This is a genomic window from Pseudidiomarina fusca (genome assembly GCF_032227045.1).
GTDB lineage: Bacteria > Pseudomonadota > Gammaproteobacteria > Enterobacterales > Alteromonadaceae > Pseudidiomarina > Pseudidiomarina fusca.
This window is the reverse complement of sequence record NZ_JANFPJ010000003.1, coordinates 57672-115342: the sequence shown is the minus strand read 5'-3', so window position 1 is coordinate 115342 and position 57671 is coordinate 57672. Positions and strand designations below refer to the sequence as shown.

At 47.9% G+C, this 57671-nt stretch carries 57 protein-coding genes (2 of these 57 cut by a window edge); 23 read left to right on the top strand and 34 right to left on the bottom strand.

Annotated elements, in window-relative coordinates; genetic code table 11:
* From NOG12_RS02265 to NOG12_RS02245, 5 genes are all read right to left on the bottom strand, one after another.
* On the bottom strand, positions 1-2525 hold the 5' portion of the coding sequence (locus NOG12_RS02265; RefSeq protein WP_313932298.1) for an efflux RND transporter permease subunit. It extends 565 nt beyond the left edge of the window; 2525 of the gene's 3090 nt are visible here — the first part of the coding sequence; it begins with the start codon at positions 2523-2525; its stop codon lies beyond the left edge, outside the window.
* Positions 2522-3571: an efflux RND transporter periplasmic adaptor subunit gene (locus NOG12_RS02260; RefSeq protein ID WP_313932297.1), complete on the bottom strand. Its 1050-nt coding sequence runs from the start codon at positions 3569-3571 to the stop codon at positions 2522-2524. The genes NOG12_RS02265 and NOG12_RS02260 overlap by 4 nt, the downstream gene beginning before the upstream one ends.
* A 129-nt stretch (positions 3572-3700) precedes the next feature.
* Positions 3701-4630, bottom strand: a complete 930-nt coding sequence (locus NOG12_RS02255; protein WP_110075100.1) for an SPFH domain-containing protein — start codon at positions 4628-4630, stop codon at positions 3701-3703.
* Positions 4631-4715: 85 nt separating this feature from the next.
* Positions 4716-5195, bottom strand: coding sequence for an NfeD family protein (locus tag NOG12_RS02250; protein WP_313932296.1), 480 nt, complete (start codon positions 5193-5195; stop codon positions 4716-4718).
* Positions 5196-5314: 119 nt separating this feature from the next.
* Entirely contained in the window at positions 5315-5704 is a 390-nt protein-coding gene (locus tag NOG12_RS02245; RefSeq protein WP_313932295.1) for a hypothetical protein, read from the bottom strand.
* 222 nt (positions 5705-5926) lie between these two features.
* Between NOG12_RS02245 and ccoN the strand changes: the two genes are divergently transcribed.
* The 10 genes from ccoN (at position 5927) to ttcA (ending at position 15035) form a co-directional block, all read left to right on the top strand.
* The gene (gene ccoN, locus NOG12_RS02240) at positions 5927-7387 is read left to right on the top strand and encodes a cytochrome-c oxidase, cbb3-type subunit I (protein ID WP_110075103.1); all 1461 of its coding nucleotides are present in this window, start codon (positions 5927-5929) and stop codon (positions 7385-7387) included.
* Between the two features lie 11 nt (positions 7388-7398).
* On the top strand, positions 7399-8019 hold the full coding sequence (ccoO, locus tag NOG12_RS02235; RefSeq protein ID WP_110075104.1) for a cytochrome-c oxidase, cbb3-type subunit II: 621 nt from the start codon (positions 7399-7401) through the stop codon (positions 8017-8019).
* A 1-nt stretch (position 8020) separates the two neighbouring features.
* Positions 8021-8209 carry a cbb3-type cytochrome oxidase subunit 3 gene (locus tag NOG12_RS02230; RefSeq protein WP_110075105.1) on the top strand — a complete coding sequence of 63 codons (189 nt, stop codon included), beginning with the start codon at positions 8021-8023 and terminating at the stop codon, positions 8207-8209.
* Complete coding sequence (ccoP, locus tag NOG12_RS02225; RefSeq protein WP_153825652.1) at positions 8202-9152, top strand: cytochrome-c oxidase, cbb3-type subunit III; 951 nt, start codon at positions 8202-8204, stop codon at positions 9150-9152. Before NOG12_RS02230 ends, ccoP begins: the two co-directional genes overlap by 8 nt.
* Positions 9153-9213: 61 nt before the next feature.
* Positions 9214-9711 (top strand): FixH family protein, encoded by a 498-nt coding sequence (locus tag NOG12_RS02220; protein ID WP_110075107.1) that lies wholly within the window; start codon positions 9214-9216, stop codon positions 9709-9711.
* A gap of 4 nt (positions 9712-9715) precedes the next feature.
* Positions 9716-12136: a heavy metal translocating P-type ATPase gene (locus tag NOG12_RS02215; protein ID WP_153825653.1), complete on the top strand. Its 2421-nt coding sequence runs from the start codon at positions 9716-9718 to the stop codon at positions 12134-12136.
* 2 nt (positions 12137-12138) lie between these two features.
* The gene (gene ccoS, locus NOG12_RS02210) at positions 12139-12339 is read left to right on the top strand and encodes a cbb3-type cytochrome oxidase assembly protein CcoS (RefSeq protein WP_110075109.1); all 201 of its coding nucleotides are present in this window, start codon (positions 12139-12141) and stop codon (positions 12337-12339) included.
* A complete protein-coding gene (locus tag NOG12_RS02205; RefSeq protein ID WP_313932294.1) occupies positions 12329-12988 on the top strand; it encodes a sulfite exporter TauE/SafE family protein in 660 nt (219 codons plus the stop codon). Before ccoS ends, NOG12_RS02205 begins: the two co-directional genes overlap by 11 nt.
* A gap of 100 nt (positions 12989-13088) precedes the next feature.
* Positions 13089-14018, top strand: a complete 930-nt coding sequence (uspE, locus tag NOG12_RS02200) for a universal stress protein UspE (protein WP_110075110.1) — start codon at positions 13089-13091, stop codon at positions 14016-14018.
* Positions 14019-14060: 42 nt separating this feature from the next.
* A complete protein-coding gene (ttcA, locus tag NOG12_RS02195) occupies positions 14061-15035 on the top strand; it encodes a tRNA 2-thiocytidine(32) synthetase TtcA (protein ID WP_418055292.1) in 975 nt (324 codons plus the stop codon).
* Here ttcA and NOG12_RS02190 read toward each other — a convergent pair.
* Complete coding sequence (locus tag NOG12_RS02190) at positions 15010-15885, bottom strand: glucosaminidase domain-containing protein (protein WP_313932293.1); 876 nt, start codon at positions 15883-15885, stop codon at positions 15010-15012. The two genes, ttcA and NOG12_RS02190, sit on opposite strands and share 26 nt — an antisense overlap.
* 99 nt (positions 15886-15984) lie before the next feature.
* A complete protein-coding gene (locus NOG12_RS02185) occupies positions 15985-16806 on the bottom strand; it encodes a DUF2189 domain-containing protein (protein WP_110075113.1) in 822 nt (273 codons plus the stop codon).
* A 168-nt stretch (positions 16807-16974) separates the two neighbouring features.
* Between NOG12_RS02185 and NOG12_RS02180 the strand changes: the two genes are divergently transcribed.
* From NOG12_RS02180 to NOG12_RS02160, 5 genes are read left to right on the top strand one after another with little or no spacing between them, the layout of a single operon-like run.
* Positions 16975-17616, top strand: coding sequence for a pseudouridine synthase (locus NOG12_RS02180; RefSeq protein ID WP_313932292.1), 642 nt, complete (start codon positions 16975-16977; stop codon positions 17614-17616).
* Positions 17617-17663: 47 nt separating this feature from the next.
* On the top strand, positions 17664-18815 hold the full coding sequence (gene mnmA / locus NOG12_RS02175) for a tRNA 2-thiouridine(34) synthase MnmA (RefSeq protein WP_313932291.1): 1152 nt from the start codon (positions 17664-17666) through the stop codon (positions 18813-18815).
* The gene (hflD, locus tag NOG12_RS02170) at positions 18812-19456 is read left to right on the top strand and encodes a high frequency lysogenization protein HflD (RefSeq protein WP_153825657.1); all 645 of its coding nucleotides are present in this window, start codon (positions 18812-18814) and stop codon (positions 19454-19456) included. Before mnmA ends, hflD begins: the two co-directional genes overlap by 4 nt.
* The gene (gene purB / locus NOG12_RS02165) at positions 19456-20829 is read left to right on the top strand and encodes an adenylosuccinate lyase (protein WP_110075204.1); all 1374 of its coding nucleotides are present in this window, start codon (positions 19456-19458) and stop codon (positions 20827-20829) included. Before hflD ends, purB begins: the two co-directional genes overlap by 1 nt.
* On the top strand, positions 20826-22019 hold the full coding sequence (locus NOG12_RS02160; RefSeq protein ID WP_313932290.1) for a cupin domain-containing protein: 1194 nt from the start codon (positions 20826-20828) through the stop codon (positions 22017-22019). Before purB ends, NOG12_RS02160 begins: the two co-directional genes overlap by 4 nt.
* Here NOG12_RS02160 and NOG12_RS02155 read toward each other — a convergent pair.
* Complete coding sequence (locus tag NOG12_RS02155; RefSeq protein WP_110075117.1) at positions 22016-22450, bottom strand: DUF4826 family protein; 435 nt, start codon at positions 22448-22450, stop codon at positions 22016-22018. The genes NOG12_RS02160 and NOG12_RS02155 overlap by 4 nt on opposite strands.
* 274 nt (positions 22451-22724) lie before the next feature.
* Here NOG12_RS02155 and NOG12_RS02150 point away from each other — a divergent pair, with 274 nt between their 5' ends.
* A complete protein-coding gene (locus tag NOG12_RS02150) occupies positions 22725-23777 on the top strand; it encodes a Glu/Leu/Phe/Val dehydrogenase dimerization domain-containing protein (protein ID WP_110075118.1) in 1053 nt (350 codons plus the stop codon).
* Here NOG12_RS02150 and ydiJ read toward each other — a convergent pair whose 3' ends face one another.
* Together ydiJ and ppsA are read right to left on the bottom strand one after the other, a co-directional pair.
* Positions 23778-26846, bottom strand: coding sequence for a D-2-hydroxyglutarate dehydrogenase YdiJ (gene ydiJ / locus NOG12_RS02145; RefSeq protein ID WP_313932289.1), 3069 nt, complete (start codon positions 26844-26846; stop codon positions 23778-23780). It abuts the gene before it with no gap.
* A gap of 39 nt (positions 26847-26885) precedes the next feature.
* A complete protein-coding gene (gene ppsA / locus NOG12_RS02140; RefSeq protein WP_313932288.1) occupies positions 26886-29267 on the bottom strand; it encodes a phosphoenolpyruvate synthase in 2382 nt (793 codons plus the stop codon).
* Between the two features lie 134 nt (positions 29268-29401).
* Here ppsA and ppsR point away from each other — a divergent pair, with 134 nt between their 5' ends.
* A complete protein-coding gene (gene ppsR / locus NOG12_RS02135; protein WP_313932287.1) occupies positions 29402-30229 on the top strand; it encodes a posphoenolpyruvate synthetase regulatory kinase/phosphorylase PpsR in 828 nt (275 codons plus the stop codon).
* Between the two features lie 26 nt (positions 30230-30255).
* On the opposite strand, the gene NOG12_RS02130 is transcribed toward ppsR, so the two are convergent.
* The 3 genes from NOG12_RS02130 to htpX are packed head-to-tail and all read right to left on the bottom strand — an operon-like array spanning position 30256 to position 33374.
* The gene (locus NOG12_RS02130) at positions 30256-31089 is read right to left on the bottom strand and encodes a DUF1338 domain-containing protein (protein ID WP_313932286.1); all 834 of its coding nucleotides are present in this window, start codon (positions 31087-31089) and stop codon (positions 30256-30258) included.
* 32 nt (positions 31090-31121) lie between these two features.
* Positions 31122-32480 carry a class II 3-deoxy-7-phosphoheptulonate synthase gene (locus NOG12_RS02125; protein WP_313932285.1) on the bottom strand — a complete coding sequence of 453 codons (1359 nt, stop codon included), beginning with the start codon at positions 32478-32480 and terminating at the stop codon, positions 31122-31124.
* A gap of 18 nt (positions 32481-32498) precedes the next feature.
* On the bottom strand, positions 32499-33374 hold the full coding sequence (htpX, locus tag NOG12_RS02120; RefSeq protein WP_313932284.1) for a protease HtpX: 876 nt from the start codon (positions 33372-33374) through the stop codon (positions 32499-32501).
* 164 nt (positions 33375-33538) lie between these two features.
* Between htpX and pepE the strand changes: the two genes are divergently transcribed.
* The gene (gene pepE / locus NOG12_RS02115) at positions 33539-34258 is read left to right on the top strand and encodes a dipeptidase PepE (protein ID WP_153825664.1); all 720 of its coding nucleotides are present in this window, start codon (positions 33539-33541) and stop codon (positions 34256-34258) included.
* Here pepE and bioD read toward each other — a convergent pair.
* The 4 genes from bioD to bioB are packed head-to-tail and all read right to left on the bottom strand — an operon-like array spanning position 34183 to position 37972.
* Entirely contained in the window at positions 34183-34932 is a 750-nt protein-coding gene (bioD, locus tag NOG12_RS02110) for a dethiobiotin synthase (RefSeq protein ID WP_313932283.1), read from the bottom strand. The genes pepE and bioD overlap by 76 nt on opposite strands.
* Positions 34933-34944: 12 nt before the next feature.
* Positions 34945-35799 carry a methyltransferase domain-containing protein gene (locus tag NOG12_RS02105; protein ID WP_313932282.1) on the bottom strand — a complete coding sequence of 285 codons (855 nt, stop codon included), beginning with the start codon at positions 35797-35799 and terminating at the stop codon, positions 34945-34947.
* Positions 35784-36911: an aminotransferase class I/II-fold pyridoxal phosphate-dependent enzyme gene (locus tag NOG12_RS02100; RefSeq protein WP_313932281.1), complete on the bottom strand. Its 1128-nt coding sequence runs from the start codon at positions 36909-36911 to the stop codon at positions 35784-35786. Before NOG12_RS02100 ends, NOG12_RS02105 begins: the two co-directional genes overlap by 16 nt.
* A 14-nt stretch (positions 36912-36925) precedes the next feature.
* Positions 36926-37972 carry a biotin synthase BioB gene (gene bioB / locus NOG12_RS02095; RefSeq protein ID WP_313932280.1) on the bottom strand — a complete coding sequence of 349 codons (1047 nt, stop codon included), beginning with the start codon at positions 37970-37972 and terminating at the stop codon, positions 36926-36928.
* 107 nt (positions 37973-38079) lie between these two features.
* On the opposite strand from bioB, the gene bioA reads away from it, so the two are divergent.
* Both bioA and asnS read left to right on the top strand, forming a co-directional pair.
* Positions 38080-39378 carry an adenosylmethionine--8-amino-7-oxononanoate transaminase gene (gene bioA, locus NOG12_RS02090; protein WP_313932279.1) on the top strand — a complete coding sequence of 433 codons (1299 nt, stop codon included), beginning with the start codon at positions 38080-38082 and terminating at the stop codon, positions 39376-39378.
* A gap of 103 nt (positions 39379-39481) precedes the next feature.
* Positions 39482-40882 carry an asparagine--tRNA ligase gene (asnS, locus tag NOG12_RS02085; protein ID WP_313932278.1) on the top strand — a complete coding sequence of 467 codons (1401 nt, stop codon included), beginning with the start codon at positions 39482-39484 and terminating at the stop codon, positions 40880-40882.
* A gap of 86 nt (positions 40883-40968) precedes the next feature.
* Here the strand turns inward: asnS and NOG12_RS02080 are convergent, their stop codons facing one another.
* Positions 40969-41520: a nitroreductase family protein gene (locus NOG12_RS02080; protein ID WP_153825671.1), complete on the bottom strand. Its 552-nt coding sequence runs from the start codon at positions 41518-41520 to the stop codon at positions 40969-40971.
* 151 nt (positions 41521-41671) lie between these two features.
* On the opposite strand from NOG12_RS02080, the gene sppA reads away from it, so the two are divergent.
* Both sppA and ansA read left to right on the top strand, forming a co-directional pair.
* A complete protein-coding gene (gene sppA, locus NOG12_RS02075; protein WP_313932277.1) occupies positions 41672-43537 on the top strand; it encodes a signal peptide peptidase SppA in 1866 nt (621 codons plus the stop codon).
* Positions 43538-44548, top strand: a complete 1011-nt coding sequence (ansA, locus tag NOG12_RS02070) for an asparaginase (protein WP_153825673.1) — start codon at positions 43538-43540, stop codon at positions 44546-44548.
* Positions 44549-44728: 180 nt separating this feature from the next.
* Here ansA and NOG12_RS02065 read toward each other — a convergent pair whose 3' ends face one another.
* The 16 genes from NOG12_RS02065 to rluC all read right to left on the bottom strand — a co-directional run bounded on the left by NOG12_RS02065 (position 44729) and on the right by rluC (position 56522).
* A complete protein-coding gene (locus NOG12_RS02065; RefSeq protein WP_162014471.1) occupies positions 44729-45508 on the bottom strand; it encodes a TatD family hydrolase in 780 nt (259 codons plus the stop codon).
* Positions 45509-45565: 57 nt separating this feature from the next.
* Positions 45566-45925 carry a PilZ domain-containing protein gene (locus NOG12_RS02060; RefSeq protein WP_162014472.1) on the bottom strand — a complete coding sequence of 120 codons (360 nt, stop codon included), beginning with the start codon at positions 45923-45925 and terminating at the stop codon, positions 45566-45568.
* A complete protein-coding gene (locus NOG12_RS02055; protein ID WP_313932276.1) occupies positions 45916-46875 on the bottom strand; it encodes a hypothetical protein in 960 nt (319 codons plus the stop codon). The genes NOG12_RS02060 and NOG12_RS02055 overlap by 10 nt, the downstream gene beginning before the upstream one ends.
* On the bottom strand, positions 46876-47508 hold the full coding sequence (gene tmk, locus NOG12_RS02050; RefSeq protein ID WP_313932275.1) for a dTMP kinase: 633 nt from the start codon (positions 47506-47508) through the stop codon (positions 46876-46878).
* Between the two features lie 16 nt (positions 47509-47524).
* Positions 47525-48580: an endolytic transglycosylase MltG gene (gene mltG, locus NOG12_RS02045; RefSeq protein ID WP_313932274.1), complete on the bottom strand. Its 1056-nt coding sequence runs from the start codon at positions 48578-48580 to the stop codon at positions 47525-47527.
* Positions 48547-49368 (bottom strand): aminodeoxychorismate lyase, encoded by an 822-nt coding sequence (pabC, locus tag NOG12_RS02040; protein WP_313932273.1) that lies wholly within the window; start codon positions 49366-49368, stop codon positions 48547-48549. Before pabC ends, mltG begins: the two co-directional genes overlap by 34 nt.
* 24 nt (positions 49369-49392) lie before the next feature.
* Positions 49393-49632, bottom strand: coding sequence for an acyl carrier protein (acpP, locus tag NOG12_RS02035; RefSeq protein WP_110075137.1), 240 nt, complete (start codon positions 49630-49632; stop codon positions 49393-49395).
* Positions 49633-49773: 141 nt separating this feature from the next.
* A complete protein-coding gene (gene fabG / locus NOG12_RS02030; RefSeq protein ID WP_110075138.1) occupies positions 49774-50520 on the bottom strand; it encodes a 3-oxoacyl-ACP reductase FabG in 747 nt (248 codons plus the stop codon).
* On the bottom strand, positions 50513-51451 hold the full coding sequence (fabD, locus tag NOG12_RS02025; protein ID WP_110075139.1) for an ACP S-malonyltransferase: 939 nt from the start codon (positions 51449-51451) through the stop codon (positions 50513-50515). Before fabD ends, fabG begins: the two co-directional genes overlap by 8 nt.
* A gap of 29 nt (positions 51452-51480) precedes the next feature.
* Complete coding sequence (locus NOG12_RS02020; RefSeq protein WP_110075140.1) at positions 51481-52440, bottom strand: beta-ketoacyl-ACP synthase III; 960 nt, start codon at positions 52438-52440, stop codon at positions 51481-51483.
* A gap of 7 nt (positions 52441-52447) precedes the next feature.
* A complete protein-coding gene (plsX, locus tag NOG12_RS02015; protein ID WP_110075141.1) occupies positions 52448-53473 on the bottom strand; it encodes a phosphate acyltransferase PlsX in 1026 nt (341 codons plus the stop codon).
* Between the two features lie 19 nt (positions 53474-53492).
* Positions 53493-53663, bottom strand: a complete 171-nt coding sequence (gene rpmF, locus NOG12_RS02010; RefSeq protein WP_026862145.1) for a 50S ribosomal protein L32 — start codon at positions 53661-53663, stop codon at positions 53493-53495.
* An 18-nt stretch (positions 53664-53681) separates the two neighbouring features.
* The gene (gene yceD / locus NOG12_RS02005; protein WP_313932272.1) at positions 53682-54206 is read right to left on the bottom strand and encodes a 23S rRNA accumulation protein YceD; all 525 of its coding nucleotides are present in this window, start codon (positions 54204-54206) and stop codon (positions 53682-53684) included.
* Between the two features lie 53 nt (positions 54207-54259).
* Entirely contained in the window at positions 54260-54847 is a 588-nt protein-coding gene (locus NOG12_RS02000; RefSeq protein WP_153825680.1) for a Maf family protein, read from the bottom strand.
* Positions 54848-54894: 47 nt separating this feature from the next.
* Entirely contained in the window at positions 54895-55536 is a 642-nt protein-coding gene (locus NOG12_RS01995) for an HAD-IA family hydrolase (RefSeq protein ID WP_313932271.1), read from the bottom strand.
* Positions 55533-56522 (bottom strand): 23S rRNA pseudouridine(955/2504/2580) synthase RluC, encoded by a 990-nt coding sequence (rluC, locus tag NOG12_RS01990; protein WP_153825682.1) that lies wholly within the window; start codon positions 56520-56522, stop codon positions 55533-55535. Before rluC ends, NOG12_RS01995 begins: the two co-directional genes overlap by 4 nt.
* Positions 56523-57097: 575 nt before the next feature.
* Between rluC and rne the strand changes: the two genes are divergently transcribed.
* Positions 57098-57671: the 5' end (the start) of a ribonuclease E gene (rne, locus tag NOG12_RS01985; protein WP_313932270.1), read on the top strand. 2654 nt of this gene lie beyond the right edge of the window; 574 of the gene's 3228 nt are visible here — the first part of the coding sequence; it begins with the start codon at positions 57098-57100; the stop codon falls past the right edge of the window.

The following is a 57671-nucleotide window of genomic DNA, read 5'->3' as shown; positions in this document are numbered from 1 at the left end:
GCTTCCGCCTCACCTAACATCACTAAACCAATCCCACTCGGCAATTCTTCAGCTGCTAATTGTCTTAGTTTATCAACCACATCTTCGATCGGCATGGATTCTGGTAACTGCATGTCAATCTCGATAGCACGCCGTTGTGCGCGTCGGCCAAGGTCTGCGGCAACACCTTCTTCTGAAATGGTCGCAATACTTGAAAGAGGCACTAAACCTGACGCTGATGACCCCACATAAAGATTCATTAAATCGGAAGGATCATTAATCAGGCTGCGTTGTGCTTGCAGAATGATCCGCACGGACTGATCGCCCACGTTCAAATCGGCAACATTATCGCCATTAATCGCGGCGCGTAATGTCGTCGAGATGTCACTCAGCGGCACCCCGAGCTCTTCTGCGCGTTTGCGATCAATATTGACCCGTAACTGCGGCTGCGTAGGCTGATACGAAATTCGCGGAAAACCAACCTCTGGTAAATCTTTTTGAATGCGTGCGGTATATTTCTTCGCAGCTGCAAAAATGGTTTGGTAGTCCTCACCCGTTAACGCCACTTGTAAACCACCACCTTGGCCACGCAGGTTAAGGCTATTAGAACCGAAGGCGCGAGCTGGAGCCCCAGGAATATTGGTCAGCGGCCCGTTTATTTCATTAATGATATCTTGTTGCGAACGCTCGCGCTGCTCCCAATCCGTTAACCGTACGGTGATGAACACTAGGTTTGGATCCCACTGCCCTACGGTTGTATTGATACTATCGACATCGCCACCGTTGACGTATGGCAATAGAATTTCTTCCATTTGCCGCGCTTGGCGGTCCATAAAATCAATCCCAACACCATCAGGGCCACGGGCGAAGATACGAATGGTGCCACGGTCTTCTGATGGCATTAATTCACTATCTACATTGCTGTACGACCATACCGCTGAAATTGCAATCAAAGTACAAGCAATGAACACCCACCAAGCCTTATCTAATGCAAAATGAAGGGTTTTGGCATAGCCATCACGAAGCTTCCCGCCCCATTGCTGCAACTTATTCGCTTGTTTTTCTTCTTTAAGCGGTAACCGGGCGGTCAAAGCTGGTACTAATGATAGCGCCACAAACGATGAGATAATGACTGCGGCTGCTAACACCCCGCCAAATTCACGGAATAAGCGCCCCGCTGTCGAAGGTAAAAAAGCAATAGGAACGAACACCGCTACTAACACTGCAGTCGTAGCGATAACCGCAAAGAACACTTCACGAGTACCAACCACTGCGGCAGCGCGAGCGCCCAGCCCCATGGTGCGGCGTCGTTGAATATTCTCGGATACCACGATGGCATCATCGACAATCAAGCCCGTTGCCAACACCAACGCCAACAAGGTCAAAATATTGATGGAGAAACCTAGTGCCCAAATCACTGCGATAGAACCAATGAGGCCCACCGGAATAGCTAAAGAAGGCACAATGGTTGCTCGGCCTGAACCGATGAACACCCACAAGGTGGCAACCACTAGTAAGATAGTTAAAGCAAGAGAAACAAAGACTTCTTCTACTGAGCTGCGGATAAACTTGGCGTCATCTGAGGTGACTTCAATTTCGAGTTCAGGAAACTGAACCTTGAGTTTTTCGACGAGAGCCAACACTTCATCAGAGATCTCAATGGTGTTAGAGCGAGCCTGCCGAATAATACCAACCCCAAGCACAGGCTTACCATCAAGGCGCACCATGCTACCTGCATCCGCGGGGCCAAAATAAACCGTAGCAACATCACCAACTCGGGTATCGCCACGAATAACGATATCTTCAACATCTTTAACAGTAACTGAGCTAGCATCTGCTCGCACGATAAGTTGTTGATCCGTCGATTTTAAGCTACCCGCGGGTACATCAAACGGAGCTTGTCGTAAAACTTGCGAAACATCGGTAACGGCAAGGTTATAACTAGCTAAACGTAACGGATCTAAAATAACCCGTAACACCCGCGCCCGATCGCCGTTAAGGCGCACATCGGCAACACCAGGAACCCCTAAAAAAGCTGGAGCTATGTCAGTCTCGACGCGTTCCGTGAGGGTTTCAAGATCCAGCGTCGAGCTAGAAACGGAGAGGTTTACCACAGCTTGAGAATCATTATCAGCTTTAATAATGGCAACATTCTCAACTTCTTCCGGCAACATCCGCTGTACTCGACTCACAGATTCACGGGTTTCGTTGGCGGCATCATCAAGATCCACACCGGGTCTGAATTCAACCACAATGCGTGAGCTACCCTCTTCGCTCGACGCTCGTATCGACTTCACGCCGCTCACTCGAGCGACAGCGCCCTCAAGCTGACTGGTAACTTCAGTATCGACAGTTTCTGGTGCAGCACCTGGGAAACTTGCCGAAACGGTCAATAACGGTCGGTCTACATCAGGAAGTTCGCGAACTTCAACGCCATTAATAGCTGCATAGCCCGCAATGATGATAAGTAAATTAAGAACAATAACTAAAATCGGCCGGCGGATTGATAACGACGGGAGATCATTGAGTTGCGGGGTCCATTTCATGGCTGTGCCGCCTCTTTATTCAGTGGGTTTAAGGCTTGGCCTGGACGTAATGCCTGAACGCCCTCAACCACCAGTTCGTCACCTAACTGTAACGCTCCATCAACTAAGGCTCGGCCAGCGAGACGCTGCCGAATATCCACATCAACGCGAGTGGCCTTGCCATCTTTGTTCAGCCACACATAGGCGCCGTCGGCACTCCACATCAGCGCAGCTTCTGGTACCACAGCATAACTGTCGCCTTGCATTTCTAGCGCCACTCGAAAGCTCATACCCGGCCGGAACTGATCGTTACTGTTATCCATCACCGCCCGAACCCGTAACGTTCGGTTGGTGGCATCGATCCGAGAATCAATCTCTACGATGTCAGCCGGATAAGCGGCTTCTCGGGCATTCCATGGGCGCACGAACAATTCTGCCTGGTTCATGAGCATTTCCATGGCTGCTTCAGGCGCGCGAAAATCAACAAACAGCCGATCACGCTGATCAATGGTGGTGATTAAGGTCTGTGGATTTATGCGATCGCCAACTTCAACGTCAGTGATACCAACAACGCCACTAAAAGGAGCAATCACGCGGCGGTCGTTAATTTCGTCGGCAATTTCTTTCAAGGTAATCTCAAGCAGGTCGCGGGCTGTGATAGCATCATCAAGTTCACTCTGCGGCACGGCTCCTTGCGCGCGGCTTTTTTGCAGCCGTTCTACGGTGCGTTCAGCATCCGCTAACTGAATCTGCGTTCGCTGTAAGGCGATTTGTTCACGGCTATCGTCTAGTTGAACCAACACAGCACCCTGTTCTACCCGATCGCCAGGCTTGAAATTGACCGCCTTAACTTCATCGGTAACCGCGGGATACAACGCCACTGAGCGCACTGCTTCAGCATAACCGACGGCGTCAACACGACGTTGAATGCGTTCAAAACCAATCGATTCCGTTAATACAACTGCAGCACGATCACCACCCCATTGCTGGGCTTGTACCTGAGCTGGTAGCCCCTGCAAGAGTATAATGGTGCTTACTATTAAGCTGGTTTTGGTTAACAACCGCATTCCCTGTGTCCTTTACAAAATTGTGTCAGTTTACGAATAGTCTTATTTGAACAAATTTGATCAAAAAAGGCCGCTCATGTTCGATGAACGGCCTTTTCTTTACGCCCAAAGTTTTATAAGTGTAACTAATTATTTTTTCTTGATGATTTCAGTTAATCCAGCCACCGCACCACCAATATCTGCAAGCTGTGCCGGCAAGATTAAGGTGTTTGTTTCTTTCGCTAAATTACCGAACTCTTTCACATATTGTTCAGCAACCCGCAAGCTAACCGCATCCTGCCCACCTGGCTCTTGGATTGCTGCGGCAATTTTACGTAGACCTTCCGCAGTAGCAGTGGCAATCAGCTCGATTTCTTGCGCACGACCTTCGGCTTCGTTGATTTGCTTTTGTTTTTCCGCCTCAGACAAATTGATCACTTCTTGCTTGTGACCTTCTGAAACGTTGATCATCGCCTGGCGTTCACCCTCAGATTTCGCAATAGCGGCTCGACGTTCTCGTTCAGCCCGCATTTGTTGTTCTAATGCATCTTTAATACTCATCGGCAACTCAATATCAGAAATCTCATATCTTAAGACTTTGATACCCCATGGCGCGGCCGCTTCATCTAATGCTTGCACTACCACTTCGTTAATTTGCGCTCGCTCTTCAAAGGTTTTATCAAGATCCGTCTGGCCAATTACAGAACGCATGGTCGTTTGTGCTAGCTGAGACGCCGCATAACGGTAATCGTTAATGCCATAACTTGCCTTGTGCGCATCAACCACTTGGATATAAAGGACACCATTAATGCCTACTTGGATGTTATCGCGGGTAACACAGGCTTGGCGTTCTACGTCAATCACTTCTTCTTTTAACGTGTGCTGGTAGGCTACTTTGTCGATAAAAGGAATAAGGAAGTGGAAACCAGAATCTAAAGTTCGGTTGTATTTCCCTAAGCGCTCAATGACAAAATTAGAACGTTGCGGCACAATGCGCGCCGATTTCAGAATAATGATGATGGCGGCCAGCGCAAAACCAAGCGCTAGTACCGAATTGACGTTTATAATAGATTCGTTCATGTAGTTATCTCGCTCGTTAATTTTAACTCTAGTATCGATTTACCGCCGCAAACTTTCTTATCACTAGGCTTTTGTTTTTCGGTTTTTATTGTTCGCCATGAGTGTTAGCTGCTGCAGCTCGTTTTAGCTTTTCTTTTTGTACCGTCAACTGGATACCTTCATTGGCGACCACCCATGCGGTATCACCTGCTTCTAATTCATCTTCAGAAAAAGCATCCCACTGCACTCCATTAAGAGTTACCCGGCCGGCACCATGACGAAACCCTTTCACAACCGTAACCCGAGCACCGATATCGCGTTGAAAATTCGGTTTAGATTCGTCCTCATCTGCCGTATAACCGGAAAACCACTGTTTTATCCGGCCTCGCGCCAACCATAACAGAGCCAAGCTCACAATTCCGAAAACTGCAAACTGTGTTGCGATTTGATCAATCAATCCCCAATGCAAAAGCAGCCCAGTAACTATCGCCCCAATCCCCAGAAACACTGCAATGACGCTGGTTAGCATGAGTTCTGATAGAATGAGAATAACTCCAATGATTATCCAAATTAAGGCTATGGACATAGGTCTAATCCTTTGATTATTGCGTTATCGCTAAGCCAATATAGCATGCAAAACCTGGTTATGAATCGCTTAATTGTTTCAATTAGTGTCTTAAAAATAACTTGTGCTTGTGCCGCGCATTAATGTTGCTTGGTGCTGAATTCGAATACGTAAGGTGATAGCTGTTGTTCGCCATTTAACAGCGGTACCGTCACCCGCCATTGCATCAGAGGTTCAGCACAAGCACCCAATAACAGCTCGGCCTGCCAGCGAGTCTGCGTTTGTTGCTGCCAAACTAACGGAATCGCTCCCATATACATATTCACTCCCGTAACTTTACTTAATTGCGGCTGTACCTGCTCTGGCAAGGTTAACTGGATAAGGATAGGCTGCTCTACCATAGTTTGATCTGGATCAATTTGATGGAAGATTTTTGTATCTGCGCTATGCTGAACCTGTGGCACTTTGTCGCTGCAGCCATACAAGAACACCATGCTGCAAACCACGAAAATAAAGACCTTGGTTTTCATGGGGGTATAATCTACCTTGGTTAAAGGGTATTTTTAACTGGTCAAATTTCCACCAAACGCCCGAAAGGCTTGATTTTTTCTCGGTTTTGACCTGTATTTTTTTGGTTAATGACCGTAAAATGGCATCGCTACTCAAACTACTTACTCAGTAGCTTGCTAGCAACTAATTATTATCACGTTACTCTGTCTCCTTAAATCAGAGCATCAACGCGGAATCCAAAAATGAGCCATACGAATCCACAACAAATTGAATATAACCTAAAGGTCGTCCGGCAGTTTGCTGTGATGACTGTAATTTGGGGAATCATTGGCATGTCACTGGGCGTATTTATTGCCGCTCAGCTGATCTGGCCTGAACTAAACTTTGATACCCCTTGGCTAACGTATTCTCGTCTTCGTCCGTTGCACACTAATGCGGTTATTTTCGCATTCGGTACTTCGGCCCTGATGGGAACATCGTTCTACATTGTCCAGAAGACTTGTAAGACAGCTTTATTTTCGAACAAGCTAGCTTCCTTTGTATTTTGGTCATGGCAAACCGTTATTGTTTTGGCGGTTATTACGTTACCACTAGGCTTAACCTCTACTAAAGAGTACGCTGAATTAGAATGGCCAATCGACATTCTGATCGCCCTCTCTTGGGTAGCCTACATCATTGTGTTCTTTGGTACTTTGGTAAAACGCCGTACCTCGCATATTTATGTAGCTAACTGGTTCTACGGTGGCTTTATCGTAACTATCGCTGTGTTACATATTGTGAACAGCATGGCAGTACCAGTGTCACTAACCAAATCTTACAGCCTCTATTCAGGTGCTGTGGATGCGATGGTGCAATGGTGGTATGGCCACAACGCGGTAGGCTTTTTATTGACGGCTGGCTTCTTAGGTATGATGTACTACTTCGTTCCTAAACAAGCTGAGCGTCCGGTGTATTCGTACCGGTTGTCGGTGGTTCATTTCTGGGCCCTTATCTCTTTGTACATCTGGGCCGGCCCGCACCACTTACACTACACAGCGTTGCCAGATTGGGCACAGTCGTTAGGTATGGTGATGTCGGTGATTCTGTTCGTGCCTTCTTGGGGCGGTATGATCAACGGTATCATGACCTTGTCAGGTGCTTGGCATAAGCTGAAAACTGATCCAATTTTACGCTTCCTGATCGTCTCTTTGTCATTCTACGGCATGTCGACCTTCGAAGGTCCGATGATGGCAATCAAATCAGTAAATGCCCTATCGCATTACACTGACTGGACGGTAGGCCACGTACACTCTGGTGCTTTAGGCTGGGTAGCGATGATCACTATCGGTTCATTGTATTACCTGATTCCACGCCTTTGGAGCCAAACCCAAATGCACAGCGTAAAATGGATTAACGTACACTTCTGGTTGCATACCATTGGTGTGGTTCTCTACATTGTTGCGCTATGGATTTCAGGGGTGATGCAAGGCTTGATGTGGCGTGCAGTAAACGCAGCTGATGGTACTCTTACCTACAGCTTCGTAGAGAGCGTAGAAGCCTCTTATCCGTTCTGGTTCATTCGCTTTGTCGGTGGCCTGTTCATTGTTGCTGGGATGATCTTGATGGCAGTTAACTGCTATCGCACCATCCGTGCCGGTTCTCCAACCGTCGAGACTCTCGATGTTGAGCCAGCTCCAGCACACACTGCACCTCAGTCAGCGTAAGGAGTCGACTTATGAGCAAGAACGTAAAACACGAATTTGTTGAAAAGCGCGTTGGCTGGTTAGCCGTTTTCATGACTATTGCCATCTCTATCGGTGGCTTAGTGGAGATCACCCCGTTGCTGTTTCAAAAGCAGACTAACGAGCCAGTGTTAGGTCTTCAGCCCTACACCGCGTTAGAAATGGAAGGTCGTGACATTTATATTCGCGAAGGCTGTAACAACTGCCATAGCCAAATGATTCGTCCTTTCCGTGCCGAAACTGAACGTTACGGTCACTACTCACTTGCTGGTGAGCACGTTTGGGAGCATCCGCATTTGTGGGGTTCTAAGCGTACTGGTCCAGACTTAGCGCGAGTTGGTGGACGTTACAGTGATGAGTGGCACTATGTTCACTTGATGAATCCTCGCGATGTGGTGCCTGAGTCAAATATGCCTGCATTCCCGTGGTTAGCAGAAAACACCTTAGACGGTGAGTTAACTGCGAAGAAACTTGAAACATTCCGCTCGTTCGGGGTGCCTTATACCGACGAAGATATCGCCGGTGCCAAAGCTGCAGTTGAAGGTAAAACAGAAATGGAAGCCTTGATTGCATATTTGCAGGTACTAGGAACTGGCTTGACACAGGCTAAGTAAGATGGATTACATCACTTGGCGTAGTTTTTACACCGTTTTAGTTTTCGTACTGTTTATCGGTGTGGTTTGGTGGGCTTATAGCAAAGGTAGCAAGAAGCGCTTTGATGAGGCTGCCAATTCAATCTTTGACGAAGATGAATTAACCACAACCAATAAGAGTACTAAACAGGAGTCTAAGAATAATGAGTAGCTTCTGGAGTGCATGGATAATCGTGCTAACACTGGCCTTCTTGGTTGGTATTATCTGGCTGTTGCGTTGGAACATGTCAAATTATACCCACATCAAAGAAGGCGAACTGATGGACCACGAGTTCGACGGTATTGTGGAGATCAATAACCCACTACCGCGCTGGTGGATGATTCTGTTCTGGATCACTATCGTGTGGGGTTTTGTTTACCTAGCGTTGTATCCAGGTTTGGGTAACTTTGCCGGCTTACTGGGTTGGACCAGCTCTAACCAAGAAGTATTGTCATTAGAAGAGTCTCGAGCAGCCACCAAGGCTAATCGCGAAGCAGGTCTAATCGTACAGTATGACCGTGAAGTGGATTACGCAGATGAAACCTACGGACCAATTTTTGCGGCATTATCAGCTCGTCCAATTGAAGAGCTAGCGCAAGATGAGGAAGCAACCGAGATTGGCCAGCGCTTGTTTTTACAAAACTGCGCACAATGTCATGGTTCTAACGCGATGGGTGGCAAAGGCTTCCCTAACCTAACGGACGATGATTGGTTATATGGCGGTTCACCAGATGCCATCAAGCATTCTTTGATTGCTGGCCGCCGTGGTGCTATGCCAGCTTACGCAGGCCAGTTTAGCGATAAACAAATTACAGAATTAGCCAACTACGTATTAAGTTTAAGTGGTCGTAAAGTTGACCCAGAACTTGCTGCGGCAGGTAAAGCAAACTTTGTGATTTGTTCCGCATGTCATGGTCAAGATGGTAAAGGTAACTACGCCTTAGGCGCACCTAACCTGACTGACAACATTTGGTTGTACGGTAATTCACAAGAAACTATCGAAGAAACCTTACGTCACGGTCGTAACGGTGTGATGCCTGCCTGGAAAGATATTCTAGGAGAGGATAAGATACACGTTATTAGCGCGTACGTTTACGGGCTGTCGCAGGACTAATCGAAAAACCCCGCTCCTGCGGGGTTTTTTATTTTAACCACCTTGTGGAGGTGTCTAACCTATGGAAAAACCTTGGTACAAGCAGTTCTGGCCCTGGTTTCTGATGTCACTGCCATTTTCAGTGATTATTGCAATGATTATCACCCTGACCATTGCCGCTCGATATGGCGACAATCCTATGGTGGTGGATGATTATTATAAGAAAGGACGAGGCATTAACGCTGAAGTAGAGCGTGTACAAGCTGCTCAAGCATTAGGAATTGAATTTGATTTTAATCAGGTGGATCAGCAATTCACCCTGCGCTACCGTGGCGATAAGCCGCAGCAATTAACCGCACTCACGGTTAATTTTTATCATAGTACGCAATCAGATAAAGACTTTTCGCAAGTGTTAACAGCCGACGCTCAAGGCGTATTTAAAGGTGATTTACCCGCAACTGAAGCCGGTAAATGGACCATCACCATCACGCCATTTGATGATAGCTGGCGTTTATCGCAATCATTAAATCTACCAGCCTATCGCACCATCGTGCTTGAACCCTTAACTTACGGCGTCTAACCGCATGAGCAAAGTGCTTCCCGAAGCCCCTCCGGGGCTTTGTTTTCACTGCTTGCAGCCACTTCCTGATGATGGTGGCTATCAAGTGGTTATCGCTGATCAACAACGTCCCGTATGTTGTTATGGCTGTCAGGCGGTCGCAGAGACCATTGCGCAGCAAAACCTACTGCACTTTTATCAATATCGTGATACCAGTAATCCCCTCGCTATTCCATTGGTGCCAGAAGAACTGCAGCAACTTAGCGCTTATGATGACGAGCAATTACAACAACAATTTACTCGCACTCATGACGATCAATCGCGCAGCATGACACTGTCTGTAGAAGGTATGACCTGCTCGGCTTGTGCTTGGCTTATTGAACAGCACTTAGCTCGAATCGCCGGCGTTGTGCAAGCACAAGTGAACGCAACCACTGAACGTGTGCATATTACTTGGGTGCCAGCACAGGTTAAATTAAGTACCTTGCTACAAGCAATTGCGCAATTAGGGTACCGCGCTCTACCCTTTCAATCCGCCACCCAAGAGCAAGATTTCAAACGTAAACGCCGCTATTTTATTAATCGGCTTGGAGTGGCTGGTTTAGCCACCATGCAAGTGATGATGATAGCAGTTGCCTTGTATTTCGGGGTGCTGTCGGAATTTGACGAAAACTTGAAGCAATTTATGTGGTGGATTAGTTTGTTATTCGCCACGCCTGTATTGCTCTACAGCGCCCAACCTTTCTATTTAAGCGCGCTGCGCAGTATTCAAGCCCAGCGGCCCAATATGGACGTTCCCGTTAGTATTGCTCTGCTTGGTGCTTATGGGGCCAGTGCTTATGCCACCATCACTCATCAAGGTGAGGTGTATTTTGAATCCGTAGCCATGTTCACCTTCTTCTTATTGGTTGGACGCTATTTAGAATTATTAGCCAAACAAAAAGCGCTCAGCGCTGCTGCCAATTTAATTAAATTACTGCCAGCAGTGGCGGACCGTGAAGGCGCTGATGGTGAGATTGAGACCGTTCCAGTCAGTCAGTTACACCCGGGTGATGTGATTCGCGTACTCTCGGGCCATACACTACCGGCTGATGGTACCCTGTTGGACGGCACCGCATTAGTGAACGAAAGTGTGCTTACGGGCGAAAGTCGACCGGTACAAAAGCACAGGGGTGAGACCATGCTGGCTGGCAGCATCAACCAGCAGCAGACGGCTAGATTACAAGTAACTGCGATCCAACAAGATACCGTGTTGGCTAGTATTATCGCCCTACAAGATTTAGCGCTGTCACGCAAACCTAAACTAGCCCAAGTAGCTGAACGCCTGGCCAATCAGTTTGTCGTACAGGTACTTATTATGGCGGCACTTACGTTTCTTATATGGACCTGGATTGATCCGGCTGAAGCCTTTTGGGTAACCCTAGCGGTGTTAGTTGCCACCTGCCCTTGCGCCCTAGCCTTGGCCGCACCAACCGCTGTAACTGGAGCCATTCATAAATTAAATAAATCCGGCGTGCTGTTACGCAACGCCGATGTATTGCAAGTACTGCAGCAAGTCAAAACTGTGTTTGTTGATAAAACCGGCACCTTAACTAGCGGTGAGTTTAAACTACAACAGAGCTATGTTGCTCCTTGTAGCCCCTATGCGAGTGATCAGCTGCATGCCATAACCCAGGCGTTAGAGCACTACAGTGAACATCCTTTAGCACAACCGTTACGCCAGTTAACCACTACGAAATGCCAAGTTAGCCAAGTAGAAACCATCACTGGTGCTGGCTTGCAAGGTATTTGGCAGAACCAATCGGTACGTTTGGGCAGCTTAGCTTTTATTCAGCAGTGGCACCCCGAGTATCAGCCTCATTTACCTCAGGCGCAGGTGTTCTTAGCCAGTGTGGCTGGGGTGTGGGCCGAGTATCAGGTTGGCGATCAGCTTCGCAGCGATGCACAAATAGGTGTTGCCCGTCTGCAACAAGCCGGCTTCAAGGTAGTGATGTTAACCGGTGATCGATTAGAGCTGGCACAACCCATAGCACAACAATTAGGAATCACAGAAGTACAAGCTAACTGTCTACCAGCAGATAAACTCGCCTATGTGAGTGAGGCGCAACAGCAGCATCCGGTCATGATGATTGGTGATGGCATCAATGATGGGCCAGTTTTAGCCCAAGCTGATATTTCAGTCACCTTTGGCCATGCCGCTGATTTAGCGCGAACGGCAGCTGATGTGGTACTGATGCGTAATCAATTTAGTGCGGTGTTAAGCTTTGTTGACATAGCGGCCAAGAGCCGGACCATCCTGCGACAAAATATCATCTGGGCGTTGGTTTATAATGTCGGTATATTGCCAGTTGCTATGTTTGGTCTGGTAACCCCCTACATCGCCGCCATTGGTATGTCGGTTAGCTCGCTTATTGTGTTGCTTAATTCATTAAGGCTGTATCGATAATTATGGATAGTTTATACGTACTTATTCCCATCGCGATTTTATTTGTCATCATTGCCGTCGGGATCTTCTTATGGGCTGTGCGCAGTGACCAATTCGAAGATCTCGAGCGCCAAGGCATGAATGTTTTGCTTGATGATGACGGCCCCAAAGCTGCGTCTGCTGCCAAGCCTCAACAGCCATCGGATAAGCCAGATGCAGATTGATGCTGTTGCAGCATTGCTGATGGGCTTAGCTGGTGCCGGGCATTGTTTAATGATGTGTGGCGGGCTTGCCGGAGCGCTCAGTGGCAACGCCTCCCTACCTAGACTGTTAGCCTACAATGCTGGGCGTATTAGCTCCTACACTATCGCTGGAGCTATCATCGGTGCGGCTGCCAGCCAAATCATGCAAAATATGCCCGACGGACTGGTCTACTTACGCTTGCTTGCTGCCTTCTTTTTATTGGTTTTGGGCCTTTATTTAGGCGGATGGTGGCTTGGCTTGCAACGCCTAGAAAAGCTAGGAGTACCCTTGTGGCGTGCGTTACAACCGGTTGCCGTTAAATTTCGCCAAGCTCAATCCATGCCTGCACTCTATTTGGCCGGCATGCTTTGGGGCTGGTTACCTTGTGGGTTAGTTTACAGCGCCCTTAGTTGGGCAGCCTTAAGCGGATCCGCCAGCCAAGGTGCACTCTATATGGCGCTATTTGGCCTAGGCACCTTGCCTGCGATGGTTGCGTTTGGTTGGTTCAGTCAAGCGGTGCAGGCGTTTCTTAAATCACAAGGTTTCAAACAACTGATGGGGATCATTATGATCCTATACGCAGCTTGGACTGCCATCATTGCGCTACGGCAACTGGGAATATTGCATTAGCATGCGTTATGATATGGATGTTTAAGTTATTGTTAGCTAAACTCAAAGCAGGTTAAAAATACCGAGTTCCAACTCGCCATGACAGCGTGGAGATAGTGCTATGAGTTGCGTTGCTAATATTCTGGTGGTGTTAGATCCTGAACATCAACAACAAAAGGCCCTCAATCGAGCCCTACAGCTTGCTCGAATAAGTGGTGCCCGCATGACTATCATGCTATCCATTTATGATTTCTCCTATGAAATGACCACGATGCTTGCAGCTGATGAACGCAATGTGATGCGAGATAGTTTGATTGCGGATCGTAAAGCTTGGATAGCTGATTTGCTCGAAGACTATAATACTCGCGATATCGCGATCGAAATCAAAGTAGTCTGGCATAACCGTCCCTTTGAAGCCATTATCGAAACCGCCATCCAGGGGCAACATGATGTGATTGTAAAAGCAACCCATGTGCGGGACGGCTTCGCTACCTTATTTTTTACCCCTACGGATTGGCATTTGTTACGTAAAGCACCTTGCCACGTGCTGCTGGTAAAAGAACATGACTGGCCAGAGCAAGGCAAAGTACTGGCCGCTATCCACACCACCGGTGAACATCAACATCATCAGTCGCTGAATCAACGGGTAACTGAAGCAGCACAAAAGTTTGCCGGCTGTTTATCTAGTGAAGTTCACTTGGTCAATGCTTACCCAGGCGCGCCCATCACTATTGCCGCAGAAATTCCCGAATTTGACACCACCAACTACCGGCAAGCTATTGAAGATAATCACCGTCTCGCATTAGCTGAGCACGCTCGTGCTTATGGTATTCCTGAAAGCGCGCAACATGTCTTAGAGGGCTTGCCCGAACAGGTTATTCCAGAACTTGCAGAGCAGCTAGATGCCGAACTGGTGGTACTTGGAACCATTGGCCGTACCGGTTTTAGTGCCGCTCTACTTGGTAACACTGCAGAACATGTCATCCAGACCATTAATTGTGATTTGTTGGCAGTAAAACCGGAAGGATTTGTGTCGCCAGTTGAGGTATAATCGCCGCCAATTTTTGTTAGGCCAATGCAACACAGGGTACTTATGAGCGCAGCAAGCAATACTGCCAAAGAGAAAAAGCAGCAGTATAACTTCAACAAATTGCAAAAACGTTTACGTCGCAAAGTGGGCGAAGCTATTAGCGACTTTAATATGATCGAAGATGGCGATCGCGTTATGGTGTGCTTATCGGGTGGTAAAGATAGCTACACCTTGCTCGATATTTTGCGCTTTTTGCAGCGTATTGCTCCTATCAAGTTTGACATCATTGCGGTGAATTTAGACCAAAAGCAACCGGGGTTCCCGGAGCATATTTTACCCGAGTATTTAGCTAACGAAGGCGTGGATTTTCGCATTATTGAAGAAGATACCTACAGTATCGTAAAAGAAAAAATCCCGGCCGGCAAAACCACCTGTTCGCTCTGTTCGCGTCTACGTCGTGGTATTTTGTATCGGGTAGCCTCAGAGTTGGGTGCTACCAAGATTGCATTGGGGCATCACCGTGATGATATGCTAGAAACCATGATGCTGAATATGTTTTATGGCGGCACCATGAAATCAATGCCACCTAAGTTAGTCAGCGACAATGGTCAGCACGTGGTGATTCGTCCATTAGCTTATGCCAGCGAAAAAGATATCAGCAAATATGCTGAGCAGATGGCCTTTCCGATTATTCCGTGCAATTTGTGTGGCAGCCAAGAAAACCTGCAGCGTAAAGTCATTAAAGAATTACTTAAGAGCTGGGATAAACAGTACCCAGGCCGAATTGAAAGTATGTTCAGTGCGCTACAGAACGTGGTGCCATCTCATTTAGCCGATGCTAAGCTGCATGACTTTAAAAATATTGTTGCCACCGGCGAAGCTAATCAAGATGGTGATACCGCCTTTGATCATAGTACTCCAACAGCCTTTCTAAATTACCGTGGCGATGGCGATGATGGCGAAACCACCGACCGCACTAGCGATGCTAACAATGCGGCCAGTAGCCTTGGTGTTATTCAGGTGCGGATGGTGAACTAACAGTATCCGTATTCTGAGGGGCAATGTCGTCGTTTACGGCGGCGTTGCCACTAGCTAACACATCCATAATGATTGGCCGATTAACCCGAATCATGGCGTTCAACTCAGCGATATACTCTTCCCCGCGTTCTGAATAGCTCAGTAACCCTGGCGTTAAATCTAAAGCTCGTACATCGCGGCCTTGCGCACGTCGCTCAGCGCGTAGTGAGCGTAAATCAAAGTACGCTGGATGAGTGTTGATATTACGCAAATAACTGCGCACCGAGGCATTCACTGAAGCAAACTTGCGAACTTCATGCCGGGCTTCATCGGCACGGGCATCGGGCACCAAGCCACAGCCCTTGGTAAAACACCATTGACCGAATAAATTCAAAGCATCCTGCGCAAATCGAGAAGCTCCCCAACCGGATTCATTTGCAGCTTGAACTAACACCAGTGTTTCAGGTACCAAATCGACACGGCGCAATAACAGCTCAAATAATTCGTTGGCCTGTTCAATATCGCCATCAATACCATAGTCATCAGCTATTTTTAACAACCAAGCTTGTTCTTTTGCGCTCCATTGGGATTTTTGTTGCAAAGCCAAGATACGCTCGCGGTCGAGTTCTATTTGGGCATTTTCTGCCTGTACCAAAGGTGCTAAAAAGGCAAAAAAAGCTTTTTTCTTGTCGCGTACATCTGCGTACCCACTAAAATCTGGTACTTGGGTGACTACAGGCACATTTAACAGCGCCTGCCCTGCTGTTGTCTTGCTTAGTTGTTCGCTTGATGTAACTTGATGTAATTGTGTTGGCAACCACACTGCGACAGCTATCACAACTGCAACTAAGATCCAAAATAACTTGCGCATGAAAACTCCATGTTTAGGTTTATCAGTCTGTTAAACAAAAGCCCCACCGGCGCTGCAGATGGGGCTGTCGTAAAACCAACATAAGTGGTTGATCAAGCATTATTGATGGTCATTCACTACCACTTCAGCTTGTCCTTCTGCTGCCGCACAACCAATCAGGGTGTGATACAACACGCCATTTAGGTTGTACAACATAGGAATAGTAAATAATAAGCCTAGGCCCAACGGTAACGCAGAGATAAACATAATAATCCACATCACCAAATATAAACCTAATACGCGCCACATTTGCTTATTGATCACCAGTAGCGATGCAATGATGGCTCGCCATGCGCTTAATCCGCGGTCTAATACCAAAGGTACGGCCAAGGTAAAGGCGATTTGAAAATAGATCAAAACTAATGCCATCAGCGTAAAGCCTAGCACCATACTCACGAATGAACCTAAAAAGACCAAAGTAGCAGCCGCTACTACCATGATCGCAGTGGTCACTATAACAATCAAAACCAATTGTGGAGTAGACGCGAAAACTTGCTTCAGTTGGCCAAAGTTCGTTTTTAAATCAGCACCGTTACGTAAGCCAATAAGCACTAGCATAGCAACAAAAGGAGCTAGAATGGCTTGGTTGATCAAGTTTGAAAGTACGATGTTGGTCCAGCTAATACTGGCCCAATTCACTTCGCCAGAATCGTCAACCACAACATCGCTAGTAGGTAACAGTGCTTCCACCAAGCTACCAACAACCATACTAATTAAAATAACCACCACCCCTGCTATCAATAACATCGGTAATGAGCGTAAAGTGATATCCCACGCACGTTGCAATAATTGACCTATCGCAAAGCTTTTTTCACCGCGTAGCGCCGCAGCAAAATCACCAGGGGGAACATCATAATTTGGATTTTTGGGGTAATCAGCCACGTTATTTTTCTCCTTGTAAGTGCTGAAATGATCCTGTTGTTCGAATCAAGCATGCATTATAGGTGAATAGAACTCACCATACCATAGCCGAACCACCTGCCTAATTGTTAGCAAATGTGCGATAATCCATATCGATAATCAGCCTTAAGTACTGTAATGGATATTCCTATGGCAACCGCAAAATCCGCTTCGGCAACCTTTCGTCGGCGTTCACGCAAGCGCACTCCCAACTCAGGCGCTGCGGCTCGACCGCGCACCGCCAACCCGAAACTAGTGCTTTTAAATAAGCCTTTCGGGGTGCTTTCCCAATTTTCCGGTAGCGCCGATGAACAAACCTTAAAGGGCTTAATCCCCCATAACGATGTCTATCCGGCTGGACGCTTAGACAAGGATAGTGAAGGCCTATTGTTACTAACTAATGACGGCGTGTTACAGCATAAGATAAGCCACCCTAGCCAGAAACTCCAGAAAACCTATTGGGTACAGGTAGAAGGCGAACCAACGGCTGAAGCGTTACAACAACTGCGCCAAGGCGTAGAATTAAATGATGGGATAACCTTGCCGGCAGAAGTCATGGTCATGCCAGAGCCGCAAAACCTATGGCCGCGCAACCCACCTGTGCGCGAACGCCTGAGTGTACCTGATAGTTGGTTGTGCCTAAAAATCACCGAAGGCCGCAACCGCCAAGTACGCCGCATGACTGCAGCCGTGGGCTTGCCAACCTTACGTCTTATTCGCGCCGGTATTGGCCCCTTCTTGCTCCGTCAAATGCAGCCAGGTGAGTGGCGTGAAGAGCCTCCGGTGTGGTAAAATAGCACCATTAATTTTCTTGTATAACGTTAGGATCTAACACCACGATGTCAGCTAGCCTGCATGCCCCTACCAGCCCTGCAAACCCTGCAGCCGGTAACAAAGTTATCGTCGGAATGTCCGGCGGTGTGGATTCGTCTGTTTCTGCCTACTTGCTAATGCAGCAAGGCTATCAGGTAGAAGGCTTGTTTATGAAAAACTGGGAAGAAGACGATACCGACGAGTATTGTGCCGCCGCCAGTGATCTTGCCGATGCTGAAGCTGTATGTGCAACCTTAGGCATACCGTTACATACCGTTAATTTTGCCGCTGAATACTGGGATAATGTGTTTGAGTATTTTTTGGCGGAATATCGTGCCGGCCGCACCCCTAACCCGGACATCATGTGCAACAAAGAAATCAAATTCAAAGCCTTTTTAGAATTTGCTGCGGTTGCGTTGGGTGCTGATTACATTGCTACTGGGCACTATGTGCGGCGCCGGGAACATGAAGGTAAATTTCAGCTGTTACGCGGGCTCGATAGCAACAAAGACCAAAGTTACTTTTTGTACACTCTTGCCCACAGCCATGTTGCACAAACGCTGTTTCCGGTGGGGGAACTAGAAAAGCCGGAAGTACGCAAAATTGCGGAACAACAAGGCTTAGTAACCGCAGACAAAAAAGACTCTACCGGAATTTGTTTTATTGGCGAGCGCAAATTCAAAGATTTTTTGCAGCAGTATTTACCGGCTCAACCCGGCCCCATTGAATCTGTTGATGGGCACCATTTAGGGCAGCACGAAGGCTTGATGTATCACACCTTAGGGCAGCGTAAAGGCTTACACATAGGTGGGTTAGCAGATGCTGGCGACGAGCCTTGGTACGTGGTTGATAAAGATGTGCAGCGTAACATCTTGGTCGTAGCCCAAGGTAAACATCATCCGCGCTTGTATTCAACAGGCTTAGTTGCCGGGCAACTGCATTGGGTTGACCGCGAGCAGCGGCAACAGCCGTTCACCTGTGTGGTGAAGACCCGTTATCGCCAGCAAGATATTCCTTGTACTGTAACGCCTCTTCCTGATGGCCGGATGCAAGTGGTATTTGACCAACCGGTAGCAGCGGTTACCCCTGGCCAATCAGCCGTATTTTATGCTGATGAGGTTTGTTTAGGTGGTGGCATTATTGAAGCTCGTTTAGCTGACCACGAGGTGTTGCTGTGAATGCATGGCAACACCGAGTACTTGCACTTGCAGCCATTGCGCAAGCGATTGCGTTAGTGAAACAGATGGCACGGTTTGGTAGTTTTCGCCAGCCCCATTTCGCCAAAACCGTGCTAGATAGCGTACTCAATCAAAACCCTACCGACTTCACTGACTTGTATCCGCAACCGGCTGATTTGCAGTTGGGACTTGAGTATCTGCTGCTGCAAATTGGGCCTAGTCGCAATAAAGATGTAGAACTTACCCGCTACATGGTCGGAGTGTTGGCGCTTGAGCGCAAGCTCAACAAAAATCCAGCAGCATTGAAGACCTTAGGCGAGCGCTTAGCCCATATTGGTCGCCAACGGCATCAGTTCCAGTTCTCTGACGATACGGTGATTACCAGTATGGCTGGTACTTACAGCGATGTTATCTCGCCTCTTGGGCCGCCATTAAAAATCAGTGGTAAGCAGGATGTACTGCAACAACCTAGCGCCCAACACATGATCCGAGCCCTACTGTTAGCTGCTATTCGCAATACAGTACTATGGCGTCAATACGGTGGTAAACGTCGACAATTTATTTTCTCGCGGCAGCGTATGGTTCGCGTTGCCCAACAATTACTTCGCGATATTCGTGAGCATTCGGAGCCCCAAGCATGATGAATTTAACTGCATTAACTGCCCTATCACCCGTAGATGGTCGCTATGGCAGCAAAGCCGCTGCGTTACGTCCCATCTTTAGTGAATACGGTTTAATTCGCCAACGTGTGATTGTAGAAGTTCGTTGGTTGCAGCAGTTAGCCGCTATCCCAGCCATTGCCGAAGTCCCTGCGCTATCTGCTAGTGCCAACGAATTCCTAGAACAGTTGTTAGCAAACTTCAACGAACAGCATGCCGAACGTGTCAAAGAAATCGAACGTACCACCAATCATGATGTAAAAGCGGTCGAGTACTTCCTTAAAGAGCAAGTGGCGGACCACGCTGAACTAGCAGCGGTCAGTGAATTTATTCACTTTGCCTGCACCTCTGAGGACATCAATAACTTATCTCACGCGTTAATGCTTAAAGAAGCGCTAACGACCGTGATGGTGCCGGCTATGACTGAACTAACTCAGGCCATTAAAGGGTTAGCACAGCAGCATAAAAGTGTTCCCATGATGGCGCGTACCCACGGTCAACCAGCCACCCCAACCACCTTGGGTAAAGAAATGGCCAATGTGTATGTGCGCTTACAACGTCAGCTGGTACAGCTTCAACAAGTGCCATTACTCGGCAAAATCAATGGTGCGGTAGGTAATTACAATGCTCATTTGGCGGCCTATCCGGATGTTGATTGGCATCAAGTTGCAGCACAGTTTGTGACCTCACTTGGCTTAACCTTTAACGCTTATACCACCCAAATTGAACCGCACGATTACATTGCTGAATTGTTTGATTGCGTAGCGCGCTTCAATACCATTGTGATTGATTTTGATCGTGATGTTTGGGGTTACATTGCTCTTAACCACTTTAAACAGCGCACTATTGCTGGCGAAGTGGGTTCATCAACCATGCCGCACAAAGTGAATCCCATTGATTTTGAAAACTCCGAGGGTAACTTGGGCTTAGCTAATGCCGTGTTCCAACACTTGGCTGCTAAACTTCCAATCAGCCGTTGGCAACGTGATCTTACCGACTCTACCGTGTTACGTAACCTTGGAGTTGGCTTTGCCTACGCGCTTATCGCTTATCAAGCGAGTTTGAAAGGCATCAGCAAATTAGAAGTTAATACGGCGCAACTAGCGGCTGAATTAGATCAAAACTGGGAGCTCTTAGCCGAGCCTATTCAAACCGTGATGCGACGTTATGGTATTGAAAAACCGTACGAAAAACTCAAAGAACTCACTCGCGGTAAGCGTGTGGATCAAGTTGCTATGGCCGCATTTATCGACTCTTTAGCCTTGCCTGAGCAAGTCAAAGCAGACCTTAAGCTTCTCAGCCCTGCCAATTACATTGGTCGTGCGATTGCTTTCGTTGACGAGTTAGACGCATGAGTGATGTCGCTGCACTCACGTTAAATCTGAATAAAACTGAATTCTTACAGCAAGATTGGCAACAACGGCCGCGTTTATTTCGCGCGGCTTTTGCTGACTTTGAAGATTTGGTGGAAGCAGAAATTCTAGCCGGTTTAGCCTGCGAAGAGGCCGTTGACTCGCGCATCATTGAGAATCACCAAGGTAACTGGAATGTGGTTCATGGTCCTTTCGAGGCTTATGATGCGTTTGGTGAATCCGGTTGGACCTTACTGGTGCAATCCGTTAATGAATGGATTCCTGAAGTGCAACAGCTGATAGCTCCGTTTCGGTTTTTACCGGATTGGCGTATTGATGATGTGATGATTAGTTTCGCTACCGAAGGTGGCGGTGTTGGTCCGCATCTAGACCAGTACGATGTTTTCATCATTCAAGGGCAAGGTCGTCGCCATTGGCGTGTTGGCGAGCGCGTTGTTGGCGCCACAGAACATTGCCCTCATCCAGATTTAAAACAGCTCGCACAGCCTTTTACAGCAGTCATTGATGCTGTATTAGAGCCGGGTGATATGCTTTATATCCCTGCGGGTTGCCCGCATGAAGGCATTGCTCTAGAACCTAGTCTAAATTACTCGGTTGGATTTCGGGCACAAAATAGCGCTGAATTAACCACGGCAGTCTGTGATCATCTCTTAAATAGTTCAGCCAAATTAGCTCGTTACCGTGATCCCCACAGCGATGATTACGGAGCTTCCTATCAAGTGAGCCAAAGTCGCTTAGACCATTTACGTGAATTTGCCCTCAGCCAACTCACCCAGTTGGATTGGGATAGCGCATTGATGGCGGTATTATCCACCAGCAAGCGTCCGTTACCTCAACCAGAAGCTGCCCCGAGCGAAGATGAATTACAGTTTTGCTTGGCTAACCAAGAACCCCTGCTGCTGTGTCGCACGCCAGGTGCTCGTATTCTGTTGGGTCCCGATGGGCATTGTTACAGCAACGGCGAGCAACTTGCCTTAACCGATGCCAACCGGCCTTTTGCTGAATATTTAGCGGGACAGTGGCAAGATTTAGAATTAACTGAGTTAACAACAACCAGTGACTTGGATTGGCAACACCCAGCAGCCTTACAGCTACTGAGTGAGCTTGTACAGATGGGCGTATTTTACTTAGTTGATGCGAGCGACGAAGATACCGACGAACAGCACGCTTAAGCGTGCTGTTGCCATAATTTTTCGTCTTCAAACACATCATACAACTGCTCAGCGCGGTTCACTAAGTAGTTAGCATAGTTAAGCTGTTGCCGGTCGCCTTGCGCTTGATGAGCTACGACTTCCGCTTTTACTTGCCATTGTAACGAAAAATGACGCGTTGCATCGCGCGCGTCTTTGGCATTTTTGCCAGCGGCTAAATCCGTGGGTACGTCACCATTAATCACCCAAACTTCTTTTTTGTCTTGGGTTTGGAATTTCCACACGGCCACAATAGGGGCAATGTAACGACTTTCTTTGGTTAGCACGCGCTCAGTAATGATGCCTTGTTCCGCAAGAAATTTATTGGCCGCTTGAAAGTGTTCACGTACCCAAGTGGTACGTTGCTCGTCGGTTAACTGGTCCGGAGATTGTGGGGTTGATGGTTCGGCCATACTGCTTGGTCCTTTTGTCTGTTTTTATCAATTTGTTGTTAGACGTTCACTAGGTGAACTAGCAACTCAGATTATCACTGATCGGAGTTGTGCTGGCTACCTACCCTAACAATACTACGCAGATTTGTTACAAACGCAATCATTTCAACTGGGTAATATTTGGTTGCAAAAGTTTACGTTTACGTTAACGTTTTATTTCCGCAATTCACTGGTGAAATACCTAGCAAAGTGATATTGTTCGCGCAATTTTTGGGATGAACGAGGATTACCTAGAATGTCTCTATTCGAACACAAAGAGTTCGACCAACACGAACAAGTCGTGTTTTGTCATGATAAAGAAACCGGCTTAAAAGCGATTATTGCTATCCACGACACCACCTTAGGCCCAAGCTTGGGCGGTACCCGTTTGTGGAACTACGCCTCGTCAGCTGAAGCCTTAACCGACGTGCTGCGCTTATCGCGCGGTATGACTTATAAAAGTGCGATGGCCGGGTTGCCATTAGGCGGCGGTAAAGCAGTTATTATTGGTGATGCTAAAACCATTAAAACGCCTGAGTTAATGCGTGCCTATGGTCGTTTCGTTAATTCTTTAAGTGGCCGCTATATCACTGCTGAGGATGTTAATATCCGTACCAGCGATATTGCCTACGTTGCTGAAGAAACTAACTTTGTCGCAGGAACCGCAGAGAAAGCCGGTGATCCATCACCTCACACTGCACTAGGTACCTATTTAGGCCTTAAAGCGGCAGCTAAACATAAATTCGGTAGTGATAATCTACAAGGCTTAAAAATTGCTGTGCAAGGCTTGGGCGCGGTAGGCTACGATTTCGCTGAATATTGCCATAAAGAAGGCGCACAGCTGTTCGTTACCGATATTAATGAAGAAGCATGTGCCCGTGCAGCGCAAGAGCTGAATGCCACTGTTGTTGGTTTAGACGAAATTTATGGATTAGATGTTGATGTCTATTCACCTTGTGCCCTAGGTGCCACCGTAAATGACGATACTCTGAAACAAATCAAAGCCAAGGTTATTGCTGGCAGCGCCAACAACCAGTTAGCAACGCCAGCCCACGACCAGGTGGTGATGGATATGGGCATTCTGTATGCACCAGATTACGTTATTAACGCCGGTGGTGTGATTCACGTTTGTAGCGAAGCTGCTAACATGAGCCGCGCTGAAACCGACCAGCGTGTGCGTGACATCTACGATACGCTAGATAAGATCTTTGCCCGTTCAGCAGCTGAGAAGCGTCCAACTGGACAAATCGCAGATCAAATGGCACAAGAAATTATCGCTAACGCGAAAGCCGCTAAAACTGCAGGTTAATTACCTGCAGTTTGCTGCTAGCCACTGCAGCGGGTGTAATGCCCGCTTGCTGGGGCTGTGGCGTTCTACTTGACTACGACAAGAAAACCCCGTCGCCAAAGTTACCACCTCTCGCTCAACCTTGTTACGCCAACTCAAATCGTACAGCTTGGTACTAATAGCTTGATTATTGCTTTCATGGCCAAAGGTTCCGGCCATACCACAACACCCCGTGTTAGCCATCGCTAAAGGTATCTGCCATAGCGCAAAAATTTGTTGCCATTCACTAGCAGCCTTAGGCATGGCGGTTTGCTCGGTACAATGGGTGAGCAATTGCAAATCTAAGTTAGGCGTAGCCACTGCTACCCGCTCCACCCTACTGGGCAGCACATCAAGCAACCAAGTTTGACTCAATTGCACCTGATAGTTTAGCGGCTCAGTGAGCACGCTACGGTATTCGTCGTGTAAACAAAGTACGGTAGATGCATCTAAACCTACCATGGGTAACTGCAGTTGACTAACGTGATTAAGCTGTTTTGCTACACGGTTTGCAGTTTTAGCAAAATCTTTTAAATAGCCTTTTACATGCTGGGCCTTACCGTTACCGGCAAAGCGCAACAAGATCGGCTGAAACCCAAGATGGCTGGCTAACGTACCAAATGCCTCCACCAGTTCTGCTTCATAAAAACTAGTAAAAGGGTCTTGCACCACAACCACAATGTTGTCGCGCTGTGCGCTGGTCAAGGTAGTCACATGCGCGGTCAGTTGCTGCTCATCCATGCTCAACCATTGGCGTTGTTGCCAACGCTTATGGAGCGTAGGTACCGACAATTTAGGTGCGTCCACATAGCCAAACCAACGCTTAGTTACCCATCTGCTGAAACCATTGTGAGTCAGCCAATTGGCTAACCGCGGCGCTCGCGCTAAGCCACTGGCCAACGTCTCGACTTGTTTCACTAAGAAGTCTTTAGCTGGACGCCGATACTTATGATGATACCACTCTAGAAACCGCGCCCGAAACGCTGGCACATCAACTTTTACCGGACACTGACTAGCACAAGCCTTACAGGCTAGACAGCTATCCATCGCAGCTTTTACTTCGTGATTAAAATCGTCCGCAAAGGCCCCTGTAACAGCTTTCATGGGATGCCATTTGGCGGCTGGTGGTTGGCTTGCATCAAACCCGTGTTCGGCATTAAGTCGCAGCCATTCACGAATTAACGTGGCACGTCCCTTAGGTGAAAAACGTCTATCGCCGGTTGCTTTAAATGACGGACACATGGCTGAATCGGCATCGTAGTTAAAACATAAGCCGTTACCATTGCAGTTCAGCGCCGGCTGATAACTCTCCTGCACATGAATGGGAATTTGCCGATCATAAAAACCACGTTTCGTCGCATCCACGGACACTAAGCTCGCTGAGCTGCCCCAAGGGGTACAAATTTTGCCTGGATTAAGACGATTATCAGGGTCGAATACAGCTTTGAGCTTCTGTAGTTCTTGATAGAGTTCATCCCCAAAGAACTTTGGCGCATACTCAGAGCGGTAGCCTTTACCGTGTTCGCCCCACATCAAGCCACCGTACTTGGCAGTTAGTGCGGCTACTTGATCACTGATTTTTCTTAGTAGCTGCTCGTCATCAGGATTGGTCATGTCGAGCGCTGGACGCACATGCAACACCCCCGCATCTACGTGGCCAAACATGCCATAATGCAGTTTCTCGCGATCGAGAATGGCACGAAATTCTAAAATAAAGTCAGCCAAATGCTCGGGTGGGACTGCCGTATCTTCCGCGAAAGCAACGGGTTTACGACGACCTTTGGTAGCCCCTAACAAACCGACTGCTTTCTTGCGCATGGCATAAATATTTTGAATACTCTTGCCATCGGCACAAACCTGATAACCAATAATGCCCCGCTCTGGTTGGTTAGCGATCAAGTGCTCAAGCTGCTGGCAAAGAGACGCTACTTTGTCATCGATATCCGCTTTCGCAACCGCAGTGAATTCAACCATATTAATGCCGCGCATCGGCATATCGGCAACATCTTCTAATTGGCTAGCAACTTGATGCCAAATAATATCATTGCGGGCTAAATCTAAAACGTTGCTATCAATGGTTTCCACTGAAGTAGCACGTGCCTGCACTAAGGCTGGGGCATGCCGCAGAGCCGATTGAAAATCATCATACTTAACATTAACCAACACCTTGTGCTGCGGAATCAAGGTTAAGTTCAGTTTAGCCTCAACGATGATCGCAAGCGTTCCTTCAGAGCCGGCTAAGAGCCTTGAAAGGTCAATGAGTTGTCGGTCTTCATCATAGCAATGCTTGAGATCGTAGCCGGTTAAAAATCGATTTAAAGGCGGGAATTTTGCACATATAGCAGCTCGTTTATCAACGCAAGTCGCTAGAACTTGTCGATAAATGGCAGCTTCTAAGGTCTCTCCACGAGCTTTTTCTTGCGCTTGTTGCAGGCTTATTGGCGCTGTGTGTAGCACCTCGCCATTAAGTAAAACTGCACGCAATTCTAAGATGTGATCACTGGTTTTACCATACACTAATGAGCCTTGTCCGGAGGCATCGGTATTGATCATGCCGCCAATCGTGGCGCGATTACTGGTGGATAAATCAGGACTAAAAAAATAGCCGTGCGGCCTCACTGCGTCGTTTAACGCATCTTTAACCACACCGCTTTGACAGCGTACCCAAGCCCGTTCTGGGTCAATCTCTAACACCTGATTAAAGTAGCGGCTTAAATCGATAACAATGCCAGCCGTTAACGACTGCCCGTTGGTACCAGTACCGCCGCCTCGAGGCGCAAATTGAATACTTCTGAACGCATCTTGCTGCGCCAGTTGAAAGGCTTGTTGCAGTGCTGCTTGCGTCCGAGGATACAGCACCGCTTGCGGCAATTGTTGATAGACGCTGTTATCAGTAGCCGCAATCAAGCGGCCACTGTAGGAACCATCTATATCGCCGTCAAACTGAGCGCGTTCTAGTTCTAATAAGTAGGCCTGATAAACACTTTGCATGCGTTGTTGACGCCGTTCATAGGCTGCATAACTAGGTAACTCGTTAACTACTTGAACCATAACGCGCACTGTTCCTTTATTGAGGCTATTGAAGCCTGCTTAACCGTGGTGTTCCGCTAGATACAACCAAGTTTCAACCACAGTATCAGGATTCAATGACACTGAATCTATCCCCTGCTCAACCAACCAAGCAGCAAAATCCGCATGATCCGAAGGGCCTTGGCCACAGATACCCACGTATTTGCCTTTGCGCTTAGCCGCTTGAATAGCCATGGCTAGCATGGCTTTTACCGCTTCATCGCGCTCATCAAAAAGATGAGCAATCACGCCAGAATCTCGGTCTAAGCCCAAAGTTAACTGAGTTAAATCATTAGAACCGATAGAGAAACCATCAAAAATATCCAAGAACTGATCCGCTAGTAAGGCATTTGATGGTAATTCACACATCATGATCACTCGTAAGCCACGCTCACCTTGCACCAGTCCTTGCTCGGCTAAGAGTTCAATGACTTTACGGCCTTCCTCTAAGGTACGCACAAACGGGATCATCACCTCAACGTTAGTAAGGCCCATTTCATCGCGCACTCGTTTGATCGCTTCACACTCCATCGCAAAGCATTCACGGAATTCCGTTGAGATATAACGTGATGCTCCGCGGAAACCAAGCATGGGGTTTTCTTCGTGCGGCTCATACTGGCGGCCGCCAACGAGATTAGCGTATTCGTTAGATTTAAAATCAGACATACGAACAATCACCCGCTCAGGTGAGAATGCCGCCGCCAAGGTCGCAATACCTTCAGTAAGCTTACCCACGTAGTACTCACGAGGGCTCTCGTAACCAGCCATATAGCCGCGAATTTGCTCTTGTAATTCAGGCGTTTGCTGATCAAAATTCAGCAAGGCTTTAGGATGCACACCAATCATTCGATTGATGATGAATTCTAACCGTGCCAAGCCAACGCCCGCATGCGGCAAGCTAGCAAAATCAAAGGCGCGGTCCGGGTTACCCACGTTCATCATGATTTTTAATGGCAACGCTGGCATATCACCTACATCAGATGTAGTTACGGCAAAATCTAACGCACCTGAATAAATGTAACCGGTATCACCTTCGGCACAGGACACAGTGATTTCGCTACCAGCGGCAATGCGATCGGTGGCATCACCACAACCCACCACTGCCGGAATACCTAACTCGCGCGCAATAATAGCTGCGTGACAGGTACGGCCACCACGATTGGTTACAATCGCCGCTGCCCGCTTCATAATAGGTTCCCAATCTGGGTCAGTCATGTCGGTTACTAAAACATCACCAGGTTGCACTTTATCCATTTCGGAAATATCGGTGAGTACGCGGGCTACACCAGCGCCAATTTTTTGACCAATGGCGCGACCTTCGGCCACAACGCTACTCTTAGTATTCAGCGCATAGCGCTCTAGTGCTTGACCGGTTTTATTCGACTGCACCGTTTCTGGGCGTGCTTGAACGATATAGAGTTTGCCATCAATACCATCTTTGGCCCATTCGATATCCATTGGACGGCCGTAATGCTGCTCAATGATAACGGCTTGTCTTGCAAGGGCTTCAACTTCGGCATCGCTAATCGAAAATTGTTGAGCCTGCTGAGGTGCTACGTCAACGATACTCACTTGTTTACCGTGAGCGGTGGCATCTGAGTAAATCATCTGCACTTTTTTGCTGCCAAGGTTACGGCGCAGCACTGCTTTGCGACCCGCTTTCAGGGTAGGCTTATGCACATAAAACTCATCTGGATTGACTGCGCCTTGCACAACCATTTCGCCCAAACCATAAGAAGAGGTAATAAAGACCACTTGATCAAAACCTGATTCAGTATCAATCGAGAACATTACCCCAGAGGCAGCGATATCACTACGCACCATACGTTGAATCCCGGCTGACAGAGCAACGCCGCGGTGGTCATAGCCTTGGTGTACGCGATAAGAAATAGCGCGGTCATTGAATAACGATGCAAACACGTGTTTGATGGCTTCCATGATGGCATCAATACCACGTACGTTTAGAAAGGTTTCTTGCTGGCCGGCAAATGAGGCATCCGGCATATCTTCAGCCGTAGCTGAGCTGCGCACCGCAAAGCTAACTTCAGCGTTGCCACCACTCAGATCCTGATAGGCAGCTCGAATCGCTTGGTCTAACTCAGGCTGGAATGGCGTTTCAATCACCCATTGGCGAATTTGCTTGCCCGCCTCAGCTAAGGCTTTAACATCATCGGTATCGAGCGTATCTAAAATAGCGTGAATACGTTCGTTTACCCCACTTTGCTCGAGAAACTCGTTAAAAGCTTCTGCTGTGGTTGCAAATCCGTTTGGCACATCGACCCCGGCTCCGGCTAGGTGACTAATCATTTCACCTAAAGAAGCGTTTTTACCGCCAACACGGCCGACATCATTCATTCCTAGCTGATCATACCAAAGCACATAGTCTTGTACGTTGTTCTGCACGTTGAGTTCCTCGTGAGGTTTTAGGCGTGACACAGTTACATTTTTGTAACTGTCCGAATGGCTTTATATTTTACACACTGGGGGGCAACAAGTTAACATCTTATGTACTTTTATCTGCTAGGAATTTGCCCTTTATGCGCACAATCTTTTACATCTCAGACGGTACGGCGCTAACCGCTGAGGCTTTTGGTCGCGCTATGCTGTCGATGTTTCCTTTAAAAGTGATTCATAAGACCCTTGCTTTTATTGATACAGAAGCGAAAGCTACGGCTGCGGTCAATAAAATTAATCAGGCTTACGCCGACTCTGGCGAACGTCCTGTCATCTTTCACACCTTTGTCAGTATCGACATAAAACGTATCATCATGTCGAGCCAAGGCAGCTGCTACGACTTCTTAGATTATTTTGTGGCGCCCCTCAGTAAAGAGCTTGGTATTCCAGCCCAACCCAAAACCCATCGCACCCATGGTATTCAAGAGGACACAGGCGTGCGCGAAAACTACGATTTTCGGATTGATGCGGTGAATTATAGTCTAGCTAACGATGATGGTAGTAACGTCGCGAATTACGACGAGGCTGATATCATTCTGCTGGGCGTTTCTCGTACCGGTAAAACCCCTACCAGCCTATACTTAGCTCTGCATTATGGCATTAAAGCGGCGAACTATCCGTTAACCGAAGATGACAATATGGAAAACTTGCAACTGCCTAAGGTGTTAAAACCCCATCGTCATAAAATTTTTGGTTTAACCTTAGACCCACAACGGTTACACGAAATACGCAGCAAGCGCCGTGAAGGAAGCACCTACGCGTCATTGCCGCAGTGTCGATTTGAATTGCAGGAAGTAGAAAAAATGTACCGCCGTGAAGCCATTCCATTTTTGGATTCAACGCGCTTTTCGGTAGAAGAGATTGCCGCTAAAATTTTGGCCGAGACCAATATAGAAAGACACCGGTTTTAACCCGGTGTCTTGCTATTTATGACGCTTTACATTTCTTGTTCGGCACGCACGTTGGTGCTTTCAAAGATTTTATCGGCAGAAGCAGCAACAAAGCCGGTATAAAGGCGGTTAGGAGCTATTTCGTAGCGTTTAGCAAACTCGTAAAAGCAACTAGGAATGGTTTTTTCCATATCGCTAAAGCGCACTAACGTATGGTCTGCTAGCGTTGACGACTGCTCTAAAAACACTTCTTTTGAGCCTTTGATTTCGCCGCCTGAAGTATTCAATTTAAATCCCGCTTCTTTCAAAGTTTGGTTAACTTGCTCGAGCGATTGATAATCAGGTAGCTCATTCACGTTTACGGTGAAATGGTTGGCGCGATAACCAAAGGCCGCCATCCAAGCTGCATATTCACTTTCAGCTAACAGCTGTTCGTAGTCAGCACTGCTGATTTGCCAATGGGCACCCGAATAAAGAAAGTCTGGGCTGGCCACGGCTGCCGGATCAATTTGCGCAACCAGATTGCGCACAATGGTTTGCAGCGAGTCAGAGAATTCTTCCACTAATAACTCTGAAATGAAGATCTTGGGTAGCGCCGGATTGCTGTGCTCGTAATGCTTAGCAACCAACTTCTTGGCTTCAAAATGATAATCTTCACAAGCTTGATAGCCCATTGCCTCAAAGTGCTGAGCCAACGTTGCTAAGCGTACTGGCGCGATATTAAAGGTACGAAAGGCAACATGGTCATTAATAATTTCACGACCTTTGCCCAGTACTTCATGAACCTTTGCTGCAGATGGCGTTAACTTAATATAGTCTTGCCATAAGTTATTAAAAAATTCAGTAACTTGCTCTGTAGTTTCAACCTGTGCCTGTGACATATACTGCTTTAACCTCGAAAATGTCAAAAAATTTAACCGCGACCTTGGCGCGCTTCTTTCAATGAATCAGCGACTAAAAAGGCTAACTCTAACACTTGATCCGCATTTAACCGCGGGTCGCACTGGGTGCGATAGCGCTGTGTTAAGTCTTTTTCACTGATTTGATAAGCGCCGCCGGTACACTCGGTAACGTCTTCGCCCGTCATTTCTAAATGCACCCCACCTGGGTAAGTGCCTTCCGCCTGATGCACAGCAAAAAACTGTCGCAACTCTTGGTGAATCGCATCAAAGTTACGAGTTTTTAAACCGTTATCAGCCTTCACCGTATTACCATGCATAGGATCGCTCGACCACACCACATGACGGCCTTCGGCTTTCACTTTGCGCACCAGATGCGGCAATGCTTCGGCCAGATTATTCGCCCCCATCCGGGTGATCAAAGTCATCCGGCCGGCTTCATTCTCTGGATTAAGCACATCCAACAATCGGATCACATCATCAGGCTTGGTGGTTGGACCTATTTTAACACCGACTGGGTTATGAATGCCACGCATAAACTCTACGTGAGCGTGATCTAATTGACGCGTGCGCTCGCCTATCCAAACCATGTGAGCCGAACAATCATAGGGCAAGCCAGTAAGCGTGTCGGTACGGGTTAAGGCTTCTTCGTACGGCAGTAACAGAGCCTCATGTGAAGTGAACAACTGGGTTTCGTGAATAGTGGCATTGGTGGCCGAGGTGATCCCCAACACTTCCATAAACTTCAGCGCTGATTGGATTTGTTCCGCTACTTGTAAATATTGTTCTTTCAGTGGATTAGCTGCCACAAAGCTCATATTCCATTTATGCACCTTGTGCAAATCAGCAAGACCACCCTGCGCAAAAGCACGCAATAGATTCAAGGTAGCAGCTGAATGATGATAAGCCTGCAACATCCGTTGCGGATCAGCAATCCGTTGGCCTTCGTTAAAATCAACTCCATTAATAATATCACCACGATAAATCGGCAGCTCTACACCGTCCTGGGTCTCGGTGTCGCTGGAGCGCGGTTTAGCATATTGGCCAGCCATGCGAGCAACCTTGGTCACCGGGCATGAGCCAGCAAAGGTCATGACGATCGCCATCTGCAGAATCACCTTGAAGGTATCGCGGATTTTCGGCGCAGTGAAATCACTGAAACTCTCGGCACAATCGCCACCTTGCAGCAAAAAGCCCTGGCCCAAGCTCACCTGTGCCAACTGTTTGCGTAGGGCTCGAATTTCTTCGGCAAAGACCAACGGCGGAAAACTTTTTAATTGCTGTTCTACTTGCTGCAATTGTTGCGCCGAAGGATACTGCGGTTGCTGCTGAATTGGTTTATCCCGCCAGCTACGGGCACTCCAATGGGTCATTCTCTTTCCTATTGATGATTAACGGCCTTGTTGTAAGGCTTGAATACGTTTAGCTAACGGTGGATGACTCATAAATAATTCACTAAAGCTGCGTTTGGTTTGAATACCGAAAGCCATCATAGAGCCATCCAGAGTTGACTCTGGAGCACCTTGTAGGCGGCGCAGCGCTGCCACCATTTTATGCGCACCGACGAGTTTGGCAGCGCCAGCGTCGGCCCGAAATTCGCGCTGACGTGAAAACCACATGACAATGATACTGGCCAAAATACCGAAGACCAATTCTAACACCATCACAATAGCAAAGTAGGCAATACCACCTAAACCTTGACCATTCTGAGAATTACTGCGGGTTGCATTATCAATCACGCTCGCAATTACTCGTGCAAAGAAAATGACAAAGGTGTTCACCACCCCTTGAATGAGGGTCAAAGTAACCATATCGCCATTGGCGATATGACTGATCTCATGGGCTAGTACGGCTTCCACTTCGTCTTGGGTCATATTGCGCATAAGCCCGGTACTTACCGCAACGAGCGAGCTTTTTTTACTGGCTCCGGTTGCGAATGCATTAGGCTCAGGCGAATCATAGATGGCCACCTCTGGCATCGGAATTCCGGCCTGTTGACTTTGCCGTTGTACGGTTCGTAATAACCATTGCTCCGTTTGATTGCGAGGCTGACTAATCACCTGTGCACCGACAGCGCGTTTCGCCATCCACTTTGACATAGCCAATGAGATAAAGGCGCCACCAAAGCCGAATACGGCAGCAAAGATCAACAAACCGCTGTAACCCGAGGTATCAACACCTAAAGCTGGCATAAGAACATTCATGACCACACCCAAAACCAACAAAATGGCAAGGTTAGTGGCTAGAAATAATGCAATCCGCAACATACTGAATTTACCTCTAATAAAATCCTACGGAACACCCGTACAAAATTGCCTGAACGTAGCCTTGTTATAGGGTTAAAAGTATCTAAAAACAAGGTCTTTAACTGCTTTTTTCAGTCAATTCTGTTAGCTTATAGCGTATCTTTTAACGCTGTCGGAGTACTCACATGGCAAATCACTCAAAACTTTTATTAATGAGTAGCTCAAAAGCTGGCCAAACGGATTATCTAGAACACAGCAAAGCTTGGCTACGCGAACATTTTGCCAGCGCCAGTAAAGTGTTGTTTATACCCTATGCGGGGGTTGGCTTGGGTGATACCGCCTACACGGCCAAAGTAGCGGCAGCCTTGGCGGACTTACCCTTTACCCTAGAAGGCATTGAGAGCTTTAGTCATCCACAACAAGCCGTGTATGAAGCCAGTGCCATCATGATTGGCGGTGGTAACACCTTTCAGTTGCTCAATCGGCTCTATCAACATGACTTACTCAAGCTTATTGCTAATAAAGTAGCTGCCGGTATGCCTTATGCGGGTTGGAGTGCTGGCGCCAACATTGCCGGGCTTACTATTCGTACCACCAACGATATGCCGATCATCGAGCCGCCATCGTTTAAGGCCCTGCAGTTGGTACCTTTTCAATTAAACCCTCATTACAGTGACTATCAAGCCCCTGGCTTTCATGGTGAAACCCGTGATCAACGCTTGGCTGAATTTATGCTGGTTGATCCTGCAACACCGGTATTGGCGATCAAAGAAGGCACTGCCTTGAAAGTTACTGGCGACACCATGCAACTGTTAGGACCGCATCCTGGCTATGCCTTCTTAGCAGGCGACAAGCTTGAATTGGCGGCCAACAGCGACTGCAGTAATTGGTTAGTTGCTAAGTAATCAACCAAGTGCCCTTGGCGCCAAGTCGGACAATAGGGCAAAACACCTAAACAAGGTGCTGATAGGCGCTGCTCTAAGCTGGCGATATTTGCGGCTTGTTCGACCATCGGCTGCGGCTGCGGTTGGTTCGCCACCCAGCCAACTAAATTGGCACCACTGGCACTAATGGCCGCAGCTGTCAGTAACGCATGATTAATACAACCGAGTTTTAGCCCTACTACCAGGATCACTTGAGCTGCAGACTGCACAGCAATATCTGCCATGCTTTGTTGTGCATTCAGCGGGACTAACCAGCCACCGGCCCCCTCAATCACTAGAACCTCAGCCGGCAACTGTTCTAATGTTCTGATATGCTGCAAAATATCAGCCAACACTAACTCTTGTTCCGCATGCTCGGCAGCGATATGGGGGGCGATAGGTTCTGCAAAGCAATAAGGGTTAACTTGGTCGTAGGTTTGCTGATGAGAGGTTGTTGCCAGCGCTTGCTGCAAAGCTTCGGCATCATCATTCATCCACCGCTCTTGGCCTTCATGCAGCCGCCAGGTAGCACCAGCGGCTACCGGTTTTAGTGCGAGACAACGCCGGCCCTGTGCTTGTAGTGCATGCAACAAGGTCACGCTAACCACAGTTTTACCAGCGTCAGTATCGGTTCCTGCGATAAACAATTTATCCATGGTTGGCTCTTATCAATCTGTCTGTTTGGTCATTTTCACTAGCGCCACTTGCCAGTGTAGAGGCAATCGGCCTTGCTCATTACGATACTTAGCCATTTTGTCCTGCAAAGCCTGTAACTTAGACTTACTTAACACGGACGGTAACTGCGCCTGGTGCTGCCACCTATTGACGTCGCCACGGTAGGTGGCCCCTATCCCCTGTAAGTCTTTCAACATAGCCAGCACCGAATCATTCATGATCGTCACTGGTAGTCGTTTAAACTCAAGCTGCCAACCGGGTAAAGCGGCTAATAATTGCCGCAATTCGGTTTCACTATAGAATTGCCGATGGCTCCATTGCCCACCTTGTAAGGCTTGTAGTTCTGCTCCCAACGGCTGCATCGAACCCTCTAGTAAGGTACTGAAGACTAAACAGCCTTGCGCACGCAGCAGAGCATGAAATTGAGTGATGGTGGCTACCAAATCGCCAACCCATTGCAACGATAAATTGGCAAAAATAGTATCCACACAGGCAGCAGGCAAGGGTAAAGATTCAGCGTCGGCGATCAGCCAATTAACTGCGGTGTGTTGATGCTCAACGCTGCGAACCTGGCGTTGTGCTTCTGCAATCATGGCTGGGGCAATATCTACGCCAAGGTAACCGGTGCTCAGGGCCACCAAAGCCATGGTATTTACCGCCGGACCGCAGCCTAAATCAATCACTTGTCCTACCTTGGCTGGCAGCAACTGAAGTAACTCCTGCGCACAACGTTGTTGTAACTCGTTATGCTGTTGATACGACTTAGCCGCTCGACCAAAACGTTGCGCTACTTGCTGCTTACCCGCCGTTAGAGCCAGGCTCGGCAAGGGCGTTAATGCTGCAGACATTGGGCTAGCTCCTGCATCAATTGCGTCAGCACCGCCGGTGTATGGCTGGCACTTAGGGTTAGTCTTAGCCGAGCTTGCCCTGGCGGCACCGTGGGCGGACGAATCGCCGCCACGACAAAACCTCGATTGCGTAAGTGTTGTTGTAGCTGCAACGCTTTGCTATCGGTCCCCACCGGCACCAGTTGAATGGCCGTATTGGTGGCTGCCATAAGGGGGATGCCGTACCCAGCTGCGAGCCGAGAGACATGGGCGATATTTTCTTGCAAGCGCTGGCGTAACGAACTGCCTTCTGCCGATTGCACCAGCTTAATTGCGGCACTCACCGCTGCTGCTTGCGCCGCACTTATTGCCGTCGAATAAATGTACTCTCGGGCATGATTATGAAGATAGTCAATCACAGCTGTGGGCGCTAACACTGCTGCACCGCCTACCCCCAGCGCCTTACCAAAGGTCACCATCAGCAGCGGCAATTGGCGTTGATTCATCACCCCACCAATGCTGCGACCGTCGGCACCAACCACGCCGAGACCATGCGCATCGTCGACATAAAGATCGGCATGTTCCGCCACTTGCCGCAGTTGTGCTAGACAGGGACTGTCGCCGTCCATACTAAAGACACTCTCGGTTACAACTAAGTGCGCCTGATCTGTCGCCGTTAATTCAGGCAGCAAAGGCGCCAACCGATTATGAGCAAAACGCTGCCAGCGCACCCCACTAGCGCGCATGCCATCAATAAGCGAGGCATGCGCTAAGCGGTCGACATGGATTTTGCTGTAGAGTTTGCCAAGCTGCAGCAAGCTACTAAAATTGGCCGCGAAACCACTACTAAACAGTAAGACATTATCGCGTTCCAACCAGTCAGCTAATTGTTGCTGCAAGTAAAGATGCGGCGATTGGGTGCCGCACACTAACGCCGAACCACCACTACCCGTACCATATTGCTGCAACGCTTGCTGGTAGGCAGCAATAACTTGGGGGTGTTCGCTCAAACCTAGATAATCATTACTAGCTAGCAACACCCCTTGAGGTCGCACTTGCGGTTGACGCCAACGTTGTTGCTGTTGGCGCTGAGATGCTGCGTGTTGCAGCGCATCAGTTACCTGCCGATGCATCTCGCCACCTGCTCCTATTTAGCCGGATAATAGAGTGTAGGTTGGCGTTGCTCTTGAATCGCATCGGCTATCACGCTTTGGTGTACTTCATCCGCATAATCGGTATGTTGTAGTGGTTTGATGCCAAGCCGTTGAAACAAGACCTGATCGCTATCAGTACCCGGATTGGCCGTAGTCAATAACCGCTCGCCATAAAAGATAGAGTTAGCACCAGCCATAAAACATAAAGCTTGCATGGTATCGGGCATCGACTCCCGGCCAGCTGATAAACGCACAAAGGAGGTGGGTAAAGCAATTCGAGCAACCGCAATGGTGCGCACAAATTCAAACGGATCAAGATCCTCCAGCTCAGCAAAAGGCGTTCCCTTAACTTTCACCAACATATTGATAGGTACACTCTCAGGATGCTGGGGTAACTGTGCCAATTGGCTAATAAGACTAGCGCGATCATGCCGACTCTCACCCATGCCAACAATGCCGCCGGCACAGACTTTCATGCCGGCATCACGAACATGTTGTAGCGTAGCCAAGCGGTCTTGATAGGTTCGTGTCGTTATAATTTCACCGTAGAATTCTGGTGAGGTATCTAAATTATGATTGTAATAATCCAGTCCTGCTTGTTGTAGCGATTTAGCTTGCAGGGGCGTTAACATCCCCAGCGTCATGCAGGTTTCTAACCCAAGCTGTTTCACCCCTTGAATCATCTCAATTAAGTATGGCATGTCACGATCTTTGGGATTACGCCAAGCGGCTCCCATGCAAAAACGGCTGGCTCCAGCTGCTTTTGCTGCCTCTGCCTCTGCTAAAACCTTTTTCACTGCCAACAACCGTTCTTTGTCGACATCAGTGCGGTAATGGGCGCTTTGCGGACAGTATTTGCAATCTTCCGGACAGGCGCCTGTTTTGATCGATAACAGGGTACTAACCTGCACTGCATTAGCGTCAAAATGACGCCGATGAACTTGCTGTGCCTGAAACAGCAAATCATTAAAAGGCAATTCAAATAACTGCTCTAACTCGGTTGCACTCCAATCGTGCCTCACTGCATCACTAGCTGCCATAACTCTCGCTCTAATATCCAATAGCTCATTCACTTATTGCATAGCCTACTTCGACATTTTAAGCTGTCAACTTAATAATTACCGATAAAATAACAAGCGATGAATTAATGACCAAAATCAGTCAGGCAGATTTACTTTTTGACCAGCAACATATCTGGCATCCCTACACCTCGTTTGCTAAGCCACTGCCTACCTATCCGGTGGCAGCAGCAACAGGCTGCGAGCTAATCCTCAGCGACGGTCGCCATTTGGTTGATGGCATGTCATCGTGGTGGGCAGCAATCCATGGCTACAATCATCCACAGCTCAATCAGGCCGTCAGTGAGCAATTGCAGCACATGAGCCATGTGATGTTTGGGGGTATTACCCACGCCCCAGCCATTGCTCTCTGTAAACACTTAGTGGAACTTACCCCAGCACCATTGCAACAGGTTTTTCTTGCTGATTCAGGCTCAGTTGCGGTGGAGGTTGCGATCAAAATGGCTGTGCAATACTGGGTGGCACGGCAACAACCGCAGAAAAATCGTTTAGCTACCATCCGCGGTGGTTATCATGGCGATACCTTTGCGGCGATGTCGGTGTGCGATCCCGTAAATGGTATGCATGGGCTCTTTCAAAATAGTGTACGTCAGCAATTATTTGCCCCCTGCCCTGAAATCACCCCAACGCAGCAGTGGCTAGACTCGGCAACCGACGCCATCGAGCACCTGTTACAGCAACATCAGCAAGAACTAGCCGCGGTTATCCTCGAGCCGATAGTGCAAGGAGCTGGCGGTATGCGTTTTTATCATCCAAACTATTTGCGCAAAATCCGAGAACTCTGTGACCACTATCAGGTGTTGTTGATTGCCGATGAAATTGCTACCGGATTTGGCCGCACTGGCACCTTGTTTGCTTGTGAACATGCTGCAATCAGCCCCGATATTATGTGCTTAGGGAAGGCATTAACCGGTGGTTACATGACGCTTGCGGCGGTATTAACCACCACTGACATTGCTACCACCATCAGTCATGGACCCGCAGGCGGTACCTTTATGCATGGCCCGACGTTTATGGCTAACCCACTTGCCTGCGCGGTCGCTTGTGCCAGCATTGAACTGCTATTGGCGTCGCCATGGCAGCAACAAGTAGCGCAAATAGAGCAATCGCTGCAGCAACAACTTGCCCATTTGGTGCAGTATGCCTGCGTTGCCGAGGTCAGAGTATTCGGAGCTATTGGTGTGGTTGAAATGCAAGCCCCCTTAGATGTTGCTGAAGCCCAGCGTATTGCCGTTGCTCATGGGGCTTGGATTCGACCCTTTGGCAAATTGCTGTACATCATGCCACCCTTCATTATTAGCCCCGAACAACTTGCTTGTTTAACCCTTGCCATGCAAGAAATCGTGAAACAGGTAGAAAGGCGTTGATTTTCGCTTGAGTCTGACGCAAAGCAAGGTAACATAACGGTCTATTTGTGATGTGTTAACTCACTGTCTTTTTATTTGTTCAACAAACGGAGTTTTTAGGCCCATGTCCTGCGCTACCATTGTCGATGTTTTATCGGGGAAAATTGCCGTTGGTGAAGAAGTTACTGTTCGTGGTTGGGTTCGTACCCGCCGCGATTCAAAAGCAGGAATTTCTTTTATCAATGTGCATGACGGTTCTTGTTTTGATCCAATTCAGGCTGTAGTTCCAAATCAACTCGATAATTACGACAATGACGTGTTAAAACTCACGACCGGTTGTAGCGTTGCGGTGACAGGTACGGTGGCTGAATCTGCCGGCAAAGGTCAATCTTTCGAGTTGCAAGCCACAGCCGTACAAGTATTTGGCTTTGTTGAAGATCCTGACACCTATCCGATGTCGCCCAAACCGCACTCGATGGAATATTTGCGTGAATTTGCTCACTTACGCCCACGTACTAATATCACCGGGGCCGTGATGCGTGTTCGCAACTGTTTAGCGCAAGCAATTCACCGCTTCTTTCATGAGCGCGGATACATGTGGGTTGCGACCCCAATCATCACCGCCTCAGATGCCGAAGGCGCTGGCGAGATGTTCCGGGTATCTACCTTGGATTTACTCAACTTACCGCGCACTGAACAAGGTGATGTTGATTTCAGTAAGGATTTTTTTGGTAAAGAAGCCTTCTTGACAGTATCAGGTCAGCTTAACGGTGAAACATACGCCTGTGCACTATCTAAAATCTACACCTTTGGCCCCACGTTCCGTGCTGAGAACTCAAACACCAGTCGTCACCTAGCGGAATTTTGGATGGTTGAGCCAGAGCTCGCCTTTGCCGATCTTAACGATATCGCAGACTTAGCTGAAGATATGCTGAAATACTGTATCAATGCGGTATTAAGCGAACGTGCCGATGACATGGCCTTCTTCCAGCAACGGGTGGATAAAGATGTCCTTAATCGCTTACAGCATGTGGTCAGCAATAAGTTCGTGCACATGGATTACACCACTGCGGTCGAAATCTTGCAAAACTGTGGCAAGAAGTTTGAGTACGCCGTTGAATGGGGCATGGATTTACAATCTGAGCACGAACGTTATTTAGCTGAAGAACATGTAGGTGCGCCTATTATTCTGAAGAACTATCCGAAGGACATCAAAGCATTCTACATGCGCCAAAATGATGACGGCAAAACCGTCGCAGCCATGGACGTGTTAGCGCCAGGTATTGGTGAAATTATAGGTGGTAGCGCCCGTGAAGAGCGCTTAGATCGCCTTGATACGCGCATGCAAGAGATGGGCTTGCCGATTGAGCACTACGGTTGGTACCGTGATTTACGCCGTTACGGCACAGTTCCTCATGCCGGCTTTGGCTTGGGCTTTGAGCGCTTGGTCACCTATGTTACTGGAATGGGTAACATCCGTGATGTGATCCCGTTCCCGCGGGCTCCGAAAAACGCTGATTTCTAAGACGCTATTGGGCTACCCGTTTAAGTAGCTGCTGCTGTCACAACGCCGAGTAACCCCTCGGCGTTGTTCGTTGTGAGCCTAAGTTATTACTCCACTATCTCAACTTTACTCTGCCAATCTTTATCAGGCTTGATGGGCGTAGCGACCGCTGGCGTACCAACGTATAAAAAGCCAACGATAGCATCGGCTGGCGCTAAGCCAAGTTGAGCTTTAACCACCTCATCTTCGGCTAACCATCCAGTACGCCAGATGGCCCCTAACCCTTGTGCGAACGCAGCTTGCTGCAGCAATAAGGTGGCGCAGGCAGCGCAGGCCAGTTGCTCATCGCGCGGTACTTTGTCGTGTTGCTGTGCCCGCATTGCTACCATAATCACTGCAGGTGCTCGCAAAGGCAGTTCTTGGGCTTGTGCCACTTGCGTTTCATTAAGCTCGCGAGCCTTTGCGGCACTGGCAAATATTGTGCCCAACTTAGCGCGCCCCTGCTCTTGATAAAGCGTAAAAGAATACGGCATCAAGGCCATGTGATCAGGTGCTCTGCAAGCGGCCTGAAACATCAATTGTAATTGTTCATGAGTTGGCCCAGGTGCAACTAACCGAGGCATAGATGAACGAGTCGTTAATAATTCAATGGCTTGCATGGTGTCCTCAGGTTAATTATCTGCAGCTGCAGCGCTAAATAATGCATAGCTTAACAAATGATCACGCTCTGTTACATTGTCTGACTAGTTTCTCAAAAAAATCTGCTGTAATCTTCGTAGTAAGTCTTAATTTAGAGTAGGAACATTTTATATGAGCGGGATTGCTTCAGTCTTTAAAAAGCTATTTGGATTGATCAACTTTTTCCGAAAGTTGATTGTCAATGCGGTATTTTTTCTTGTTTTAATTTTAGTTTTAGGGCTACTTGTCGCTGAGGAAGAACAAGTTAAGGTACCTGAAAATGGCATGTTGGTGCTGCAACTGAATGGTATCTTGGTTGAAGAAGAAACTTGGGTCGACCCCGTGGACCAGTTCTTTAATGAAGCCTTCGGTGGCGGGAGTCAACTTCCTGAAGTCTTACTCGTTGACGTGTTAGAAAGCATCGAACAGGCTAAAACTGATGATCGCATCAGTGGTATTCAGTTAAATCTGAGTAACTTCGCTGGTGGCGGCAGTAACAAAATGCAAGCATTGGGCCAGGCCTTACTTGATTTTCGCAGTGCTGGTAAACCTGTAGTAACTTATGCCGATAATTACACTCAAAACCAATATTATGTGGCAGCCCATGCGGATACCATTTATTTGAACCCACTCGGGTCGATGATGTTCGAAGGTTTTGGTGGCTACAATCTCTACTTCAAAGATTTCTTAGAGAAGTTCAACATTACTGCTCATGTCTTTAAAGTGGGTGCCTTTAAGTCGGCGGTAGAACCCTACACCCGCAACGATATGTCTGATGAAGCGCTAGCCGCGAACAAAGAGTTGTATGACGAGTTGTGGGACACCTACATGGATGACCTAAGCCAATTACGTTCAATCAGCCCATTGATGCTAAGTGGCAAAATGGATGATTTCCGTCAAGCTCTGACTCAGTATGACAATGATATGGCGCAACTAGCCCTGAATACTGGATTAGTTGACGCTCTCTACAGTCGTGAACAATTCCGTGCTGAAATGATTGGAATTACCGGCCTTAATGACGATGAAAAAAGCTGGCGTCAAATCAACCACGAACAATATTTAGCTGCTCTTAACGGTCAAGCGGAGCAGTTAGAGGACAGCAGCGAACATAAAGACAAGGCAGAAATTGCCATTGTTGTAGCTCGTGGTGTTATTTCTGATGGCCAAGCCAAACCTGGTAGTATTGGCGGAGATAGTACCGCTGCCCTACTGCGTAAAGCACGCCTAGACGAAGATACCAAAGCTGTGGTGTTGCGTATTGATAGCCCAGGCGGCAGTGGCTTTGCCTCAGAAGTGATTCGCCAAGAGGTGCTAGAACTGAAAAAAGCAGGCATCCCAGTGATTGCCTCAATGAGCTCGGTTGCTGCATCAGGTGGTTATTGGATTGCCGCTAGCGCCGATGAGATTTGGGCCACTCCTACCACCATTACTGGTTCGATTGGCGTTTTTGGTATGTTCTTTACCATCGAAAAAGCGCTAAACGAATTTGGCGTGTACAACGATGGTTACCACACCACAGATTTGCCGGTATTAGATATTACTCGTGGTATCGATGATAACGGCCGCTATCTAGTGCAAGTATCCATCGAAAAGTTCTACCGTGATTTTGTTGGTATGGTAGCCGAAAGTCGCAACATGAGTTACGATGCCGTGCACGAGGTGGCTCAGGGGCGGATTTGGACCGGGCGCAAAGCCAAAGAGTTGGGTTTAGTTGACCAATTAGGTGAACTTGATGATGCCATTAGCGCTGCGGCCACCCGAGCTGGTGTCAGTGACTACGACGTGGTGACCGTGAGCAATGATCTGAGTCCACGTGAGCAATTTATGCAAGAGTTGTTTGGTCAAGCTAGTTTGTTAGTTCCGAGCGAGCTACGCAGCACCGAACAGAATCCACTTAAAGCGCAGCTATACAGCTTATGGGAAGAAGTTGAAGCAACCTCTAAATTCAATGACCCGAACGGTGTGTATGCTTTGTGTGAGTTATGCAAACTAAACTAAATGACTAAAAAAAATATTTATGTTGCCTATACCGGCGGCACGATAGGTATGCAAAAGTCAGCCCAGGGATACGTCCCTGCGGCTGGCTTTTTAACAGAATGCGTACACAATATGCCGGAATTCTTTCGTGACGAAATGCCCAATTTCACCATTCACGAATACCAGCCGCTCATGGACTCGTCTGACATGTCGCCCGCTGATTGGCTTCATATTGCTGAGGACATTCAACGCAACTACCAAGCTTACGATGGCTTTGTGATCCTCCATGGCACCGATACCATGGCCTACACCGCATCAGCCCTCTCCTTCATGTTCGAAAATTTGGCTAAACCGGTGATTATTACCGGTTCGCAAATACCGCTCGCGGCGTTGCGCTCAGATGGTCAAACCAACTTATTAAATGCTTTGTACATAGCAGCTAATTATCCCATTCATGAAGTTGGTTTATTTTTTAACAACACCCTGTTCAGAGGTAATCGAGCAACCAAAGCCGATGCGAATGGCTTTAACGCATTTGCCTCACCCAACTTTTCGCCGTTATTAAAGGCCGGCATTCAAATCACCCTGCAAGAGGGCAAAATCCAAGCCTTAGGGAATGAGCCGTTGCGCTTAACCGCAGTAACGCCTCAGCCAGTTGGCGTGGTTACCCTTTACCCAGGCATATCGGCTGCGATCTTTGACAACATGCTTCAGCAGCCCGTGAAGGCTCTTATCATGCAAAGTTATGGGGTTGGCAATGCGCCACAAGATCCAGCGTTGCTGGCTAGTTTAGAGCGCGCAATTGCGGCTGGTACTGTGGTACTCAATTGTACCCAATGCTTTAAAGGTAAGGTGAACATGGGGGGGTACGCCACGGGCAATGCCTTAGCCCAAGTGGGAGTGGTTAGTGGCCATGATATGACCATTGAAGCAGCACTGACGAAGTTACATTATTTGTTATCGCAAAACTTAAGTCAGACTCAGATTAATACCCTACTAGAAACTAATTTACGCGGTGAATTAACTGCTTAATTCGATTTGCAAGCAGTAGATTGCAGACAAAAAAATGCTCGGGACCAATCCAAGGTTGTCCCGAGCAAGGGGAATGGCTCAAGGGATTGAGCCGTGCGCTAAAACTAAAAGGAACTCATGATTTGAGTGTAGACAAATTTTCTACATTTGCTAACTTTTAGCTGGATTTTTACACAATCCTTAATTAGCGCCTTGAAATAACTTGAAAAAATTATTCTTAGTCACTGCCGCAACTTCAGCTAAACTGCAACCTTTGATGTCGGCAACACATTTTGCCACATCCGCAACGAGCGCAGGATGATTCTGTTTACCCCGGTGTGGTACCGGCGCTAACCAAGGGCTATCGGTTTCTATTAATAGATGTTGCAACGGAATAGCTTGAACCACTTCACGCAACTCAGTCGCACTACGAAACGATGCGATGCCTGAAATTGAAATGTAAAAGCCCAGTTCATCAATGGCTCGCTGCGCCATTTCTAACGATTCAGTAAAGCAATGCAGCACACCTCCACAACGCTCAGCACCGCCCTCTTTTAACATACTTAAAGTGTCCTCACGAGCATCGCGGGTGTGGATAATTAATGGCTTGTGAAGTTCGTTAGCTAACTCAATGTGATAAGCAAAGCTCTCTTGCTGTACCTTTTTACTGTCGGCATCGTAATAGTAATCCAAGCCGGTTTCACCAATAGCTACAACTCGTTCGTGTTTGGCTAAATCACGCAGTAGATGCTGCTGTAAGGGGTGTTTAGCGACATACAAGGGATGCACACCACAGCTTAGGTAGATATCTTCATAGTCGGCCACCAGCTCGGCCATTGCGGGAAACTCTTCGAGAGTAACGCCAATACATAGCATACGTTCAACTTGGGCGGCGCGAGCCGTGTCTATTAGTTGCGCGAAATCGCCACCAAAGTCGGCTAAATCAATTTTGTCTAAATGACAGTGTGAATCGATAAACACAAGGACTCCTATAACGGTGTGTTTATTATTTAATCAAATAGCCATCAGCTACAAGGGCTACATGGTAGCAGTGGCTAGTGCAGTATCACTGATGGCAGCTAACTTTGACTCAATCATGTTTTTTAACATGGCTTTATCGTCAACAAATTGCACCCCTACCCCTTGTTGTTCAGGGCGGCTAGGCTTAGAGGGCGCCAACCATATAACTTTGCTTTTAACTAGCACTGAGTTGTGCTCACCGAACAGGCGAACTTCGAGCAAAAACTCATCGCCTATACCGAGTGGCTCATCGGTATTAAGAAACATGCCTCCGCCTTTAATGAAAGGCATATAGTAACGGCGCAGTTGTGCCTCTGAATTCAACACAATGCGTTTTTTCACCAAAGGTGATTCTATCGGTCGCTGCTCTAAGTCCATAATAACCACTGTTGTTGTAATAATAACGGGCCATTCAAGCCTGGTTGCTGCTCTGTTTGCTGACGCAAAGTATAGCATAGGTGCAGCCACTGGTTTAGCTGACTAACCGAGTAGCCCTTTACGCCCAATAAGCTGGTTAGCTGTTGCTGCAGCTCTGGATAGTTCAAACGTTGTTCAGGTAATCTTTGGCTTACTCGAATAAGCTCTTGTAACAGCTTGGCACTGGCATCTAGATAGCCCAGCCAATTGCCCTTAGTCAGTAGCGGCCAATTGCCCTGACCCGCCAGCACTTGTAGCAGGAGTTCAAGCTCAGCTACGCTGTCATCGTTGCCTGCTTGCACCTTTGCCAATGCTGTGTAGGGTGCCTGCGCATAACGCTGCATCAATTGCTGCTGCGCCTTGCTCAAGGGTTGCTGTAACTGGTGCTCAAGCCATGCTTGTAGATCTGGTAGCGCCGGTGCAGAAAAACGATGGAGTCGCATCCGGCTGCGTAACGTCGGTAATAACTGACTGGTGCGTTCTGGGCTCAAAATCAAATAGGTGTTGGCAGTTGGCTCTTCTAAGGTTTTTAACAACGCATTCGCCGCCGCTACAGTCATCCTGTCGGCATGCTGAATCCAAGCAACCTTGTTGCCTTGCTGGGTTGCTGTGCCTTGCAGCGCTTCGGTCAGCGCTCTGATAGCATCAACGCCGATGGTCGTTTTACCTTCGGCAACGTCTACCTGATGGTAATCGGGATGGGTATGAGCTTTATATAACAAACAACTTTTGCAGGTACCACAGGCCTTACCGCTTGGCTGCTGGCATAGTAGCAACGCGATAAAGGCATCGATAAACACGTCCGTGCCTAACGCTGGCTGCCACGGAATGCAATGAGCATGACTCAATTGTTGTTGGCGTTGAGCCTGCACCAGCTCCTGCCAAGGTAAACGTAGCCAAGGCGCACTCATCTAGCGTAACCCCAAACGAACAAGGTACTCATCAAGTACAGCAATGATTTGCTGTTGCACTTGCTCAATGGATTGATCCGCAGCAATCACCTTAATAGAAGGATCCGCTGCTGCAATCTCCAGATAGCGTTGCCGCGTTCGCTCAAAGAAACTGACATGCTCTTGCTCGATGCGATCTAAATCACCACGACTGCGTGCTCGCTGCAGTCCCACCTGAGGATCGATATCTAGGAGTAACGTTAGGTCTGGCACAAAGTCACCTAAGACGAGGTTTTTTAATGCTTGAAGCTTAGCATCACCTAGCTGGCGCCCACCCCCTTGGTAAGCTCGTGAGGACAAATCATGACGGTCAGCAACCACCCACTGTTGTTGCGCTAGCGCCGGTTTGATCACATTGGCCACCAACTGCGAACGACTGGCATACATCAGTAATAATTCTGTTTCTGCAGTGAGTTGTTCTTGCCACTGCTGCTTCACTAAATCTCGTATTGCCTCAGCTAGCGGGGTGCCACCGGGCTCGCGTACCGTTACAGGTTGCAGCTTGTGTTGCTGCAGATAAGCCATCACACAAGCTATTGCGGTACTCTTGCCGGCCCCTTCTAGGCCCTCAATTACAATAAATTTTCCGTTCATAGCTTTCCGTTATAGCTTAGGGTTGTTGGCGCTGATAGCGATTTACCGCGGCGTTGTGCTCGGCTAAGGTTTTGGAAAAAACATGCCCGCCAGAGCCGTCCGCAACAAAGTAAAAATAATCCGTTGAGGCGGGATGGGCCGCTGCTAACAAACTCGCCCGACTTGGCATAGCTATTGGCGTTGGTGGTAAACGTTTAATCCGATAGGTGTTATAAGCAGTCTGCTCGCGCAAATGAGCTCGGGTTAAATTACCATCAAAATCAGTGATGCCGTAGATTGTTGTTGGATCCGATTGCAGCCGCATGCCGGCACGCAAACGGTTTACGAACACCGAAGCAACAGTAGCTCGCTCGCCAGTGATCCCTGTTTCTTTTTCAATAATGGATGCCATGATAAGCAACTCATAAGCATTTGCATAGGGCAAATCAGCGTCTCGTTGCTGCCAAATTTGCGCTAATTGCTGCTGCATTTTATCGTACGCAGCCCGCAAAATATCAAGCGCAGAGGTATAGGCGCGATAATGGTAGGTTTCCGGAAAAAACAAGCCTTCCAACGTTGCCGGAGTCTCATCAAACAGTTGCTGATAATCGCGGCCTAGCTCACGTCCTAGCAAAGCTAACAATGCCTCACCGTCGTTCGCGGCCAATTGCTGCAACGGCTCACTGGCTAAATATGGACTTGCTTGCAACCGAGCCAACACTTGCTGCAACGTCATCCCCTCGATCAAACTCACTTGAAATTGATGTTGTTTACCGGCTTGCAACTCTTGCCATACTTGCTGCAAGGTATGTGTTGGCGTAATCGCATAAACCCCAGCTTGTAAATGATGCGGAGTAACCAAGATGCGACTTGCTAGATAACTTGGAGTGACTTCAAGCTGCGCACCTTGTTGTTGTAACTGATGCAACAGACTACGCGCATGGGTACCTGGCTTAACTTCCAGCAACACGTCATCTGCTAAACCTAAGGGTTGTTTAAGCAACCAAGCACCATAACCAAAGGCAGCAATACCCCCAGCAAGCACAAGCAGGCAAGCAATTAAGCTAGCAATAACGAGGCGTTTACATCCCACTGATTAAGTTCCTTTGGTAACTCTGGCATGGCTAGCATTCGGTCATCAATAGCGGCTATTGGCCGCGGCCCTAACACACAATTACACACAAACATTTGTTCTACTTGCGCTAATTCTGCGGGCCTTAGTTTAGTAAGCTTTACCTTGCCAATGATTTGTTTATCAATCAATTGTTTTCTTACCACACCGGCAATTCCAGCTTGCTCTAAGCGCGGTGTGCACCATTGCTTACCATCATACCAAAAGATATTACTACTGGTTGCTTCAATAATGTTCGCTTGTGTGTCTGTGACTAATAAATCATCAAAACCACGTTGTTCACATTCATCGCTAAGCAACACCTGCTCTAATCTGTTTAAGCTTTTTAAACCAGCTAACATAGGCTGCTGCGCTAACTTAAAATGCGCTAACGCCACTCGTAACGGGCGTGCTGACCAAGGTGGTAGATCTGAGCGCTGCACGTACCAGTGGCCCCTAGCTTGGTGATCTAAGCGATAACCGCGAGCACTTGCGCCACGAGTTATAATAATTTTGATGACACTCTGAGGATGTTGTTGGGCAATCTGCTGCAGTAAGTGCAGCACTTCATCGGCGCTGGGTAGTTGCATCCGTAACTGCTGACTGGCGTACTGAAGGCGTTGCCAATGAGACGACCAAGCCTGGATCGTACCGGCCTGAATAACTAACGTAGTGAAGTGTCCGTCGCCAAATTGTAGACCACGGTCTAGAGAAGTTTGAGTAAGGGGCTGGCCATTCATCCACATGCAAAAAAAAGGCGGAATTTTCATTCCGCCTCTGCGCTTGCTTAGAACTTAGTCGTTTGCGTGATTGTTCACGTAATCGATTGCTGCTTGCACAGTTTTCAGCTTTTCAGCTTCTTCGTCTGGAATTTCAGTACCAAACTCTTCTTCTAAAGCCATAACTAACTCAACGATATCTAGTGAGTCAGCACCTAGGTCATTTTCAAAAGAAGCTTCTGGTTTCACTTCTTCTTCTTTAACACCTAGTTGTTCAACAATAATTTTCTTTACGCGATCTTCGATATTACTCATTGTATGTCCCTTGAAATTTAGGTCACCCGTTCAAAATTGGGCTTAGTGTAGTGAATGCGTCGCCATTAATAAAGCAAAAATTGCGCTTTACCCGAGAGGTCGTACCCCTTAAGCACAACTTTACTTGAACTAACTGGCTTGTTACACCATCGCCATGCCACCGTTAACATGAATTGTTTCACCGGTGATGTAGGCTGCACCCGGTGATGCTAAGAACACCACGGCTGCAGCTATTTCTTCTGGTTTACCCAGTCTTGCTGCTGGTATATTGCTAAAAATAGCTTGTTTTTGATCTTCTGTCAGCGCTTTTGTCATATCAGTATCAATAAAACCTGGCGCCACGCAATTTACTGTAATTCCGCGAGCCGCAATTTCTTGCGCTAATGATTTAGTAAAGCCGACGACTCCAGCTTTGGCTGCACAGTAATTCACCTGGCCCGGATTACCCGTGGTACCCACCACCGAAGAAATATTGATAATACGACCATGGCGACGCTTCATCATACCGCGTAGCACCCCTTTACTGAGTCTGAACACAGACTTTAAGTTGGTGTCTAAAACGCTATCCCAGTCATCTTCTTTCATTCGCATCAGCAGATTATCTTTGGTAATGCCGGCGTTATTAACTAAGATATCAAGTTGACCATAGGTTTCATCAATGAAAGCTAAGATACTAGCCACGCTTTCATCTGCGGTGACATCTAATGCGACGCCAACCCCGTGCTCGCCTAAATAACTAGAAATAGCTTCTGCACCGGCCGTAGTCGTTGCGGTACCTACCACAGTTACACCTTGCGCCACTAATTGCTCAGCAATCGCCTTACCAATACCGCGACTCGCGCCGGTGACTAACGCCACTTGTCCCGTTAATTTAAATAATTCACTCATGGTTGCTTCCTTTTATGACGCTTTGCATACTATCGATGGTATTGAGCGCGTCTGTCTGCAGATTTTTATCAATGCGTTTGATCAAGCCCGTTAAAACTTTACCTGGACCCACTTCGTACACTTCAGTCACGCCTTGCGCTGCTAAACTTTCGATAGTCTCAGTCCAGCGTACGGGCGAATACAGCTGTCTAATTAAGGCATCACGAATAGCATCAGGTTCACGCGGAGCTACCACGTCAACGTTGTTGATGACCGGTACTTGCGGCTGATGCAGCGTCAGCGCTGCTAAATCCACTGCCAAACGCTCGGCGGCCGGCTGCATCAGTTGACAATGGGATGGCACACTGACGGGCAACGGTAACGCTCGCTTTGCTCCTGCTTCTTTACAGGCTGCCGAGGCACGCTCTACGGCCGCAGCATGGCCGGCAATAACCACCTGGCCTGGCGAGTTAAAGTTAACTGCGGCCACCACCTCGTCTCCGGCTGCTTCTTGGCAAGCAGCTATTACAGCGGCATCATCTAACCCGATGATCGCTGCCATGCCACCTACCCCAGCTGGCACTGCTTGCTGCATGTACTCGCCACGATGAGCCACCAATTGCACCGCATCAGTAAACTCTATCACCCCAGCACAAACCAGCGCTGAGTATTCACCTAAACTATGTCCGGCCATGAATTCTGGCACCGCCACACCTTGGGCTACCAGCACCCGATACAAAGCCACACTAGCAGCCAACAGCGCTGGTTGAGTGCGCTGCGTTTCATTCAGTTGCTCGGCCGGACCATGCTGGGTTAACTGCCACAAATCATAGCCAAGCACGTCACTGGCTTCAGCAAAGGTCTGCTCGACCTGCGGAAACTCTGCCGCAAGCTCTGCTAACATACCTACAGTTTGCGACCCCTGACCGGGAAAAACATAAGCACGCATCATGCTATCCTTTTATTTCATTCTGATGATAATCAATACACAACTAACGCTGAGCCCCAAGCAAAACCGCCACCAAAAGCTTCTAGCAGTAGCCGTTGCCCACGTTGGATACGACCATCGCGAACTGCTACATCCAGCGCTATTGGCACCGATGCCGCCGACGTATTACCGGTGTAACTTAAGGTCGTTACCACTTGCTCCATGGGCATCTGTAGCTTCTTTGCGGTAGCTTTAATAATCCGCATATTGGCTTGATGAGGAACTAACCAGTCTAATTGGCTAGCCGTTAATTGATTCGCTGCTAGCGTCTCGCCAACCAGCTCACTTAATTTGTTTACCGCTACTTTAAAGACTTCATTGCCTTTCATGTACATCCAGGCTTCGCTTAACGCCTCTGGCTGATGACGGCGCGGATGGTTGGCACCAAGTAAGTCTGCAAATTCACCGGCACTATGTAAATGGGTCGACACAATTCCAGCGCTATCGCTAGCTTGCAACACGACGGCGCCGGCACCATCACCGAACAGCACAATAGTATTGCGATCATCAGGATCGCATAAGCGTGATAACACGTCAGCACCAATCACTAAAACTCGCTGATAAGTACCAGCACGAATGTACTGATCCGCCACACTTAAGGCGAAAATAAAGCCTGAACAGGCCGCAGCCACATCAAAAGCGGGTACGTTACGGTGCGTGAGTGCTGCTTGGATTTCACAGCCTACGCTAGGAAATGCTCGTTCACCAGAGGTGGTGGCCACCACGATAAGATCTAAATCATCGGCGCTCATTTGAGCTTGTTGAAGAGCCAATCGAGCGGCGGCTGCCCCCATAGTAACCACACTTTCTGCGGTAGTAGCTACGCGCCGTTCATGAATACCGGTACGCTCAACAATCCAATCATGGCTGGTGTCTACACGTTCTTCCAGCATTGCATTAGTGAGACGCTGAGCTGGTAAATAATGCCCAGTGCCTACAATCTTTGCATGCATGTAACATTTATTCCTGTGCTAACAGAACTTGCTCTACTCGGTCGCGAATTCGCCCAGGTAGATCCCGTTGTGCTTCTTCCACAGCTTGCTCAATGGCACTAAAAAATGCACGAGCATTGGCATCACCGTGGCTTTTAATCACAACGCCACGTAATCCTATCAGACTTGCACCATTATAGTGGTCGGGCTTCAGCCAATCCCATGATTTTTGCAGGCGCTGGTAAAAAAGCTTAACAAACCAACGAGTTAACCAGTGAGCATTAATGTTTGATTTGATATTATCGAGCAATAAATCAGCTAATCCTTCACAGCTTTTTAAAGCGATATTGCCGACAAAACCATCACAAACAATCACATCTGCTTTGCCAGAAAATAAATCATCGCCTTCAATGAAACCTATGTAGTCGATGTGTTCAGAAGCTTGTAACAAGGCAGCCGTGGCTTTTACCACGTCATTACCTTTGATTTCTTCTTCACCCATATTCAGTAAAGCTACCCGTGGGCGCTCGATTTTTAAGACCTGGTGCGCGGCTTCGGCACCCATCACCCCAAACTGAAACAAGGTGTCTGAATCACATACAGGATTGGCACCTAAATCAAGCATAAAAGCTAATTTACCCTGCTGTTGTGGAATCGCCGACATCAAGGCTGGCCTTAAAATGCCTGGCAAGGTCTTTAAGGTAAAGTAGGCTTTGGTCATCAAGGCGCCGGTATTTCCGGCACTCACACAGGCTGCCGCTGTTTCATTAGCAACTAATTCGAGTGCAACGCGCATGGATGAATCTGGTTTAGCACGCAGAGAGTAGCCCGGCTTGTCGGTCATAGTGACCGTTTGGCTGGCATGCTTGAGAGTAATTTGAGGGTGTTGCAGCAGCTGTTGCTGTTGCAATAAAGGCGTCAGTTCTGCTTCATCGCCAACGACAATAAAGTGAACCTCAGGAAATGTTGTTAGCGCCTGTGCAAGCGCGCTAATAACAACTGAGGGGCCATGATCGCCCCCCATTGCATCAAGTGCTAGTGTCAGTGTGGCCATAGCCTCACTTCCGTCACTATTACTTGTTAATTACTTTACGGCCTTTGTAGAAACCATCAGCTGTTACATGGTGACGACGATGCGTTTCACCAGAGGTAGAATCAACCGACAGTGTAGGGCCGCTCAGTGCATCGTGAGAACGACGCATGTCGCGCTTCGAACGACTTTTCCGATTCTGTTGTACAGCCATTTACGCTATCTCCTAAGTTTATTTACGCTTTAATTCCTGCAATACCGCAAAAGGATTATCTTTTGCTGCTGGAGCATCATCAATCTTGCCCCATTGCATTGCTTTACTATCTACCCGACATTCGCGCTCTTCGTGTTTAATGACCACGGGTAACGCCAACATCAATTCATCTTCGACCAAGGCATGCAGATTAATTTCGCCCAGCTCGTCAAGCTCAATCGGTTCGTACTCTTCCGGCATCTCGGTGGCCTTTTGCCGCTTCGTTATCGGAGCATAAACAAAATCACATGAAATTGGCCATTGCATTGCATCTGAACAACGTTCACAAGCAACACACACAGTAACTTCAGCATGACCCGTTAACCGTTTGATGCCTTGTGCATCCGTATCAAAACTTAATGATACATCAACATCAGACATCGGCTCTAATAACAGCTCTTGCAAACGCGCAAGACTCTTCCCCGGAACTAATCCGATATAAGAAACTTGTTTGCCGGCACTTTTAACCGGATCGACCGTAATCGGTACTCGAACCTTCTGCATAGGGCGCGAATGTTAAAGGATTCGCCTAGTGAACACAAGTGATTTTCGCATTTTTAAAATGTACTGGTCAATGGATTATAACCCCACTGCCGTAACATCTGCAGCAAGCGCAGTAATGGCAAACCAATCAAACTATTAGGGTCATCCCCTTCTAAGCGTTCAAACAAGCTAATACCTAAGCCTTCGCTTTTAAAGCTACCGGCACAGCGCAATGGCTGCTCCAGCGCAATATAGCCCTCAATTTCAGCTAAGCTCAACTCGCGAAAGTGAACTACAAAAGGTTCTACGCAACTTTGCATAGCGCCGGTATGGCTATCATAAAGAGCTAGCCCAGTATAAAAAGTTACTGATTTACCCTGCGCGGCTTGAAGCTGTTTTATTGCATTAGCCACCGTGTGAGGTTTGCCAACAATCTCACCATTGACCACCGCGACCTGATCAGAACCAATCAACCAATGCTGAGGATACTGAGACGCCAACGCTTTGGCTTTTGCTTGGGCTAAGCGCTCAACTAACGCCGGTGCTGTTTCGCCGGCTAGCGGTGTTTCATCCACTTCTGGTGCGGCGACCGTAAAGGTAGGAATGATTTTTTCTAAGAGTGCTTTTCTAAAAGGTGAGGTGGAGGCTAACACTAGGTTCATATCGGGTCTCACTTAAACTTGCTTGATGATCTTGCAGTCTGACTGCCTTACACGTGCGCTAACAACTCCGGCCACTGCGAAATGATGGCGAGCGGTTGATATGGTTGTAACTGAGCGGCATCATGCACGCCAAAGCCCACCCCAATACGAGGCATATTAACAGCAGCAGCCATGCGCATATCGTGAATAGAATCCCCAATCATTACGGCTTCGTGAGGCTGACGTTTGGCGGCAGTTAAAATATCAACCAGCATGGTTGGGTCGGGTTTGGATTTAGCTTCGTCAGCACAGCGCGAAAAATCAAATAATTGCCGCGTAGCTGTTTCATCCCAAGCCCGTTCCAAGCCCTGACGAGCTTTACCGGTTGCTACCGCAAGTTGATAGCCTTGCTCCCGTAACTGCTGCAAAGTGGCTAATGCTCCCGCAAAAAGTGGCGACGGGGTTTGGCAATCGACCACGTACTGTTGCCGATAAACATCGGTAAAACGCACCATTTGCTCCGTAGTAAAACGGCCAAATAGCTTTTCGATGGCTGGCTGTAAACTAATACCAATAATATCTTTGACCGCGGCCACTGACGGCACCGGTAATTCGAGAATTCTGGCGCTGGCTTGCATCGAGGCGACGATACGAGCAACGGAGTCCATTACGGTACCGTCCCAGTCCACTATGATTAACGGATACTTCATACGAATTTGGTTCCACCTAGGGCACGCAAGGTTTGCGTCAACTGATGATCCAACGGCGCATTCACTGTGATCGTTTTAAGTGTTTGTGGATGCTGAAAACTAAGCTGATGGGCATGCAAAAATAATCGTTTCAACCCGCAGCCTTGCAGTTGCTGATCAAATTCACGATCACCGTACTTATCATCGTAGGCGATGGGGTGGCCTGCTTGCAGAGCATGCACCCGAATTTGGTGGGTACGGCCGGTGATAGGTGACGCCTCAACCAAGGTGCAACTCGCCTGAACTTGAGCTTTAACTTTCTGCCCAAAGCGCTCGATCACCCGAAATCGAGTTTCCGAAGGCTTACCTTCGGCGTCAACCCGAACTACTCGCTCACCAGACTTGAGGGTGTTTTTCTGCAAGGGGGCAGCAATAAACTTAACATGCTCTTGCCATTGCCCGCGCACCAGCGCTAAATATTGTTTATCCATGGTTTTGCTGCGCAATTGTTCATGCAAATGGCGCAGTGCCGAGCGGCGCTTAGCGATAAGTATGCAGCCGCTGGTATCACGATCTAACCGGTGTACGAGTTCTAGCTGTTTAGCTTGAGGACGCAAGGCCCGCAAACTTTCAATCAGGCCAAACTGCAGCCCCGAGCCACCATGAACGGCTAATCCTGCTGGCTTATTAATCACCAACAAAATATCGTCCTCATACAAGATCTGTTCTTGCAAGGCTTGCACGCGGTCTAAATGAACTGATGGTAACGGGTTTGCTTCAGCCACTCGAACAGGCGGAATCCTTACGATATCCCCAGCTTGAAGCTTATATTCTGGCTTGGCTCGTTTTTTATTTACCCGCACTTCTCCCTTGCGCAAAATTCGGTACACCAACGATTTGGGCACCCCTTTTAACTGCGCAATAAGATAATTATCAATTCGCTGACCGGCATAGTCGGCATCGATTGTTTGCAGGCGCACCTGCGAAGTTTGGTTTGTCTCTGTCATAGGATGCGGATTTTAGCACTAACCCTTGACAATGTTCATCTTGTATTTGCACCAATTTTTATGCGACAATCGGATACCGGAAAAATCCGCACCGGTTGATTGAGCGCGGTACGTGGTCATCATGCTGAATTCTGATGGCTCGTAAAACAGGCAAACATATTTTTACGCGTGATTTGAGCGGAGCTGCGTTAGTACTAACGAGTCCACCCCAGCTTACGATTTAGTCCAGATTGCATCCGATAAAGAAAATCGGTCAATTGGGTTTCGAGAAGTTGGCGGCACGGAAGATAGGTTAGTCCTCCTTTTTGATTTATAGCGAAAGGCTGAAACCAGCGCGCCCGCCCCTGAATCGAATCACTTTAGTAACACCAGTGCTGCAACGCAGTACGACTTATAACAAGCGCATTTCGGCTTGGTAACCAATTGCAAAACTCACGTTGGTGTTGATGTAAGAACACAACGGGAGTAGCCAGAACTCAATATGTTATGAGTTTGGCAAACTACAATTCAAACCTGAAATGGCGATGGCTTAGGCCAGTCGTGCTGGGTTGTGGCCTTATAAAGAGTCACAACTAATGAAAAGAATGCTGATCAATGCAACACAGCAAGAAGAATTGCGTGTTGCCCTCGTTGATGGCCAACGCTTGTACGATTTAGATATCGAAAGCCCTGGTCACGAACAAAAGAAAGCTAATATTTATAAGGGTAAAATTACCCGAATTGAACCCAGTTTAGAAGCCGCCTTTGTTGATTATGGTGCCGAGCGCCACGGCTTCCTTCCCCTTAAAGAAATTGCCAAAACCTACTTTCCTAGTGGTTACTCTTTCTCTGGCCGCCCTAACATCAAAGATGTTATTAAAGAAGGCCAAGAAGTTATTGTGCAGATAGATAAAGAAGAGCGCGGGCAAAAAGGCGCAGCTCTAACGACCTTTATCTCATTAGCCGGTAGCTATCTGGTGTTAATGCCAAACAACCCACGTGCAGGTGGTATTTCGCGCCGTATTGAAGGTGAAGAACGGTCAGAATTAAAAGCCACATTGGATGCCCTAAACTTACCTGAATCCATGGGGTTAATTGTACGTACTGCGGGCGTTGGCAAGTCGCAAGAAGAACTTGAGTGGGACCTTAACGTGTTGCTACACCATTGGG

Excerpts from the sequence above, each read along its gene's own strand:
- NOG12_RS02260 (WP_313932297.1), bottom strand. The coding sequence starts at position 3,571 with ATGCGGTTGTTAACCAAAACCAGCTTAATAGTAAGCACCATTATACTC.
- NOG12_RS02255 (WP_110075100.1), bottom strand. The coding sequence starts at position 4,630 with ATGAACGAATCTATTATAAACGTCAATTCGGTACTAGCGCTTGGTTTT.
- NOG12_RS02250 (WP_313932296.1), bottom strand. The coding sequence starts at position 5,195 with ATGTCCATAGCCTTAATTTGGATAATCATTGGAGTTATTCTCATTCTA.
- NOG12_RS02245 (WP_313932295.1), bottom strand. The coding sequence starts at position 5,704 with ATGAAAACCAAGGTCTTTATTTTCGTGGTTTGCAGCATGGTGTTCTTG.
- ccoN (WP_110075103.1), top strand. The coding sequence starts at position 5,927 with ATGAGCCATACGAATCCACAACAAATTGAATATAACCTAAAGGTCGTC.
- ccoO (WP_110075104.1), top strand. The coding sequence starts at position 7,399 with ATGAGCAAGAACGTAAAACACGAATTTGTTGAAAAGCGCGTTGGCTGG.
- NOG12_RS02230 (WP_110075105.1), top strand. The coding sequence starts at position 8,021 with ATGGATTACATCACTTGGCGTAGTTTTTACACCGTTTTAGTTTTCGTA.
- ccoP (WP_153825652.1), top strand. The coding sequence starts at position 8,202 with ATGAGTAGCTTCTGGAGTGCATGGATAATCGTGCTAACACTGGCCTTC.
- NOG12_RS02220 (WP_110075107.1), top strand. The coding sequence starts at position 9,214 with ATGGAAAAACCTTGGTACAAGCAGTTCTGGCCCTGGTTTCTGATGTCA.
- NOG12_RS02215 (WP_153825653.1), top strand. The coding sequence starts at position 9,716 with ATGAGCAAAGTGCTTCCCGAAGCCCCTCCGGGGCTTTGTTTTCACTGC.
- ccoS (WP_110075109.1), top strand. The coding sequence starts at position 12,139 with ATGGATAGTTTATACGTACTTATTCCCATCGCGATTTTATTTGTCATC.
- NOG12_RS02205 (WP_313932294.1), top strand. The coding sequence starts at position 12,329 with ATGCAGATTGATGCTGTTGCAGCATTGCTGATGGGCTTAGCTGGTGCC.
- uspE (WP_110075110.1), top strand. The coding sequence starts at position 13,089 with ATGAGTTGCGTTGCTAATATTCTGGTGGTGTTAGATCCTGAACATCAA.
- ttcA (WP_418055292.1), top strand. The coding sequence starts at position 14,061 with ATGAGCGCAGCAAGCAATACTGCCAAAGAGAAAAAGCAGCAGTATAAC.
- NOG12_RS02190 (WP_313932293.1), bottom strand. The coding sequence starts at position 15,885 with ATGCGCAAGTTATTTTGGATCTTAGTTGCAGTTGTGATAGCTGTCGCA.
- NOG12_RS02180 (WP_313932292.1), top strand. The coding sequence starts at position 16,975 with ATGGCAACCGCAAAATCCGCTTCGGCAACCTTTCGTCGGCGTTCACGC.
- mnmA (WP_313932291.1), top strand. The coding sequence starts at position 17,664 with ATGTCAGCTAGCCTGCATGCCCCTACCAGCCCTGCAAACCCTGCAGCC.
- purB (WP_110075204.1), top strand. The coding sequence starts at position 19,456 with ATGAATTTAACTGCATTAACTGCCCTATCACCCGTAGATGGTCGCTAT.
- NOG12_RS02160 (WP_313932290.1), top strand. The coding sequence starts at position 20,826 with ATGAGTGATGTCGCTGCACTCACGTTAAATCTGAATAAAACTGAATTC.
- NOG12_RS02155 (WP_110075117.1), bottom strand. The coding sequence starts at position 22,450 with ATGGCCGAACCATCAACCCCACAATCTCCGGACCAGTTAACCGACGAG.
- NOG12_RS02150 (WP_110075118.1), top strand. The coding sequence starts at position 22,725 with ATGTCTCTATTCGAACACAAAGAGTTCGACCAACACGAACAAGTCGTG.
- ydiJ (WP_313932289.1), bottom strand. The coding sequence starts at position 26,846 with ATGGTTCAAGTAGTTAACGAGTTACCTAGTTATGCAGCCTATGAACGG.
- ppsR (WP_313932287.1), top strand. The coding sequence starts at position 29,402 with ATGCGCACAATCTTTTACATCTCAGACGGTACGGCGCTAACCGCTGAG.
- NOG12_RS02130 (WP_313932286.1), bottom strand. The coding sequence starts at position 31,089 with ATGTCACAGGCACAGGTTGAAACTACAGAGCAAGTTACTGAATTTTTT.
- NOG12_RS02125 (WP_313932285.1), bottom strand. The coding sequence starts at position 32,480 with ATGACCCATTGGAGTGCCCGTAGCTGGCGGGATAAACCAATTCAGCAG.
- htpX (WP_313932284.1), bottom strand. The coding sequence starts at position 33,374 with ATGTTGCGGATTGCATTATTTCTAGCCACTAACCTTGCCATTTTGTTG.
- pepE (WP_153825664.1), top strand. The coding sequence starts at position 33,539 with ATGGCAAATCACTCAAAACTTTTATTAATGAGTAGCTCAAAAGCTGGC.
- bioD (WP_313932283.1), bottom strand. The coding sequence starts at position 34,932 with ATGGATAAATTGTTTATCGCAGGAACCGATACTGACGCTGGTAAAACT.
- NOG12_RS02105 (WP_313932282.1), bottom strand. The coding sequence starts at position 35,799 with ATGTCTGCAGCATTAACGCCCTTGCCGAGCCTGGCTCTAACGGCGGGT.
- NOG12_RS02100 (WP_313932281.1), bottom strand. The coding sequence starts at position 36,911 with ATGCATCGGCAGGTAACTGATGCGCTGCAACACGCAGCATCTCAGCGC.
- bioB (WP_313932280.1), bottom strand. The coding sequence starts at position 37,972 with ATGGCAGCTAGTGATGCAGTGAGGCACGATTGGAGTGCAACCGAGTTA.
- bioA (WP_313932279.1), top strand. The coding sequence starts at position 38,080 with ATGACCAAAATCAGTCAGGCAGATTTACTTTTTGACCAGCAACATATC.
- asnS (WP_313932278.1), top strand. The coding sequence starts at position 39,482 with ATGTCCTGCGCTACCATTGTCGATGTTTTATCGGGGAAAATTGCCGTT.
- NOG12_RS02080 (WP_153825671.1), bottom strand. The coding sequence starts at position 41,520 with ATGCAAGCCATTGAATTATTAACGACTCGTTCATCTATGCCTCGGTTA.
- sppA (WP_313932277.1), top strand. The coding sequence starts at position 41,672 with ATGAGCGGGATTGCTTCAGTCTTTAAAAAGCTATTTGGATTGATCAAC.
- ansA (WP_153825673.1), top strand. The coding sequence starts at position 43,538 with ATGACTAAAAAAAATATTTATGTTGCCTATACCGGCGGCACGATAGGT.
- NOG12_RS02060 (WP_162014472.1), bottom strand. The coding sequence starts at position 45,925 with ATGGACTTAGAGCAGCGACCGATAGAATCACCTTTGGTGAAAAAACGC.
- NOG12_RS02055 (WP_313932276.1), bottom strand. The coding sequence starts at position 46,875 with ATGAGTGCGCCTTGGCTACGTTTACCTTGGCAGGAGCTGGTGCAGGCT.
- tmk (WP_313932275.1), bottom strand. The coding sequence starts at position 47,508 with ATGAACGGAAAATTTATTGTAATTGAGGGCCTAGAAGGGGCCGGCAAG.
- pabC (WP_313932273.1), bottom strand. The coding sequence starts at position 49,368 with ATGAAAATTCCGCCTTTTTTTTGCATGTGGATGAATGGCCAGCCCCTT.
- acpP (WP_110075137.1), bottom strand. The coding sequence starts at position 49,632 with ATGAGTAATATCGAAGATCGCGTAAAGAAAATTATTGTTGAACAACTA.
- fabG (WP_110075138.1), bottom strand. The coding sequence starts at position 50,520 with ATGAGTGAATTATTTAAATTAACGGGACAAGTGGCGTTAGTCACCGGC.
- fabD (WP_110075139.1), bottom strand. The coding sequence starts at position 51,451 with ATGATGCGTGCTTATGTTTTTCCCGGTCAGGGGTCGCAAACTGTAGGT.
- NOG12_RS02020 (WP_110075140.1), bottom strand. The coding sequence starts at position 52,440 with ATGCATGCAAAGATTGTAGGCACTGGGCATTATTTACCAGCTCAGCGT.
- plsX (WP_110075141.1), bottom strand. The coding sequence starts at position 53,473 with ATGGCCACACTGACACTAGCACTTGATGCAATGGGGGGCGATCATGGC.
- rpmF (WP_026862145.1), bottom strand. The coding sequence starts at position 53,663 with ATGGCTGTACAACAGAATCGGAAAAGTCGTTCGAAGCGCGACATGCGT.
- yceD (WP_313932272.1), bottom strand. The coding sequence starts at position 54,206 with ATGCAGAAGGTTCGAGTACCGATTACGGTCGATCCGGTTAAAAGTGCC.
- NOG12_RS02000 (WP_153825680.1), bottom strand. The coding sequence starts at position 54,847 with ATGAACCTAGTGTTAGCCTCCACCTCACCTTTTAGAAAAGCACTCTTA.
- NOG12_RS01995 (WP_313932271.1), bottom strand. The coding sequence starts at position 55,536 with ATGAAGTATCCGTTAATCATAGTGGACTGGGACGGTACCGTAATGGAC.
- rluC (WP_153825682.1), bottom strand. The coding sequence starts at position 56,522 with ATGACAGAGACAAACCAAACTTCGCAGGTGCGCCTGCAAACAATCGAT.